The organism is Nocardia mikamii NBRC 108933 (genome assembly GCF_001613505.1).
GTDB lineage: Bacteria > Actinomycetota > Actinomycetes > Mycobacteriales > Mycobacteriaceae > Nocardia > Nocardia mikamii.
Map to the genome: position 1 here is coordinate 1 of NZ_BDCM01000030.1, position 57155 is coordinate 57155.

At 65.5% G+C, this 57155-nt stretch carries 53 protein-coding genes and 3 pseudogenes (1 of these 56 running past the window's edge); 34 read left to right on the top strand and 22 right to left on the bottom strand.

Annotation, left to right across the window (positions count from 1 at the left end):
* The coding region (locus tag NMI01S_RS35240; RefSeq protein ID WP_157126508.1) for an ATP-binding protein at positions 1–2628 on the bottom strand (2628 nt) is incomplete at its 3' end.
* 546 nt (positions 2629–3174) lie between these two features.
* Here NMI01S_RS35240 and NMI01S_RS35590 point away from each other — a divergent pair.
* Positions 3175–4479, top strand: a complete 1305-nt coding sequence (locus NMI01S_RS35590) for a DNA/RNA non-specific endonuclease (protein WP_146102187.1) — start codon at positions 3175–3177, stop codon at positions 4477–4479.
* Positions 4480–4506: 27 nt separating this feature from the next.
* Complete coding sequence (locus NMI01S_RS33115; RefSeq protein ID WP_063002691.1) at positions 4507–5103, top strand: SMI1/KNR4 family protein; 597 nt, start codon at positions 4507–4509, stop codon at positions 5101–5103.
* Positions 5104–5370: 267 nt separating this feature from the next.
* Here the strand turns inward: NMI01S_RS33115 and NMI01S_RS33120 are convergent, their stop codons facing one another.
* Positions 5371–5625, bottom strand: coding sequence for a MerR family transcriptional regulator (locus NMI01S_RS33120; RefSeq protein ID WP_063002692.1), 255 nt, complete (start codon positions 5623–5625; stop codon positions 5371–5373).
* Positions 5626–6173: 548 nt separating this feature from the next.
* Here NMI01S_RS33120 and NMI01S_RS33125 point away from each other — a divergent pair.
* Positions 6174–6377: a cold-shock protein gene (locus NMI01S_RS33125; protein WP_030518586.1), complete on the top strand. Its 204-nt coding sequence runs from the start codon at positions 6174–6176 to the stop codon at positions 6375–6377.
* 1002 nt (positions 6378–7379) lie between these two features.
* Here NMI01S_RS33125 and NMI01S_RS33130 read toward each other — a convergent pair.
* From NMI01S_RS33130 to NMI01S_RS33140, 4 genes and pseudogenes are all read right to left on the bottom strand, one after another.
* A pseudogene (locus NMI01S_RS33130) lies at positions 7380–8309 on the bottom strand (IS701 family transposase); the annotation flags it as partial.
* Positions 8231–8677, bottom strand: a complete 447-nt coding sequence (locus tag NMI01S_RS34605) for a nitroreductase/quinone reductase family protein (protein WP_084513481.1) — start codon at positions 8675–8677, stop codon at positions 8231–8233. The gene NMI01S_RS34605 and the pseudogene NMI01S_RS33130, both read right to left, overlap by 79 nt.
* A 574-nt stretch (positions 8678–9251) precedes the next feature.
* Positions 9252–9749 (bottom strand): EthD domain-containing protein, encoded by a 498-nt coding sequence (locus tag NMI01S_RS35245; protein ID WP_167669984.1) that lies wholly within the window; start codon positions 9747–9749, stop codon positions 9252–9254.
* A gap of 4 nt (positions 9750–9753) precedes the next feature.
* Positions 9754–11031 (bottom strand): NADH:flavin oxidoreductase, encoded by a 1278-nt coding sequence (locus tag NMI01S_RS33140; protein ID WP_063002694.1) that lies wholly within the window; start codon positions 11029–11031, stop codon positions 9754–9756.
* Between the two features lie 113 nt (positions 11032–11144).
* Between NMI01S_RS33140 and NMI01S_RS33145 the strand changes: the two genes are divergently transcribed.
* Together NMI01S_RS33145 and NMI01S_RS33150 are read left to right on the top strand one after the other, a co-directional pair.
* Complete coding sequence (locus NMI01S_RS33145; RefSeq protein WP_063002695.1) at positions 11145–11549, top strand: hypothetical protein; 405 nt, start codon at positions 11145–11147, stop codon at positions 11547–11549.
* Positions 11550–11590: 41 nt separating this feature from the next.
* Positions 11591–12301, top strand: coding sequence for a hypothetical protein (locus NMI01S_RS33150; protein ID WP_157104108.1), 711 nt, complete (start codon positions 11591–11593; stop codon positions 12299–12301).
* Positions 12302–12337: 36 nt separating this feature from the next.
* Here NMI01S_RS33150 and NMI01S_RS33155 read toward each other — a convergent pair whose 3' ends face one another.
* Positions 12338–13735 (bottom strand): wax ester/triacylglycerol synthase family O-acyltransferase, encoded by a 1398-nt coding sequence (locus tag NMI01S_RS33155; RefSeq protein ID WP_167669985.1) that lies wholly within the window; start codon positions 13733–13735, stop codon positions 12338–12340.
* Between the two features lie 244 nt (positions 13736–13979).
* Between NMI01S_RS33155 and NMI01S_RS33160 the strand changes: the two genes are divergently transcribed.
* The 7 genes from NMI01S_RS33160 to NMI01S_RS33190 are packed head-to-tail and all read left to right on the top strand — an operon-like array spanning position 13980 to position 21398.
* On the top strand, positions 13980–14843 hold the full coding sequence (locus tag NMI01S_RS33160) for an alpha/beta fold hydrolase (protein ID WP_063002736.1): 864 nt from the start codon (positions 13980–13982) through the stop codon (positions 14841–14843).
* A gap of 2 nt (positions 14844–14845) precedes the next feature.
* The gene (locus NMI01S_RS33165) at positions 14846–15874 is read left to right on the top strand and encodes a VOC family protein (protein ID WP_063002737.1); all 1029 of its coding nucleotides are present in this window, start codon (positions 14846–14848) and stop codon (positions 15872–15874) included.
* Positions 15871–17688 carry a bifunctional 3-(3-hydroxy-phenyl)propionate/3-hydroxycinnamic acid hydroxylase MhpA gene (gene mhpA, locus NMI01S_RS33170; RefSeq protein ID WP_084513472.1) on the top strand — a complete coding sequence of 606 codons (1818 nt, stop codon included), beginning with the start codon at positions 15871–15873 and terminating at the stop codon, positions 17686–17688. Before NMI01S_RS33165 ends, mhpA begins: the two co-directional genes overlap by 4 nt.
* Positions 17685–18488: a 2-keto-4-pentenoate hydratase gene (locus NMI01S_RS33175; RefSeq protein WP_063002698.1), complete on the top strand. Its 804-nt coding sequence runs from the start codon at positions 17685–17687 to the stop codon at positions 18486–18488. The genes mhpA and NMI01S_RS33175 overlap by 4 nt, the downstream gene beginning before the upstream one ends.
* A complete protein-coding gene (locus tag NMI01S_RS33180; RefSeq protein WP_063002699.1) occupies positions 18485–19450 on the top strand; it encodes an acetaldehyde dehydrogenase (acetylating) in 966 nt (321 codons plus the stop codon). Before NMI01S_RS33175 ends, NMI01S_RS33180 begins: the two co-directional genes overlap by 4 nt.
* On the top strand, positions 19450–20448 hold the full coding sequence (dmpG, locus tag NMI01S_RS33185; protein WP_439955931.1) for a 4-hydroxy-2-oxovalerate aldolase: 999 nt from the start codon (positions 19450–19452) through the stop codon (positions 20446–20448). The genes NMI01S_RS33180 and dmpG overlap by 1 nt, the downstream gene beginning before the upstream one ends.
* Positions 20445–21398 (top strand): amidohydrolase family protein, encoded by a 954-nt coding sequence (locus tag NMI01S_RS33190; RefSeq protein ID WP_063002701.1) that lies wholly within the window; start codon positions 20445–20447, stop codon positions 21396–21398. The genes dmpG and NMI01S_RS33190 overlap by 4 nt, the downstream gene beginning before the upstream one ends.
* A gap of 12 nt (positions 21399–21410) precedes the next feature.
* Here the strand turns inward: NMI01S_RS33190 and NMI01S_RS33195 are convergent, their stop codons facing one another.
* Together NMI01S_RS33195 and NMI01S_RS33200 are read right to left on the bottom strand one after the other, a co-directional pair.
* Positions 21411–22049 (bottom strand): TetR/AcrR family transcriptional regulator, encoded by a 639-nt coding sequence (locus NMI01S_RS33195; protein ID WP_063002702.1) that lies wholly within the window; start codon positions 22047–22049, stop codon positions 21411–21413.
* A gap of 259 nt (positions 22050–22308) precedes the next feature.
* A pseudogene (locus tag NMI01S_RS33200) lies at positions 22309–23028 on the bottom strand (SDR family oxidoreductase); the annotation flags it as partial.
* A gap of 241 nt (positions 23029–23269) precedes the next feature.
* On the opposite strand from NMI01S_RS33200, the gene NMI01S_RS33205 reads away from it, so the two are divergent.
* On the top strand, positions 23270–25450 hold the full coding sequence (locus NMI01S_RS33205) for an MMPL family transporter (RefSeq protein ID WP_245717135.1): 2181 nt from the start codon (positions 23270–23272) through the stop codon (positions 25448–25450).
* A 107-nt stretch (positions 25451–25557) separates the two neighbouring features.
* Here the strand turns inward: NMI01S_RS33205 and NMI01S_RS33210 are convergent, their stop codons facing one another.
* Positions 25558–26112, bottom strand: coding sequence for an aromatic-ring hydroxylase C-terminal domain-containing protein (locus NMI01S_RS33210; RefSeq protein ID WP_063002705.1), 555 nt, complete (start codon positions 26110–26112; stop codon positions 25558–25560).
* Positions 26094–26441, bottom strand: a complete 348-nt coding sequence (locus NMI01S_RS36625) for an FAD-dependent monooxygenase (protein WP_439956330.1) — start codon at positions 26439–26441, stop codon at positions 26094–26096. The genes NMI01S_RS33210 and NMI01S_RS36625 overlap by 19 nt, the downstream gene beginning before the upstream one ends.
* On the opposite strand from NMI01S_RS36625, the gene NMI01S_RS36190 reads away from it, so the two are divergent.
* The 5 genes and pseudogenes from NMI01S_RS36190 to NMI01S_RS36200 all read left to right on the top strand — a co-directional run bounded on the left by NMI01S_RS36190 (position 26361) and on the right by NMI01S_RS36200 (position 30501).
* Positions 26361–27074, top strand: coding sequence for a cytochrome b/b6 domain-containing protein (locus tag NMI01S_RS36190; RefSeq protein WP_084513475.1), 714 nt, complete (start codon positions 26361–26363; stop codon positions 27072–27074). The two genes, NMI01S_RS36625 and NMI01S_RS36190, sit on opposite strands and share 81 nt — an antisense overlap.
* Positions 27075–27368: 294 nt before the next feature.
* Entirely contained in the window at positions 27369–27902 is a 534-nt protein-coding gene (locus NMI01S_RS33220; RefSeq protein ID WP_063002707.1) for a DUF3558 family protein, read from the top strand.
* 849 nt (positions 27903–28751) lie between these two features.
* Positions 28752–29752, top strand: a pseudogene (locus NMI01S_RS33225) (AI-2E family transporter).
* Positions 29753–29762: 10 nt separating this feature from the next.
* Positions 29763–30251, top strand: coding sequence for a PAS domain-containing protein (locus tag NMI01S_RS36195; RefSeq protein WP_245717137.1), 489 nt, complete (start codon positions 29763–29765; stop codon positions 30249–30251).
* A 46-nt stretch (positions 30252–30297) separates the two neighbouring features.
* Positions 30298–30501 carry a hypothetical protein gene (locus NMI01S_RS36200; protein WP_245717138.1) on the top strand — a complete coding sequence of 68 codons (204 nt, stop codon included), beginning with the start codon at positions 30298–30300 and terminating at the stop codon, positions 30499–30501.
* A gap of 44 nt (positions 30502–30545) precedes the next feature.
* Here NMI01S_RS36200 and NMI01S_RS33235 read toward each other — a convergent pair whose 3' ends face one another.
* On the bottom strand, positions 30546–30785 hold the full coding sequence (locus NMI01S_RS33235; protein ID WP_063002708.1) for a hypothetical protein: 240 nt from the start codon (positions 30783–30785) through the stop codon (positions 30546–30548).
* 142 nt (positions 30786–30927) lie between these two features.
* Positions 30928–31140 carry a DUF8691 family protein gene (locus NMI01S_RS33240; RefSeq protein ID WP_063002709.1) on the bottom strand — a complete coding sequence of 71 codons (213 nt, stop codon included), beginning with the start codon at positions 31138–31140 and terminating at the stop codon, positions 30928–30930.
* A gap of 386 nt (positions 31141–31526) precedes the next feature.
* Here NMI01S_RS33240 and NMI01S_RS33245 point away from each other — a divergent pair, with 386 nt between their 5' ends.
* Together NMI01S_RS33245 and NMI01S_RS33250 are read left to right on the top strand one after the other, a co-directional pair.
* The gene (locus tag NMI01S_RS33245; RefSeq protein WP_063002710.1) at positions 31527–32456 is read left to right on the top strand and encodes a phosphatase PAP2 family protein; all 930 of its coding nucleotides are present in this window, start codon (positions 31527–31529) and stop codon (positions 32454–32456) included.
* 3 nt (positions 32457–32459) lie between these two features.
* Entirely contained in the window at positions 32460–33131 is a 672-nt protein-coding gene (locus NMI01S_RS33250; RefSeq protein WP_063002711.1) for a response regulator transcription factor, read from the top strand.
* Between the two features lie 57 nt (positions 33132–33188).
* Here NMI01S_RS33250 and NMI01S_RS33255 read toward each other — a convergent pair whose 3' ends face one another.
* From NMI01S_RS33255 to NMI01S_RS33265, 3 genes are all read right to left on the bottom strand, one after another.
* Positions 33189–34073, bottom strand: coding sequence for a COG4705 family protein (locus NMI01S_RS33255; protein ID WP_063002712.1), 885 nt, complete (start codon positions 34071–34073; stop codon positions 33189–33191).
* A 108-nt stretch (positions 34074–34181) separates the two neighbouring features.
* Entirely contained in the window at positions 34182–34739 is a 558-nt protein-coding gene (locus NMI01S_RS33260) for a GPP34 family phosphoprotein (RefSeq protein ID WP_063002713.1), read from the bottom strand.
* Between the two features lie 64 nt (positions 34740–34803).
* Positions 34804–35451 (bottom strand): DedA family protein, encoded by a 648-nt coding sequence (locus NMI01S_RS33265; RefSeq protein ID WP_063002714.1) that lies wholly within the window; start codon positions 35449–35451, stop codon positions 34804–34806.
* 210 nt (positions 35452–35661) lie between these two features.
* On the opposite strand from NMI01S_RS33265, the gene NMI01S_RS33270 reads away from it, so the two are divergent.
* Positions 35662–37050: a sensor histidine kinase gene (locus NMI01S_RS33270; RefSeq protein WP_063002715.1), complete on the top strand. Its 1389-nt coding sequence runs from the start codon at positions 35662–35664 to the stop codon at positions 37048–37050.
* Positions 37051–37086: 36 nt separating this feature from the next.
* Here the strand turns inward: NMI01S_RS33270 and NMI01S_RS33275 are convergent, their stop codons facing one another.
* Positions 37087–37863 carry an MspA family porin gene (locus NMI01S_RS33275; RefSeq protein WP_063002716.1) on the bottom strand — a complete coding sequence of 259 codons (777 nt, stop codon included), beginning with the start codon at positions 37861–37863 and terminating at the stop codon, positions 37087–37089.
* A 960-nt stretch (positions 37864–38823) separates the two neighbouring features.
* Here NMI01S_RS33275 and NMI01S_RS33280 point away from each other — a divergent pair.
* Positions 38824–39009 (top strand): hypothetical protein, encoded by a 186-nt coding sequence (locus tag NMI01S_RS33280; RefSeq protein ID WP_063002717.1) that lies wholly within the window; start codon positions 38824–38826, stop codon positions 39007–39009.
* Positions 39010–39052: 43 nt separating this feature from the next.
* Here the strand turns inward: NMI01S_RS33280 and NMI01S_RS33285 are convergent, their stop codons facing one another.
* Together NMI01S_RS33285 and NMI01S_RS33290 are read right to left on the bottom strand one after the other, a co-directional pair.
* Positions 39053–40921 carry a potassium transporter Kup gene (locus tag NMI01S_RS33285; protein WP_245717140.1) on the bottom strand — a complete coding sequence of 623 codons (1869 nt, stop codon included), beginning with the start codon at positions 40919–40921 and terminating at the stop codon, positions 39053–39055.
* Positions 40922–41166: 245 nt separating this feature from the next.
* The gene (locus NMI01S_RS33290; RefSeq protein WP_063002718.1) at positions 41167–42096 is read right to left on the bottom strand and encodes a phosphatidylinositol mannoside acyltransferase; all 930 of its coding nucleotides are present in this window, start codon (positions 42094–42096) and stop codon (positions 41167–41169) included.
* Positions 42097–42537: 441 nt separating this feature from the next.
* On the opposite strand from NMI01S_RS33290, the gene NMI01S_RS33295 reads away from it, so the two are divergent.
* Positions 42538–43155, top strand: coding sequence for a DUF5994 family protein (locus tag NMI01S_RS33295; protein WP_245717139.1), 618 nt, complete (start codon positions 42538–42540; stop codon positions 43153–43155).
* A 37-nt stretch (positions 43156–43192) separates the two neighbouring features.
* Here NMI01S_RS33295 and NMI01S_RS33300 read toward each other — a convergent pair whose 3' ends face one another.
* Both NMI01S_RS33300 and NMI01S_RS33305 read right to left on the bottom strand, forming a co-directional pair.
* Positions 43193–44233 carry a hypothetical protein gene (locus NMI01S_RS33300; protein WP_157126512.1) on the bottom strand — a complete coding sequence of 347 codons (1041 nt, stop codon included), beginning with the start codon at positions 44231–44233 and terminating at the stop codon, positions 43193–43195.
* Between the two features lie 200 nt (positions 44234–44433).
* Positions 44434–46041 carry a carboxylesterase/lipase family protein gene (locus tag NMI01S_RS33305; protein ID WP_084513477.1) on the bottom strand — a complete coding sequence of 536 codons (1608 nt, stop codon included), beginning with the start codon at positions 46039–46041 and terminating at the stop codon, positions 44434–44436.
* 173 nt (positions 46042–46214) lie between these two features.
* On the opposite strand from NMI01S_RS33305, the gene NMI01S_RS33310 reads away from it, so the two are divergent.
* The 4 genes from NMI01S_RS33310 to NMI01S_RS33325 all read left to right on the top strand — a co-directional run bounded on the left by NMI01S_RS33310 (position 46215) and on the right by NMI01S_RS33325 (position 48355).
* Entirely contained in the window at positions 46215–46706 is a 492-nt protein-coding gene (locus NMI01S_RS33310) for a phenolic acid decarboxylase (protein WP_063002722.1), read from the top strand.
* Positions 46707–46764: 58 nt separating this feature from the next.
* Positions 46765–47256 carry a MarR family winged helix-turn-helix transcriptional regulator gene (locus NMI01S_RS33315; protein WP_084513478.1) on the top strand — a complete coding sequence of 164 codons (492 nt, stop codon included), beginning with the start codon at positions 46765–46767 and terminating at the stop codon, positions 47254–47256.
* A 223-nt stretch (positions 47257–47479) separates the two neighbouring features.
* Positions 47480–47959 (top strand): hypothetical protein, encoded by a 480-nt coding sequence (locus NMI01S_RS33320; protein ID WP_063002724.1) that lies wholly within the window; start codon positions 47480–47482, stop codon positions 47957–47959.
* Positions 47960–48064: 105 nt separating this feature from the next.
* Complete coding sequence (locus NMI01S_RS33325; protein WP_063002725.1) at positions 48065–48355, top strand: DUF427 domain-containing protein; 291 nt, start codon at positions 48065–48067, stop codon at positions 48353–48355.
* A gap of 48 nt (positions 48356–48403) precedes the next feature.
* Here NMI01S_RS33325 and NMI01S_RS33330 read toward each other — a convergent pair whose 3' ends face one another.
* On the bottom strand, positions 48404–49210 hold the full coding sequence (locus NMI01S_RS33330) for an alpha/beta fold hydrolase (protein WP_063002726.1): 807 nt from the start codon (positions 49208–49210) through the stop codon (positions 48404–48406).
* A gap of 370 nt (positions 49211–49580) precedes the next feature.
* Here NMI01S_RS33330 and NMI01S_RS33335 point away from each other — a divergent pair, with 370 nt between their 5' ends.
* The 7 genes from NMI01S_RS33335 to NMI01S_RS33365 all read left to right on the top strand — a co-directional run.
* On the top strand, positions 49581–50438 hold the full coding sequence (locus NMI01S_RS33335) for a family 43 glycosylhydrolase (protein ID WP_063002727.1): 858 nt from the start codon (positions 49581–49583) through the stop codon (positions 50436–50438).
* A gap of 179 nt (positions 50439–50617) precedes the next feature.
* Positions 50618–52030 carry an L-fucose/L-arabinose isomerase family protein gene (locus tag NMI01S_RS33340; protein ID WP_063002739.1) on the top strand — a complete coding sequence of 471 codons (1413 nt, stop codon included), beginning with the start codon at positions 50618–50620 and terminating at the stop codon, positions 52028–52030.
* 3 nt (positions 52031–52033) lie between these two features.
* Positions 52034–53515, top strand: coding sequence for an FGGY-family carbohydrate kinase (locus NMI01S_RS33345; RefSeq protein ID WP_063002728.1), 1482 nt, complete (start codon positions 52034–52036; stop codon positions 53513–53515).
* A gap of 71 nt (positions 53516–53586) precedes the next feature.
* On the top strand, positions 53587–54594 hold the full coding sequence (locus NMI01S_RS33350; RefSeq protein WP_063002729.1) for a glycoside hydrolase family 172 protein: 1008 nt from the start codon (positions 53587–53589) through the stop codon (positions 54592–54594).
* Positions 54595–55575, top strand: a complete 981-nt coding sequence (locus tag NMI01S_RS33355; RefSeq protein ID WP_063002730.1) for a zinc-dependent alcohol dehydrogenase family protein — start codon at positions 54595–54597, stop codon at positions 55573–55575. It begins immediately after the preceding gene.
* Positions 55576–56970 (top strand): xylulokinase, encoded by a 1395-nt coding sequence (xylB, locus tag NMI01S_RS33360; protein ID WP_063002731.1) that lies wholly within the window; start codon positions 55576–55578, stop codon positions 56968–56970. It abuts the gene before it with no gap.
* Positions 56971–56998: 28 nt separating this feature from the next.
* Positions 56999–57155, top strand: the 5' portion of a protein-coding gene (locus tag NMI01S_RS33365; protein WP_063002732.1) for a phosphotransferase. The gene runs 704 nt beyond the window's last position; the window shows 157 of its 861 coding nt (coding positions 1–157); its start codon is at positions 56999–57001; its stop codon lies off the right edge, out of view.

A 57155-nucleotide genomic window follows, 5' to 3' on the forward strand; every position in this document is an offset into this window, starting at 1 on the left:
ATGCCCATGGAGAAGCTGGACGAGCGCCTTGGTGACCCAGTCACGCATGAACCGATTGGGCGAGGACAGGAGCCAGCAGAGCGGGATCGCGGCAAGTTCGACAACTTCAGCCGAGTAGCTCAAATACGGCCCAGCCGCCGCCCAGCGGGCGAGGCGAGCTACGGGACCGAAGGCGTCCATCAACTCGTCGTAAGTTGCAATGCCAAAGTCACTGTCACGCTCTGGCATTCGTCTGTCGGTCAGATACTTGTGCAACCCGAACGCGTTCAACCTATTTCCAGGTTGGGGCGCCAGGATGAATAAAGCGCGATAGAGTTCAGCACGGGTGATGCAAAGTTGTGCATCGTTCAGCAGGTCTATCGTACGTTGAGTAATTGCCTCGGACCGGCGATATGGCAACGTTTCCACAAGCGTGCTGTAAACCCACCGCACCCGCCAGTCGATGCCATCGTCCGCGTCGTCGTCATCAGGGTCGCTCCTCATCTGGAGTCCCAAAAGATCTGGCAGCTCGACCTTGTATTCCTCCGGGAAGAAGACGGTGGCAGCCTCCCGGATTCCGAAGCTGCACTCGCTCCCGAGCCATTCTCGTAGTTGCAAATCGTGCAATGGGTCCGCTGACAGAGCCACACGGCGCTTCAAGAGCAAGAAATCAGAAAAGGCTTGGAAGACAATTCGGATGCCCTCTTCGAAGTTTCCATCACCGAGGTACATTTTCTCTCGGGTCAGCACGCCTTCTTCCTGAAGGAGGCCAAGGATACGAATGGGATCGTCGCTTGATTCTTGCACGACTGCGCGAACAACTGGCTCAACGGCAGCCAGGCTCATGGCTTCTTGGCCCACTCGCGACAGCTCATCGAGGATGGCGTCAAGCACTTGGATGACCTGGGATCTGGCCGAGCTGAGCTCATATCCCGACGTGGCGGTTGGTCGCAGGCGCCGCGAAACAGTCGAAACTTTAGCATTGAGATATCGTTCGAATATCTCAATGCGACCTTGATGACCGGCTAACGGTGGAGGCGAGTCGGTCGAAGCAAGGCTTTCACAATAGAGGCGTAAGAACAACGGAAGCGTGAATTCAGGTGTTAACAGCGGAATCTTCGGTGCTTCGAGATGGTAATGATCGAAGTACCTCTGCGCCGCCTCGACTTCCCGCTCGGCAAAGCCGGGGTGTTGCTGATTCACATAACGGGAGCTTTCGATATCATCGCAGACAACTTCCCGATACGTATCCCTGCAACTAACGGCTAGAGCCACGTGTGGGTACCGAGAGATGGCGGCCCGCAACCGCGGTAAAGAGGTGCGCCAAAAATCTGGCGGCGTCGTGTCGTTCAGCGCATCGATGAAGACAACAAAGCGCCGACCCGTTGTTGATGCTGCTTCGCCGGCAGTATCCATCGCATTGAGCAGTACGTCTGATCCGTGCGCAGGGAGACCGAGTTGGTCAGCGATACTGATCCACAGGTCACCTCGACCAAATTGCGCTCCAGCAAGGAACACAGCAGGTCGGTCAGCGTCGAGCGCCCGCCGAGTTGCGTCGAGCAGCAGATGCGTCTTCCCAGCACCCGCCTGTCCGGTCAAGAAGTACGCTCGATTGAGGAAGGACCTTCCAGTCGTGGACTTGAGCCAATAGTCAAGGTCATCTATCGCAGCACGCAGCTTATAGGCACCTCTTAAACTTATCAGCTCCGAAGGCTTCTTGACCTCCGATTGTTCTTCCTTCGGCAAATCGCGCCATTGTTGGTCGGCTTGCTGGAGATGCTCATATAGCAGAATAAAGTCGGCGCGGAATTTTTCCATCTCCAAAAGGAGTGGTCCCAGAGTGGCGTTATCGTCCCCGGCTTGGAGATCGAGCAACTCGGCGACAGCCCTCAAACGACCGGAAGCGTCGCGCAGCGAGCTCACCTTCGACGTAATGGCCTCGTCTTCGTGTTTGGACCAGAGATCTACGTGCGCTGCGTTGGATGCGATACTACGCCGTAAGTGGTCAAAGGCATCGACAATGGACTGATCGAATCCGAGCGCTAGAAGGTCATCTTGAATTGGAATGTCGATCTGAAGATCGGGCCGATACTTCTCGGTTGCAGCGTCTACTTGCTCCCGATACCGCTCTTTTAGCCAATCCGAACCTAGGACAACTTGGTCCCACCAAAACCAGCGACGGCCCCGGTGTTCTGGCTTTGCCAGTTCGTCTAGGAGATCGCTCTCTTGCTTGAGGCAGAACTCAATCTTATCAGCCCCCTTTATTTCCTTCTTCCAAGTTCCTACCTTGTCCAGATATTTCTGTCGCTGCGACTTCCGTTCACCGCCACTGGTACCAGTCGATAGATTCCATGATATTGCAAATGTTAGTTTGCGGAGGTCGGTGCGCTCTTTGGCAACCCGCTTAACGGAGTCCGTCATAGCGGTCAGGAGAGCGTCGATGCCTGATACGTGTTTCGCCTGCCAGCCCCACTCGGTACCATCGGGAAGTGTGGCGTACCATTCAACCCCACCGTCGGGGTTGCCAGTTCGGATTGCGTGTGTCCCTGTGGGAACCTGGTCCTTCAGCAGCTGGTAGGAGAGTTCTTCAAAAGCTCGGCTCTGTTCGCCGTTCCAGGTTCGCAGGGTGTTGAAGCTGAGTTCGGCCACCCTAAGCTCCAACCTTCCGGGCCGAGGTTCGGCTATCCACTAGCAGATCCTGTGCACGCAGTGCGACAAGGTCTGAGGCAGATCCATCAGCGACAAGACCGTTCCCAGCGTGCTCAAGCTTGTTCATGGCATCCTCCCGGGTTCTCGCACCTCTTGCCGCGTCTCAAGGCTATCGTCTGACCCGCCAACCATGTTTCAGGCGTCGTGCTGCAGCAGGGAGACCGCTCCGTAGGCGGTGGTGCGCACGGGTGAGCTGGTCCTGGGCGGCCAGGGCGAGAGCGGCGGACATAGTGGTCTCCTTCGAAATCTGTTGTGGCACTTCCCGTCACCGGGGCGATGGCCGGGGCTGTCGTGTTCGATGGATCTACTGTGTCCGGCCTTGCTAACAGCGCACTGACTGCGGCCTGACGCGGTCACTAACACGGGGATCGGTCCCGGGCCCGCGAGAGCCCGCGCCCGGTAACGATTTGGTGCGGCTCTTGACCGGTCGTGCGGCGGTCTGTTTGGCTGGCGGCACGAAGTTCGGGGGAATTTGGGGGGAACCAAATGTCTTCATTGCCTGTGCGTTTCGCGCGCGCGTTCATCATCGTGCTGGTGTGGCTGGCCGCGGTGGCCGGTCTGCTGGCGCCGTCGGCGGTCGCGGATACGGTCGATTGCGATGCCTTGGTCGCTCAGATCGAGGCGCACAATCAGGCGGCGGCGGTCCACAACGCGAACCCGCCCAATCCGAATGATCAGGCCGCGGTCGCCGCCTACAACGCCGAGGCCGACCGCGGTAACGCCGAGGCCGCGCAGCTGGATGCGCAAGCCCAGCAATGCCGTTCGCAAGGCCACGACGTACCTCAGGTCGGCGGCGCACCACCGCCGAATACACCGAACCCGGCACCGGCGCCACCGCCTGGCTCACCTGCGCCCACCCCGGGGCCTGCTCCGGCTCCGTCGCCGGCGCCGGCGCCGAAGGTTCCGGCTCCTCCGGCGTTGCCGCCGGGTGGGGGTGCGCCGGGGTTGAAGGCGTCGCCGGCCGCGCCCGCGGCACCGGTGGTGGGTCAGCCGTTGCCAGTTCCGGTGCGCCCGTCGCAGATCCTGTCGCCGCCGACGATCCGGCCTGGCACCGCCTACAACCCGGCCACCGCCGCTGGAGCCACGCTCAAGGCGCCGTCACCGTTACCTGGTAGCGCGGCAACGAATCCGCGGTTCACCCCAGCCCCGAACGAACCGCTGCAAGCACCAGGACTCAACACCCCGGCCGGTCAGCCCGGCATGACCAGCACGCAGCAGGAATTCTTCGCGTCCGCGCCGCGGCTGTTGGATGTGGCCAAAGCGGTACCGACACCGTCGAATTCAGGCAACGGCCAGATCTACCGGCTCCCCGACCTGACCGGCAGCGGCGCGACCAGTAACTCCGGTCCCGCCCTCTACGCCGGACCAGGAAACACCCGCGCGATCGCGGGCCCGCTCGACACGCTCGGCCGCCCGACCGGCTCCTACGGCTATCTCGACGCCGCCGGCGCCAAGAGCCCGCGCACCGGTGTGCCGACCATCAACGTGCCCGGCGCCACCATCCCCTACCAGCGAGGACATTTGTGGCCCAACCAGTACGGCGGGCCCGGCAACGTCCCGCAGTTCCTCGCCCCGGAACTTGGGTCCACCAATACTGGCGCGATGCGCGTCTACGAGCGGTATCTCGGCCAGGTCGTCCAAGGCCAGGCGGCCGGGGTGCCGGCGCAGAACGTCACCTACATCAAGGTGCCGATCTACACCGACGACAAAGTCATCCCCGACTACTACCTTCTTCAGGCGTGGGGCGACCAGGGCTGGAACCTGCCACCGACCTACGTGCAGAACTTCTGACATACGGCGAAGGGAAGAACGGGCACGATGACCGCACTCGACGAGCTCACGACACTGCTCCCGCCACCAGCGGGCGCCGGCCGCTCCTTCGACTGGACCACGGTGGAGCAGCGACTGGGCGTGACCGCGCTCCCGGACGATTTCAAGACGCTGCTCGGCGTGTACGGGGATGTGCGGTTCTGCAACGCGCTGCGCCTGTACCGGCCCGCCGAGAGCCCGTGGCTGGATCTGGCCGAGGTCACCCTCGCCGCGCGAGAACCTCTCGCCGACACAGAATTCGGCGAACCACCGGCCGAGATTCCAGCCGGGGTGTCGATCGATCCGGCAACATTGGTCCAGTGGGGCGGTTCCTTCGGCGGCGACTACTGCCTGTGGGACGCCCATGACCCCGACCCGGCGCGGTGGACGCTGGTGTTCACCGACATCGACAAACTCGACTGGGGCTTCTACTCCGGCACCGTCACCGAATACCTGCTTGACTGGCTGCGCGGCCGCGCCGCGCCGATCCCGTTGTGGGGCCTCGACGCCGTCCTGCCCGACGGCGGAGCACCGTTCGCTGAGACCTACGACCCCACCGACTTCACCGGCGCGGTCACCGACCGCATCAACGCGACCGCCCACTGATCCTGTCCCTGCTGGGACACGCCGAAACGCCGCCAGGTGATACCTGGCGGCGTTGGTGTTGGTGAGTCGACGTCCAACATGCGCCTCTCGGCGAGTGGTCGCTCGAAGCGACGGATGGGGTGCGGCCCGGGGCTGTCCGGACGCCGACAGCGCATACAACCCGGTAGGTCGGCGAACTATTCCACCGGCTGCAGGGCGCCCATCCTGTCGGCCTGGGCTGCACTCCCGGTGCCACAGCCCGGGACCATGCCGTGAGGTCGGCCGGGGTCAGTCTTGTTGGGTGAGTTTGGCGTTGAGTTCGAGGGCTTCGGCGAGCTGGTCTTCGAGGATGATGATCCGGCAGGCCGCCTCGAGGGGGGTGCCTTGGTCGACGAGTTCGCGGGCGCGGGCGGCGATACGCAGCTGGTAGCGCGAGTAGCGGCGGTGCCCGCCGTCGGAGCGTTGGGGGGTGATGAGTTTCGCCTCGTCCAGGGTGCGCAGGAACGCTTGGGTGGTGCCGAGCATGTCCGCGGCCCGGCCCATCGTGTAGGCGGGGTAGTCGTCGTCGTCGAACTTCTCGTTCGCGGTGGGTGATTCAGAAATCGTGCGGCCTCCATACGCCGAAGCGCCCCGGTGCCATGGGACACCGGGGCGCTGAAAGGGGGGAATGTACTTTCGTCTTCCGACATGTAACCGAAGCGTCGGAGATCACACGGACCACATGTACTTCCGAGTGACCCGACGGGCAACTCCTCCCTTCTCCTCACGGGGTTACTTCAACTTCCCTTGCACTTCTCATTTCTTGCCCGGCGGGCGGCGAGACCGTCGTACTCGCTGGTCCCGCAGCCGCACCCGCCGTCTTCCCTCTCACGGGCAGTTCATCATCTCCCGTGCAATCTGGACACTTTCTTCGCTACCAACGAGACAGAAGCTACCGCAGTATTCGATGGATGTCTACTGTCGCCGCTACAGCTTTTTTGGGTCCGCGTCGGCGGGCCCTCCCGCTGGGTCGCGGGGTGTGGCATGGTGGAAGCCGGGTACGGGTTGTTGCAGTGATCGCCCGGCTCGCAACAGGAAGTTACGAAAAGTACATGTCACAAGGCACCGTGAAGTGGTTCAACGGCGAAAAGGGCTTCGGGTTCATCGCCCAGGATGAGGGCGGCCCCGACGTTTTCGTCCACTACTCCGAGATTTCCGGCTCCGGCTTCAAGTCCCTGGATGAGGGCCAGCGAGTCGAGTTCGAGGTCGGCCAAGGCCAGAAGGGCCCGCAGGCCCAGAGCGTCCGCGCCATCTAGAGCCGACAGAGAGTGAAGCCCGCACCGATGGTGCGGGCTTCCTTGCTTTCCGGACCCGGCACCAGCGGCTCACGCTGGGCGGATCCGACCGGCGCGGGCCGGCCGGCTCAGGTAGGTGGGTGTTAACCGGCAGGTTTCCTGGATCGGCTGAGCGATCTCGGTGGCTAACGCGAGTCATCCACTGAGCTAGGACGGACGTTCGTCGGGTGTGGATCATCGAGATCCACTCTCGCAGACTGCCACAACCGTCTCCATGCGTTCAGCTGCAACAGTTCACTTTCTGTGACGCCGTGCCTCCTCGCCACGTCGATCAGCGTCATCAGCACCGGCTCCACCAAGAAAAAATTCGATCGCTGCTGCCGTCTTCGAATCAGCGGCACGAAGTCCTGTCGCAGGACCGGCGCGCCGGATTGGCGGCGGCGCCGAAGGCAGGGTAGGGGGCACCGCTGCTGGTTGTGGTGCTGAGTTCTTGGCGTATTTTTGGTGAATCTACGCCGGTGCAGAGATGCAGGTCCCGAATCGATGGTCTGACCTGGGAAGTAAGTGCGCCATCAGGGACTCGAACCCCGAACCCGCTGATGGAGAGTGCTAGCGAAGGCGCAGGTTGGGTTCCAGATCTCAACGCAGGGAACAGGTTCTGGGATCAAGTAAAGCAGGCGGACACCCGAGCGCAACCTGCGTGGTTGTGCATGGACGTCGAACGTGGCGGTCTGGAAAGTTTGGGGAAATCTTGGTGGCGGGGTCCAATCGGCGCACCTCGCGTGTGTGGTAAGCGTCAGGAGGTAGTACGAGGAGTCACTCGGCGCCAGCCCCGTCCGTATACCTAGTACTGCAACGGCAGTTAGGTGAGTGGTCGGTCTCGGCGTCGGTAGTGGCCGAGTCGGGCTTGGTGTTGTCGGCGGCGGCGCCAGCTCGACCATGCCCAGACATGATCGGCGGAGTGTCTGTGATGCAGGACCAGGAGGGTGAGCAGGCGCCGGATCTCCGGTAGCGTGAAGGCGATCATGCCTTCGTCATGAACTCCGAGTCCCCCTTTGTGGCAACGGCTTTGGATGCGGCGAGCCAGGCCAGGGCGAGCATGGACAAGGTGATGTGGGCATACCATGGCCGGAAGGACCGGACCTGGTAGTGGTCGAGTCCAGCTTCGTTTTTCCCCTGCTGGAACGCTTCCTCGATGTGCCAGCGTGACCCTGCGACCCAGGCGAGGTCGGTCAGGGTGGAGCGGCGAGGCCCGTAGCAGACGTAGTAGGCGATCTGCTCAGGGTCGCTGATCGAACGCCGGGCCAGCACCCAGTGACCGCGGCCGGGCATCCACTCGATACGGATCGGCAGACGCGCCCAGTCGTATTCGCGAGGTCCGTGCGCTCCCGCGCCGACAGACAACCGCTGCCACGCCCGCGCCGGCAAGCCCGCGATCAGGGTGTCGGCGCGGTCCTCGCCGCACTCGGTGGCGATGAGGGTGTCGTTGCGGCGCGTGGCCATCACGTGCGCGACGTCGTGTTGTTCGAGCCAGACCCGCAGGTATTTGACCTGCCCATAGGCTTCGTCGGCGGTGAACCACCGGAACGGAACCCCGGCTTCGAGGGCCCGGGCCAGCATCGCCATCGCCTGCCGCGGCTTGGTCGCGAACTCGACGTCATCGGGAATACCCGCCGCGCGGCAACGGTCACGGTCCTCGATCCAGGACTGCGGGATATACAACTCCCGATCGATCAACGCGTGCCCGTGTTTCGACGCGTAGGCCAGGAACGTGCCGATCTGCGAGTTCTCCGTCCGCCCGGCCGTGCCGGAGTATTGGCGCTGCACGCCGGCGGACTTGAGGCCCTTTTTCAAAAATCCGGTCTCGTCGCAGATCAGGACACCGTCCGGGTCGCCGAGATGCTCCACCACATAGTCGCGGACATCGTCGCGGACCCCGTCGATGTCCCAGGATCGTCCTCGATCTTGAAGGTTGTTGCCGCCGCGCGGGCATAGGCGTTGAACCGAGCCAGATCCTCGGCGGTCAATGCGCCAACTGTCGCGCGCCCTGTACGCCATCGGAACCAGACCCGCAGGCGCACAGTCGGGTCCGCTTCGATGTTGCGCACCCAGTCCGTCCGACGACCGTGAAGGCCGAGCAACAGCATGCTGTTGCCGTCCATCGGTCCGCGTACCAGTGGCCGGCGCCGCGGCAATCCGCTTTTGCGGCCCGTTGTTTCGAGCACTACCCACCACGGGTTCACAGGTGCCAAAAAACGCACCCCTGGACCGGTCACACGCCAGAACGCTACTGCAGCGCCGGCTCTCGTAGTCCCCACCATGGCCTCGACAGTAATGAGCCTGTTCGTACCCGGAACACCACCCGCGGACGGGAGTCGTTTCCTACTCGGGTAGGAGCGACTGCCCAATCGCGTTGGCAGCGAGGCCACCGAAACGAGCTCCCCGCCCCTCCGACTGGCAGTCCGTGGAAGCAGGCGTTCCGGGAACGGCCCGCTTTCGGCAGAAAAGGATCGCAGACACACCGACCCCAGGTTCGACAGCTTCGAGAACTGCAACTACCGTGATCCGGAACCTGTTGTGAGCCAACGCGTAACGACGTCGATGACCTCCGCTCGATATTCCTGGCTCGTCGGGTCCAGGTACTGCGGATCATCATGAACTGCGAACCCGTGCTGCGATCATTGCGAGCGCTGGGTGCTACCCCTCTGATCGCAGGATGTGGCGGAGGTCGGGTTCAATCAGCCCTGGAACTCTCCCTGCCGACGAGCGGCGAGAGTCCGCCACAGTTCGTGTTCTTGATCTGGTGGCGAGGAACTTGCTCGGTGTCGATTGATCGTGAATGCCTTCGGGATCGGCGAAGCGCTGCAACCGTTCGTTGTCGAGTGGCTCCAGTGGCTAGCCGATCATTACGTACTCCTTGGTCATGAAGTATGAAGAACGGGGCAGGTCGACGAACTCCTTCTCGTTGTCGGCCAGCGTTTGGTTGGCCTGTATCCCGGCGGGGGTGGCGATCGCAGCGATCAGTTCTTGTTCGGAGGGGAACCAGACTTCGGTGATGCCGTCGTAGGCTGGGCCAGTGTTGTGGGACGCGGCGATGGTGGTGTTGAGGGCTGTGTCTATCGTGTGACTTTGGATGTAGCGGGTCGCGCCGAGGGTTGTGAGGGCCTTGATGGCGATGGGTGCGTGGACATTGAGCCAGTAGTCGTTGAACTGGTCGGGCGTCATGTCCAGTCGACGGCGGAGGACGCACACCAGTTTGACCTGTCCGCCCGTTGGGGTGTCAGCGGCCGCCATGGGCAGATGAGATGCCAGGACGGCAGCGAGTCCCGCCGCTGCCGCGCCGCCGATGAACGCGCGCCTCGAGCTTGCGGCCCGGAATGTGTTCTCGTTCAATATCTCATCCTTGTTCTTGGTGGGAATTCGTGCGCGCGATGCGCAGCATTGTTTCGCGTTGTGCGCGAATGTCGTTGCTGTAGCAGTCGATTCGTGATCCGCTGAACCGGGCGATGCATCCGTTGCAGTAGCCGCAGACAGGGTGTTCGAGCAGGTCTCCGGTGACGGCGCGGTATAGGTAGGGATCGGCGATGAAGGCTCTGGCTGCCGAGACGGCATCGGCGCTGCGACTGCTGATGGCCGCCTCCATGGCCTCCTTGGTGTGGAAGCCGCCGACCGCGATCACGGGAATGTCGAGCGCCTCGGTGAAGCGGCGGGCGTAGGAGAGGTTGAACCCCTCCTGGGGAGGACGCAGGTGTCGAGCCACTCGTTCGACCAGCGGGGCGGCGGCTCGGATCGCGAGCTTGCGGATTCGAGGGGACTGCATGCCGGCTCCGGCGGTGACGCTCGCCTTCAGGAAGCCGCGGTAGTTGCCCTGGACCATGCCGGGCCACGACTCGTAGTGGCCGCGTGAGATCTCGATGGCGTCAGCGCCGCCGTCCTGCAGCCACTGTGCGACTCGGACCAGTTCGGTTGTCGTCGCGCCGCGTCGCAGGGGCAGATCGTCGGTGCCGTTCATCTTGACGAGGATGGGGTAGTCGTCGCCATGTAGTCCCCGCATGGCGTGCAGGACTTCGAGTAGCAGGCGGGCGCGTGCGTGGAGGGGACCGCCGTATTCGTCCGAGCGCCGATTGGTATGTGGGGTGAGGAATTGGCTGAGCAGGTAACCGTGGGCCGCGTGGATCTGGACGCCGTCGAAGCCGGCCTCTCGCGCCCTGACGCTGGCCGCGACGAAACTCTGGACGACACCGGGGATTTCGTCGATCCGTAGCGGTGAGGGCTTGGTCCCGTACAACGGTTCGCGGACGTTGGATGCGGAGACGATGCGATCCGCGCCCGGGGCGAGCTTCGCGATCTGCCGTCCGCCGTGATTGAGCTGAGCCACCAGCTTGCTGCCCCCGGCGTGGGCGACCTCGACCCACTCGCGCAGGCCCGGGATCTTGTCGTTGTGGTCGATTCCCGCTTGCCTGCCCGCTGATTTGCCTTGAAGCGAGATGTAGAGGTTGCCGGTGACGATCATCGGCGTTCTTGCCGCCGCCATCGGCTCGTAGAAGGACAGTAGATCATCAGTGACGAAACCGTCTGTGGTGGCGCGGGTTTCGCTGGTCGCCGACTTATACAGACGCCCTTCGACGCGCATGGTACCGATCTCCAGAGGTTCGTTCAGTAGGCCGGCGGCCATCTCGGACCCCTTTCCGGTTGTGCTGCATTCGATCAAGTGTGATGAGGTTATCAGCTAGGCGTAATGTGATGCTAGGATCACAGCTGATTGATTCATCATTAGGAGCATCTGAAATGCACGGAGATCTCGCCGGGCGCGTCATTGCAGCCGACGTCCGGGACCTGGGCTCGCTCTGTACGGCCTTGGCAGCGGTCGAGGACCGATTCGGGGGTTACGACACGGTGGTCGTCAACACCGGCGTCGGCGTCCCGCATCGCACGTTCCGGACCGGTGAGGCCGCCCACGAATACGAGAAGATGGTCCCCCGTCTGCGCGAGCGCCAGGTCACCACGCAGTCCATCGGGACAGCGATGGCCGCGGCCATGGTGACTCGTACCGATACTCTGGTGTTTCCAGCGAGGTGGCGAGCGCTCGAGATGCTGCGCGGGATCTGGTCGACACTGAGGGTGCAGGCTTTGTCCCGCAGCAGACAATTCGCCGGGGTTCTGGCCCTCGCCGACAAGGAGAGTGGACGATGACGGACTGCATTCGCACGAGCTCGGCGCTGTATCCGGTGTCGTTGCGTGACGACATGCCACGCGAAGTCGCCACGGCCTACTGGGCCGGCCCGCATGCTGAGATCGTCAAGCAGCATCCGCACCTCCTTGAGTACATCCAACGCCAATTTTCGCCCACCGACCACGGGTATTGGCCGGCGACGCCGCGAGTGGGAACCCTGGTTGCGCCGTCGTGGCGAATGGACGGATTCGCTGAGGTGCGGTTGCGCAGTCTGGCCATCGCTGCCCTGACCACGCCGTTGCACATGCGGGGGGTCTTCCTCGATGAGCAGAACGTGTTCCAGCGCGTGTTCGGTCACCTGACCGGCCCGCATGGTGGACGGTGGTGGACTGCTGGTCATGACGATGCCGAGTTGCACCGGACCGCTGTGTTATTGCGGCGACGCCGCGGTGTGAGCGGACGCGCATTCCGTCGCTTCGTGCACGCGGAGCTCGGCCCTGCCCTGGATGCGGCGGGCGCGCGCGACCTCAGGACGTACACGTTCCTTCCGTACACTCCACTCGCTCACATGACTCCCGGTGTCTCCCATGATAATCCGGCGTCCCGCGAGTACCACGGTGCGCTGGTGATCGGTGCGAGCAGTCGCGATCACCTCGTTGAGCTGATGGACTCGCGGGGGGTGTCGGCCGTCATCGGCGATCAGGCCCGCGTGCTCACCGCGGCGCACGCCTACACGGTCGAGCGGTCGGTCGCCGTGATACACAATCGATGACATCACCGCCGCTCGGTTCCTGGCTCGGGGTAGCTTTCACGCGGGACGGCCGCGATCGGGAATTACAGTGGCGTAATGGTTTTCGAGTTCGTCCATCGCGGTCTCGAGATAGCGGGTGAAGAGATGAACCTGGGATAGCGTGGGCCCGCCCGCGGTGAAGCCCAGGTGCATCCGCCCGTCGTAAGACACCGCGGTGATGTTGAGCCCCTCGCCTCTGAACAATAGTGACAGCGGATACAGAGCGACCATCCGTGCTCCGGCGAGGTAGCGGGGCCGGTCCGGGCCTGGGACGTTCGAGATGATCATATTGAACATCGGCGCGCAGCGCCCGACCGCGCGGGGGATGAGTTGCCGGAGCGTGTGCGGCGCCATGGCAAGGATCGAGTGGCTCACGAGGGCCTCGTGTGGCAGGGTCGCCAGATGAGCTTTCGCGGCCGTGGTCGAGCGGGAAATGACCGACAGCCGGATGCCGGGATCGGACTGGTCGGTGGCCGAGTCGACGAACATGATGCCCACCGAACTCCTCGACGATCCTGGCGATGCATTGATCGAGGTCGGGCAGCCGATCACCAGCGGGCTTGCGGGCAATCCGCCGATGTCGAGCAGATATCGGCGCAGTGCGGCGGAGCAGACTGCCAGCACGACGTCATTGACGGTGCTGCGGCTCAGCTTCGACAGCAGCTTGACCCGGTCCAGCTCGATCGACGCGGTGCAGACGCGACGATCCGGAGCGACATCACCGGAATTGAGGGGCGATCGCGGAGCCTGGAACGGACCGACCAATGGTGAATCAGTGCGCCCAGCCCTCCACAAGCGGGCGGCGGCCCGCAAAGATGTGATCAGCACTCGGAACCGGCTGGGCCGTGCCGTGTTGTCGGCACTGTCGGGCCCGGGGTGAGCTGTCCTGCGCAACGCCCACACCGGATCCGGAATTCGGGACCCGGCGTCGGTGGCCAGGGATCGGGCGAGCAGGCGTACCGCGTCGACGCCGTTGATCAATGCGTGATGGACCTTGAGGTACACGGCGAACCGGCTGTGCTGCAGGCCGGCGATCACGTGGACCTCCCACATCGGGCGACGCTCGTCGAGCGCCATCGAGTGCAGGTGGGAAATGAGCTGTGCCAGTTCGTCTTCGCCGCCGGGAGCGGGCAATGTGTGCTCCAGCAGGTGGTAGTCGATCTCGACGGTGTCCGCCGCGTGCAGCCGGGCTCGCCGTGGGAAACGGCGTGCCCTGATCAGGGTTCTGAATCGCGGCTCCATGTCGGTGCGGTTCCGGAACGCGGTCGCGATACGCCGCGCGGCCAGGTCGGCTGGCTCGGCGTCGGATTCGAAGATCGCCAATGCCGCGACATGCATCGGCGTTTCCGGTGAATCGAGCCAGGTCCAGAACGAATCGTCGACCGCGAGGTGGTGGCGGCTCGGTGGACTGCCCACAGTGTCCCCCTTCATGCGCGTGCGCGCTCGACAGTGAATTCGAAGCGACGTCAGCGGCGCATGAAGTTATCTTTTGATTATTTCATCATGTATGACGTCGTCAGTCAAATTATGAAGACGTCTGCGATCGACGAGGCCCATGCGTCCCCGCCCGTCGGGGGAATTTTGACGTTTTCATCAGTTGCTACTTGACAGGACGTTGATCGTAACTGATGATTTCATCAATAGAGCCGTGGAGGTAGTGATGACGAGCATCGACAAGGGTGTCGGGACCGGGCGGACGGTCCGGGTCGGCGGGCGTGAGCTCTTCTTCAGCGAGACCGGATCCGGTCCGGTTGTGGTTTTGTTGCACGGAGGTGGGCCGGGCGCGACCGGGTTGTCGAACTACTCGCGCAACGTCGAGGCGCTGGCGCAGCGGTTCCGGGTGATCATTCCGGACATGCCCGGTTACGGGCGGTCGGAGAAGTGGGTCGATCAGTCGGATCCATTCGGCTATCTCGGGCGTGCGGTCGGCGGACTGCTGGACGAACTCGGGATCGCCTCCGCGCATCTGATCGGCAACTCCTACGGTGGCGCTGCGGCCCTGCGGCTGGCGATCGATCGACCGCAAAAGGTCGGCAGGATGATCCTGATGGGTCCCGGCGGTGTCGGCACCACGCGTGCACTGCCGACCGCGGGCCTGCAAGAGCTGTTGAACTACTATCCCGGTAGCGGGCCGAGCCGCGAGAAGATCACCCGGTTCATCCGTGAGTTCCTGGTTTTCGACGGCGCCGCGGTGCCGGTGGAACTCATCGAGGAGCGCTTCCGGGCCAGCATCGACCCCGAAGTGATCGCTCATCCGCCGCTGCGTCGTCCGTCCGGCCCGCTGGCGCTGCGCACCTTGTGGCGCATGGACTTCACCCGGGACTCGCGCCTGAAGAAGGTCGCCCAGCCCACGCTGGTGATCTGGGGTGCCGACGACAAGGTGAACCGGCCCGACGGCGGCCGGATGCTGGCGGAGGCGATGCCGAACTGTGATCTGTACCTCGCCGCGAATACCGGGCACTGGGTGCAGTGGGAACGTGCGGAGCTGTTCAACACCTTGGCCACCGCGTTTCTCGAGGCGTGATCATGAGCCAATTCCTGCGTCCCGGTAACGATGGCTCGGTATTCGGTGCGGTGCATCTGGGATACATTGTCGTGCAGTCTCATTGGATGGCCGATTGGCAGCGCTTCGGCGCGGACGCCATCGGCATGCACGTGGAACGCCTCGACCTGGACACGCTGCGTTTCCGGCTCGACGATCGGTCCTGCCGCTTTCTCATCCGACGCGGCCCCGCGGAGGACGTCACGGCACTGGGTTGGCAGGTCGATGATCACGAGACCTTCGACCGCATCATCGCGCGGGTCACCGCCCGGGGCGTGCCGATCGACGAAGGCACTCAGGAGGAAGCGGCGCTGCGCGGTGTGGAGCGGTTGTGGCGTTTCGCCGGGCCGAAAGGCATTGCGCAAGAGATTTTCACGGTCCCGGTGACCACCCCGGAACCGCTGCGGATGCTCAGCTCCGGCTGGGTCACCGGCGAGGCCGGGATGGGGCACGTGGCGATCGTGTCCCGTGAACCGGAGGCGATGCGCGGCTACTATCAGACGGTCTTCGATTCCCGGCTCAGTGATTACATCGACGAGAACGTCTCCGGACTGAAGATGAAGATCCGGTTCCTGCGCGTCAACGAACGGCATCACTCGATCGCTATCGCCAACATCCGCGGGATCAAGATCGACCCTATCCGAACTCGGGTGCAGCACATCAATATTCAGTCCGCGAGCCTCGATGACATGCTCGCCTCGTTTCAGCGAGTGACCGATCTGGGATTCCGCATGCAGTGGTCGGTGGGACAGCACACCAACGACCGTGAGCTGTCCTTCTACTGCGTGACCCCTTCGGGATTCGAGCTGGAGGTCGGCTGGAACCCGATCGTGATCGGGCCCGAGCTCGAATCCACCTGGGAGCCGACCACTTATCAGGGGATCAGCATCTGGGGCCACACCACCGTGGGAGAGACAGTGCTGGCCAAATTCGCGCAATTCCGTCAGGCCCTACGGACCGCGTCCACCCCCGAGATCACCGTGCCCGAACTGGCAGGAGGACTGACGAGATGAACACTGTCGACTACGACGTCGTGGTCGTCGGGCTCGGACCCACCGGCCTCACCCTCGCCAACCTGCTGGGTCGGCGCGGGGTGAGCGTATTGGTGCTGGAACGTGAGCCCGAATACTACGGGATGGCCCGCGCCGTCTATACCGACGACGAGGGCATGCGAGTCTTTCAAACCGCCGGTGCGGCAGAGGAACTCGCTGCGGACATGAACATCGATTCGACCGTGCAGTGGGTGCGAAGTGATGGATCGGTGTTGGTGCAGTTCCATCAGACCGAGCGGCGGCTGGGGTGGCCGGTGGTCAACTTCCTGTACCAGCCGTATCTGGAGAACACCCTCGAGCGTGCCCTCGAGCGCTACCCGCATGTGACCGTGCGGCGTGGGCGTGAGGTGGTGGAGTTCGACCAGAACGCCGACGGTGTCAGCGTCGAGCATGCCGAATGCCGGGGCACCGACTACGGCAGGCGCGCCACCGAACCCGACCCGCGCACCGCCGAGCGAGTGCACGCGAAGTTCCTCGTCGGCTGCGATGGTGGTCGCAGCGTCGTGCGTACGAAACTCGGCATCGATATGACCGGCACCAGCTTCCCGGAACGCTGGCTGGTAGTGGACCTGAAGGCGAAAGACGGCGTGGACGCCTTCCGGCATTTGCCCTACTTCGACTTCGTCTGCGACCCCGAGTTGCCGATCGTGTCGTGTCCGCAACCGGGCGGGCATCACCGATTCGAGTTCATGCTCACCGAGTCGCAGACCAAGGAGGAGATGGAGGACCCGGACACCGTCCGCCGCCACATTTCTCGCTATGTCGACCCGGACGAGGTCGAAGTGCTGCGCAAGCTGGTCTACACCTTCAACGCCGTGATCGCCGAGCGCTGGCGGGTCGGCCGAATCCTGATCGCCGGCGACGCCGCTCACATGACCCCCCAATTCATCGGGCAGGGTATGAATGCCGGTGTCCGCGATGCGGACAACCTGTCGTGGAAGCTGACGGCGATCATCAAACAAGGTGCCGACCACCGGATTCTGGACAGCTACCAATCCGAGCGTGCCCCGCACGCCAAGGCGATGATCGATCTGTCGGTGTTCAACAAGGCTCTGGTCTCCATCGACAACAAGCTGGTCGCCGGGGCTCGGGATATCGCGCTCACCACCGCGTTGCGAGTGCCCGGTCTGGGCGGATGGATCCGTGCGGCGAAGATGAAGCCGGGTCCGCGATTCCGTCACGGTGCTTACCTGGGTTTGCCCCGCCGCGGGTGGCGTGGATGGCGCGGGGTGGAGGGCACACTGGCCCCGCAGCCGGAGGTACGGACCTACGACGGCCGTCTGTGCCGCTTCGATGACGTGCTCGGCTTGGGTTTCTCGGTCCTCGGCTACGGCGTTGATCCGCGCGCCGCGCTGAGCGGCGAGGACCTGGCAGTCTTGCGTGCGCTGGGCGCCCGGTTCGTCACTGTGTACCCGATCGGTGGACGACCGCAGGGCTCGCCGGGCGATGGGCGCACCAGCGGTACGGATTTCGCCGACATCGAGGACCACACGGGCACACTGTCCCGATGGTTCACCAAGGCCGGCGTCCGCGCCGGGGGACTGCTGCTGTTGCGCCCTGACAGATTCGTCTTCGGCACCGCCACGGCAGGCAGTGGCGGGCCATTGATCGCAGAACTCTTCCGGCAACTCATGGGGACGGCGGCCGAGCCTGCCGAATCCGGTCCGGACACGGCAGATTCCGCCCTGGCGATCTCGGATTCGATACCGACGCCATCGGGCTCGAACCCGTCGATCGCGGAGCCTTCCAACCACCGCTACGAGGAGGCTCGATGACTACGACAACGGGGGTGCGGGCAGCTGCGCAGCGTCTGGACAGTGCCACTGTCCTGGGAGTCCCTGTCCCACCGGTGCGCGATCTGATCGGACCCGAGGATCTGGAGTCGGCGTACGCAGTGCAGAGCCTGGGTACCCGCAGACGGCTCGCGGCGGGCGAGCGGGTCGTGGGCCGCAAGATCGGGCTCACCTCACCGGCGGTGCAGCAGCAACTGGGTGTGAACCAGCCCGACTTCGGGGTCCTGTTCGACACCATGGACGTCGCGCACGCGCCGCTGGCGCGACGTCCTCGATTGCTGCAACCGAAGGTGGAGGCCGAGCTGGCGTTCGTGCTGAGCGCCGATCTCGACCTCGAGCAGCTGGACGCCATCAGCGTGCGCGGCGCGGTGGAGTACGCGGTCGCAGCCTTGGAGATCGTCGACAGTCGCATTGCCGACTGGGACATCAGTTTCGCCGACACCGTCGCCGACAATGCGTCCAGCGGGTGGTTCGTGCTCGGCACCGAGCGGCTCTCGCTCGAGGAGTTCGAGCCGCGCGAGATCGCAATGAACATGACCGTCGATGGCGAGATCGTCTCCACCGGAACGGGTTCGGCCTGTCTGGGTGATCCGCTCAACGCGCTGGCGTGGCTGGCTCGTACCGCCCGCGATTTCGGGCAGCCGCTGCGAGCCGGTGAGATCGTGCTCTCGGGCGCGCTCGGCCCTATGGCGGCGTTGCGCCCAGGAGCCCTGGTCCGGTCCGAGATATTCAGTGGCACACAGACACTCGGTGCCGTCGACTTCACGTGGGAGCAATCATGAGTCGTACCAAAGTCGCCGTCGTCGGGTCGGGTAATATCGGAACCGACCTGATGTTCAAGGTGCTGCGCCTGTCCGGCACTCTCGAGATGGCCGCCGTGGTGGGTATCGATCCCGCCTCCGATGGGCTCGCGCGCGCCGACCGGCTGGGCGTGCCCACCACCGCACACGGTGTCGATGGCCTGATCGCCATGCCGCACTTCGGCGACATCGACATCATCTTCGACGCCACCTCCGCCGGCGCACACCGGGCCAATGCGGCCGCGCTCGCGCCCTACGGCAAGCGCCTGATCGACTTGACCCCCGCCGCGCTCGGCCCGTTCGTGGTGCCCGCGGTCAACCTCGACCAGCACTTGGACGCACCGAACGTGAACATGGTGACCTGCGGCGGGCAGGCCACGATTCCGATCGTGGCCGCCATCTCCCGGATCACCGAGGTGCCTTACGCCGAGATCGTCGCCTCGATCGCCTCGAAGTCCGCCGGGCCCGGCACACGGGCGAACATCGACGAGTTCACCGAAACCACATCGCGCGCCATCGAGGTGGTCGGTGGCGCGGCGGGCGCGCGGGCGATCATCATCCTCAACCCGGCCGAGCCACCGCTGATGATGCGCGATACCGTGCTGGCTCTGATCAATGATCCGGATTCGGAACACGATGTGGCCGTACGGGAATCGATTCACGCGATGGTCGCCGCGGTGGCGGCCTACGTGCCCGGCTACCGGCTCAAGCAGGACATCCAGATCACCCCCTTGGCCCCGGACGCCGCACTGCGCACGCTGGTCGGCGACACCGCCGTCACCCACCAGGTATCGGTGTTCCTCGAGGTCGAGGGCGCGGCCCACTATCTGCCCGCCTACGCCGGAAACCTCGACATCATGACCTCAGCGGCGCTGCGAGTCGCCGAACGCCTCGCCGTGGCGGCATTGCCGGTTGCGGCCTCGACCACCTCGGAGAGTGTGTGATGACAGAAGTCTTCCTGCAAGACGTGACGCTGCGCGACGGCATGCACGCGCTGCGGCACCGCATCACCCCGGCCACCGTCGCGGCGGTCGCGGCCGCGCTGGATGCGGCCGGGGTCGATGCCGTGGAGGTCGCGCATGGTGACGGCCTGCACGGCAGCAGCCTCACCTACGGCCCGGGCAGCCACACCGACTGGGAATGGCTCGGGGCCGCCGCCGAGGCGCTGACCCATGCGCGGCTCACCACCCTGCTGCTGCCGGGCATCGGGACCACCGACGATCTGCGCCGCGCCTTCGATCTCGGCGTGCGGTCGGTGCGTGTGGCGACCCATTGCACCGAGGCCGACATCGCCGCCCAGCACATCGCCTACGCGCGCGACCTCGGCATGGATGTGTCCGGATTCCTGATGATGAGCCACATGAACACACCCGGCGGCCTCGCCGCGCAGGCCAAGCTTATGGAATCCTATGGTGCACAGTGTGTTTACGTCACCGACTCCGGTGGGCGGCTCACCATGGACGGTGTGCGCGACCGGGTGCGCGCCTACCGCGAGGTGCTCGACGAGCACACCGAGATCGGCATTCACGCTCATCAGAACCTCTCTCTGTCGGTCGCGAACAGCGTCGTCGCCGTGGAGGAGGGCGTGACCCGCGTGGATGCCTCGCTGGCAGGCTTGGGTGCGGGAGCGGGCAATACGCCGCTGGAGGCCTTCGTCGCCGTCGCCGATCTGTCCGGCTGGAAACACGCGGCAGACCTCGATGCGCTCACCGACGCCGCCGACGACCTGATCCGGCCACTGATGCAGTGCCCGGTGCAGGTCGATCGCGAGACACTGACCCTCGGCTACGCCGGCGTGTATTCCAGCTTCCTCCGCCACGCCGAAAAGGCCTCCGCGACATACGGAGTCGACGTCCGGACGCTGCTGACCGAAGCAGGTCGCCGCGGACTGATCGGCGGCCAGGAGGACATGATCGTCGACATCGCCCTGGATATGCGATGACCGCCGACCGGGTCGATGTCCATCAGCACATCGTGCCCCGAGACTACGCAGACTGGTTGCGCGAGAACGGCGTCGTCGCACCGGGCGGGCGCGATCTGCCGGACTGGAGCCCGGAAACCGCACTCGCACTGATGGATCGACACTCCATCGCCACCGCGATCCTGTCGCTGTCCACACCGGGTACCCATCTCGGCGACGACGGCCCTGCGCGCGTGTGGGCGCGGCGAGTCAACGACACCGGCGCCGACCTGGTGCGCGAGCACCCGGACCGGTTCGGGTTGTTCGCCACCGTCCCGCTGCCCGACGTCGAGGGATCGGTGCGGGAGATCGCCCACGCATACGACGAGCTGAACGCCGATGGTGTGGTGCTGCTTGCGAACTCGCACGGAATCTATCTGGGCGATCCACGCCTCGAACCGGTCATGGCCGAGCTCGATCAGCGGGCCGCCGTGGCATTCGTGCACCCCTCGGATCTGCCGGGCCCCGAGGTCGCGGGGATCCCGCCCTTCGCGGCCGACTTCCTCCTCGACACCACCCGCGCTGCAACCAATCTCGTGCTGCGAGGTGTCCCACAACGCTATCCGAACATCCGCTTCATCTTGTCTCACGCGGGCGGGTTCGTGCCCTATGCCGCCCACCGCATCGCCGCCGCGATCACTGCCGAAACCGGGCGTAACCCACTCGAAACCCTCGCGGACCTCGCCGGCTTCTACTTCGATACCGCCCTATCGGCGAGCCCGGCCGCACTGCCGAGCCTACTGGCCTTCGCCGAACCCGGACATGTCCTCTTCGGCTCCGACTGGCCATTCGCGCCCGACCTCGCCGTCGGCTATTTCACCGGCCAACTCGACGCCTATCCCGGGCTCGAAGACACCGGCCGTGCAGCGATCAACCGCGGAAACGCGCTCGATCTGTTTCCCCGCCTGGCGAAGGAGTACCTTCACCGCTAGCCATACGAACCCTCAGAGCTGCGGCTGTGGCGGCAACGGGTTGGTGGTCAGTTTCTGTGCGGCGCGCTTGGTCATCCCGAACATGCGCAGCACATGGAACGCCATCTCGTCGGTCAGTGCGTCGACGTCCGCATCCGGTCGTGCGTCGAGCAGCTGCAACAGCCCCAGCAACGCGCCGCCCGCGGCCATGATCGCCGTATCGGGGTCCATCGGCTCGAACCGTCCCGCCTCCTGCGCGGCGATGATGTCGCGGCGGGCACGCGGGGCCAGACCCTCATCGCGTAACAACACCGACATCCCGGAGTTCAGGATCACCCGAACGCCTTCGGGAATCTGCCGCTGCAACCGTCCGGTCATACGGAAGCTGACCGTGAACACCTCTGCCGGATCGTCGTAGAGCGCAACGATCTCGTCGCGCATCTCGCTGTAGACCTGCAACACCGAGCGCACAGCCTCGTCGAAAAGCTCTTCCTTGGAGGTGAAGTGGTTGTAGAACGACCCGAACCCGACATCGGCGGCATCGGTGATCTCCTGAATGCTGACCGCGGAGCGCCCCTCCGACAAAAACTTCCGCGCCGCCCCCAATAGAGCGTTGCGGGTGCGTTCCCGGCGCCGATCGATGCGATTGCGCGCCACGGGCTCTGCCGCCATTGGTTCCCTCTCCATCCCGATCGTTACCAGAATCGTATCTGACGAAAGTATCAGAGTCGATCGTGGGCGGGATCGATGGTTGTGGCGTGCGCGACATCGAACCGGCGATCCGCATGCCGCCTTTGTTCGGTGTCGTGATCGGAGACGAACCTATGGCGGACAGTGGCGCGTAGTACCCGCTGGGTGGAAGGGTTCGGGCGGCCTGGGCGGCCCGGGCCGATGGCGCTGTCTTCATCGAACAAGTGGCTGATCGCCCTCCTCAGCTCATCTTCGCAACCAGACGCAAGGGTAGGTAACGCAGCGCGAATCCGAGGGCAATCCACGGCCAGGTGGGAACTTTCGCCTCGGCGGTCTCATGTTCGATGGCCTTCACCATGGCTCGCACGCCCTTCTCGGTCGAGGACATCAGCGGTGACTTGGTGGCCCGCGCGCTCAACTCCGACTCGATGTACCCGGGATACAACGTGGTGACAGTGATCGGTGACGCGAGCGTGTCGGCGCGAATGCCCTCGGCGAGGGCTGCGGCACCAGCCTTGGTCGCGGAGTAGATCGACATGAAGCCTGGTAGCCCGCGCAGCGCGCTGATCGACGAGACCATCACCAGGTGGCCGTGGTTCTGGGTGTGGAAGATCTCCATCGCCGCCTCGCACTGTGCCAACGCCGCGATGAAATTTGTGTTCGCGGTCCGCAGATTCGCGTCGAAATGGCCGGTACCGATCGGTTGGCCCTTGCCCATTCCCGCATTGACGATCACCCGGTCGATGCCGCCCAGTTCGCGCTCGAACCCGCGAAATACCGCGAACACCTGGTCGTGGTCGTTCACATCCAGCTGCGCGACCGTCACGGTGATGCCGGGGTGTGAGCGCAGCAGTTCGGTGCGCAAACGCTCGAGTCGCTCGACGCGACGGGCGCACAGTACGAGATTCCTTCCGCGGCAGTCGTGTGTCCGGACGGCATTGTGCAGAAAGCCGAAAGAAGCGTCTGGCCTTTTGTGCGTCGATGCCCCGAGTCCCTGTGGATATGGGCTTCCACACGCTGATCGTGGCCGCCGACTCCCACCGGTGTTGACGATCACATCGAATATGATGAATATATCAGATAAGGTTTTCGTACGACATCGTTCCGTCGACGGCGGTAGACGTATCAGCGAGAGGACCCGCATGTCTCGGTATTTGTTCGCTCTCGGGCAGGTGGTTGTTCGTCGCCGGTCATGGGTGTTGGTGATCTGGGTCGCATTACTCGCTGCTGTCATCACGTTCGCTCTCGGAGCGGGCGGCAAGACGAACGACAATTTCACCGTGCCGGGCACGGAGTCGCAGGACGCCGTGTCCGTGCTGCAGCAGAGGATGCCCGCGTACAGCGGCGCGCAGATGCAGGTGGTGTTCGCCACGCCGGGCGCGAAGAAGGTGACCGACGGGCAGGTCACCGACCGGATTGAGCAGGTGATGTCGGACCTGAAGAGACTTCCGCAGGTATCAACCGTCGTGGATCCCTTTCAGGCCCAGGCCGTCTCGCCGGACCAGCATGTCGCGCTGGGGAGTGTGCAATTCTCGGTGTCGGCCGGTGACGTCGACGAAACCACGCTCGATGCGGTGACACGCGTTGCGGAAACCGTGCGGCACGACGGTATCGAGGTGGAGTTCGCGGGTGCAGTGTATCCGGGCTCGGCGGCCGAAATTCCGCACAGCCCGGAAGGTCTCGGGATCGCTGCGGCCTTCGTGGTCCTGCTGATCACCTTCGGTGCGGTCGTCGCGGCGGGGCTGCCGATCATCACTGCATTGGTCGGCGTCGGAATCGGGCTCACCGGAATTCTCGGTGTCGCCGCCTTCGTCGACGTTCCCTCGGCCGCAACGTCGTTGGCGCTGATGTTGGGACTGTCGTGCGGGATCGACTACGCCCTGTTCATCCTGTCTCGGCACCGGCACCATGTTGTGCTGGGAATGACTGCGGCGGAATCGATTCCGCTGGCTATCGGCACCGCCGGCAGTTCCGTGGTGTTCGCTGCGGTCACAGTGATCATCGCACTGTGCGGGCTGACCGTTGCCGGTATTCCGTTCCTCACCGTCATGGGCCTCACCGCGGCGGGTGCGGTACTTGTCGCCATGCTGGTCGCGCTGACGCTCCTGCCGGCGTTGCTGGCCTACGCCGGCGGCTCGGTTGCGACATTCATCAAGCCGCCCTTGCAGCCCGGTAAGCCCGAAGAGGTGGCGCGTATAGCCTCCTACGAACCCGAACGTACCTGCGGGCACGCATGGGGTCGGTTCGTCACCCGATTCCGTATCCCGCTTCTCGTCCTCGGCGTCGCGGTGCTCGGCGTTCTGGCTATCCCGACCCTCCGGATGGATCTCGGGCTGCCGAATGGTGCCTCCCAACCCGAATCCAGCACCGCGCACAAGGCCTCCGAGCTGGTAAGTGGCTCGTTCGGAGACGGATTCAACGGGCCGCTACTGGTGGTGGCAGATCTGTCGGACGCCACAACGTCAGACGCCGCGCACACCCTGATGACCCGCATACAACAAGAACCGAACGTCGCGGCAGTCGAGCCTGCTGCCAGCGCAAACAAGCTGGTTCTGATCCAGGTTGTCCCCAAGACCGGCCCCGCGGACTCTGCTACCACCGACCTTGTGAATCGTCTGCGCGACGATCGCGCCGACATCGAAAGCGATACGGGTGCACGATATCTCGTCGGTGGCACGACTGCGGCAAATATCGACACCTCGGAGCGGTTGGGTGCGGCATTGCCGGTATTCCTCGTGGTCGTTGTGGGTTTGGCGCTGGCCCTGTTGACGATCGCATTCCGCACCGTCCTGGTGCCGGTGTCATCGGTGGCCGGTTTCATTCTGTCGGTCTTCGCGGCGCTCGGCGTGCAGGTCGCGGTCTTCCAATGGGGCTGGAGCGGAAGCCTGTTCGACGTCACGAAGGCACAAACGCTGAGCTTCCTGCCGATCATCACCCTGGCCATCATCTTCGGCCTCTCCAGTGATTACCAAATCTTTGTGGTGTCACGGATCAAGGAGGAGTACACCCGCACCGGCGACGCCGTCCGCTCCGTACAGAACGGTGTGGCGCACTCGGCGCGGGTCGTGACTGCTGCGGCGCTCATCATGTTCGCCGTCTTCGTCGCCTTCACGACCGTCGACAACCCCATCGTGAAGCCTCTGGCGTTCACTCTCGCCGTCGGGGTCCTCCTCGACGCTTTCGTCGTTCGGCTGACGCTGGTACCTGCGGTGATGGCGCTCGTCGGCGACCGGATGTGGTATCACCCGCACTGGTTCGGCCGCTACGTCCCCGACCTCGACATCGAGGGCGCGGAGATCGAACGTGAACATATCGTCGACATCGAACCTGTAGCAGGACAGACTGTTTCGTCGCATCGGGCGGAAGGGGGAAGGGAAATGTGAACGATTGCCGCATCGGCGATATCGCTGCGAAGCGTGCCGACGGAGATTGCCGGGGTGCGTCGCGCTCATCCGGCGGGTAGCCGTTTCGCCCCTCGTTACGACCGGTTTCAGTGCACGGAGACGGGTGCATGCGACTCGGTCGAATGTCCCCGCAGGCGACCGATCAGGGAGACCGGGTCCGTCGGCGCGGCATCGCCCTGCCAAACGACATGCTGGTCGGGACGTAGTAGCACTAGATCGCGCTCGTCGAGGGCGTGCGCGTGGTCGACGCGAACATCGACCACCTCGAAGGGGACACCCTGATCGGCGGCAGCTTCGGTCAGTCCCTCGACATCCCGATCGGCGAAGCGGAGCAGCGTGAAGCCGGAGCCGAACAGATCGAACAGAGCTCTCCCGTCCTGGAGGAAGACGCTTGGTGGACGCGTCCCGGGCCACGTGCCCGGCGTGTAGACATCCATCCGCTGGGCGGGACGTTGTCCGCCCGCTTCGTAGCAGATCACAGGTGATTTGTCGTACCGGTAACCGAGTTCGATTCCCAGCGCCTCATTTTCCAGGTTGCCGAGGTCGCAGATATGACGACCCAGGCGACGCCGAGTTCTGTCACCGAACCAGCGCTCACTGTGCATGTCGGTCCAGTCGCTGGTCATGATCGCGCCGCGCACAGCGAAGTGCCGGGCGGCGGCGGTCCGGTTGCGGAAGGCGATCGCGCGGCGTTCGGCGATGCGGCAGCATCGGTCGACCGGTGCCCCGGCGGCGACGAGGCTGTCTGCTTGGCGGGTCTGCCTGCGCCGGACGCCGCCAAGAGTTTTGGCGCTCCCCAGCCGTGGATCTGTGCGGCAAGCGTCCACCCGAGACCGACCGCGTCGCCGGCACCGGTGGTCATGCCATAGCCGCCCGTCGGCGGCACCTGATGGACGGCGTCACCGGCCAGCCGGACGCGGCCTCCGCCGAAGGAATCGGCGACGGTCAGCCTCCTCTCCTCGATGTCCACGCTGTACTGGAACGACGGATGCCACCCGGGCCGCGAGTGGGCACGATTCTCGGCGAAACAGTACGGAGCCGACTCGCGGCGGGGTGGACCTCCCTCGACGAGGAAGAAGAATGGAATCCGGTTATCGCACTCCCCGGGCGCAGCAACCTCGGATCGGGCCGGCACTGGCATTTCTTGACCGTGCAATTCTGGATACTCACCGGCGGCGTCTACGTACTGGCAGTATTCGCATCGGGATACTGGCGCTACCTGATCCCCACCGACTGGGCGATCTTCCCGCAGGCCGTCCGCGACATCGGCACCTACCTGCATTTCCAGCTGGCATTACAACTGCCGGGAGAACCGTTCGGCGCAGCGCAAAAGCTCGCCTACTGCGCCGTCGTGTTCGTGCTCGCACCACTTCAAATCGCCTCCGGCGCCGCAATGTCACCTGCGGTACTGGCTCGATTCCCTTGGTACGGAAAACTTTTCGGCGGCAAGCAGGGTGTACGCAGTGTACCTTTCCTTGGGCTGTGCGCCTTCGCCGGATTCGTCGTCGTGCAAGTGCTGATGGTGATCGTGCACGGCATCCCCAGCGACCGCCAACCGGATCCTTCGCATACCGGGCACCATGCCGCCGCCCCCCGAATATGACAAGTGCTGGGCAACAATCCATACGCTGTCCATCGGGTGATCCAGCGTTCTGGCCTGCGTCGGCGGGGTCGAGGGCCATGACGGCGAGATCGACGCATTTCAACGCGGCTTAGGTGCAGTGGGTCACCCCAGCACAAGACCCCCGTCGTGATGGGGCGCTGGCAAACACCTGATCGCTGGGACTGTAGGAAACGCGTAAAGAAACCCTGTGAGGGGCCGGCCCGCGGGCGCGGTTGTGCAGGATGTCCCCGAATGACCTGATCGGTCATCGGATCTGTTAGACCATGGGTGATTATGTCGAAACAGGAGCGCGGGATGCGGATGGTCCGGTTCGGTGTCGCTGCAACGGCCGCAGTGGTCTTGCTGACCGGCTGTTCGAGCCATACGCCGCAGGCAGAGGTGCGCCAAGCTGTGGACCCGAATTTTCTTGCCGGGTGCGGGCCGGTGGGGGAGCCTGCCATTGCGCAGGCTGTCAACAGATCGACGGCGACGAAGCAGTCCTCGCCGACCATCTGTGCCTGGGTCGCACCGGGTCCCGATATCGACACCGTCGATGTGACCTACGCCTGGCTTTCCAGTGACACACTAGCCCGCGAACTGCAGATCGCGCAGCGGTCCGGTTACCAGGTGGAGAAATTCGTGGTGAAACGCTTTGCCGGCTTCTACTGGCACGATTCCCGCGATCCCGGCAACTGCGGCGCCACTGCCGCTGATACCGGTACGGTCACCTGGTGGGTGCGAAACCACTCGCACACAACCCATCCCGACGATCCGTGCGCAGCAGCGATGACACTGATGCAGCGGACACTGTTGATCGACGGCACGTGAGCTATGCGATCCGCACAGGCGAGGATCGGCGCCGACTCCCCATCGGGGTCATTTCGCCTATTCGGTGATGGGTAGGGCAATCTTCACCTCCACCAAGATTCCTATGATGACCGACTGCACATCCGCACCCGGCTCGTCGCGAGCCAGTCGGGCGATCCCACGAATCGTGGACTGTGCATATCGACGTGCGGGCAGGCACCGTCCTCGTAGGTGAGCAGCGCGTGGCCCGCACCGAGTCCGAATGCGTACGACCTGGTGCACTGTCAGTGTCTCGGCTGGAACCTTTTACAGGCTCACAGAAAGCCGTGGGCTGCTGTCAGAGGCCTTCCCTGGGGCGCCCCTGAGTGGGGATGTAATGGTGATTGTCGTACACCAGCGGCCGACGGTGGAGGGTCGTGTGATCTGTCCCCCAACACTCGTGCACTGTTCTGTTTGACCTGCAGGTATCCAGGGTATAGCTCGCCGTGGTGGCTAGCACTGGAGCTGGAGGAACGGCTGTGCACGGGTTCACCGCGACAGCGTTGACAGGACTCCGCGTTTCGAAGCTTCGCCATGGTGCGCCCCGAGCACCTGCCGAGCGACGGCGAGGCCGGATTCGGGGGCGTTGCACCGAGCTGGCATGACTCGGTGTTTCGTAGACGGCAAAGGACGACAGTGACGGTGCACGACTCGAGCTCCCGCTCCAAACAGGATACGGCCCACAGCGATTGGGTCGGCCAGCCTCACCCACAGGACGAGCCGAACGTCATCGCCGAAGCGGAGGCCCAAGCGTCGGCGATCCGCAGCGAAAACCATCCGCTGGGCCGGATCGGTGCCCGCATCGACCGCCGATCCCCGTTCATGATGGGCATGCTGGCCTCCGCAGGGGTGTTGGTCACTGTCGCTGCCGCGGAGACGATCCTGGCCGTGCGCCAGGAACTTCTTCTGGTGCTGGCGTCCCTGGTGTTGGCGATCGGGATGGAACCGGCGGTGTCGTGGCTGGTGAAACACCGGTTCCGGCGAGGCTTGGCCGTCGCGACGGTGGGCTTGGCGGTCGCAGCCGCGGTCGCCGGGTTCCTCGCTGCCGCCATCCCCGCACTCATCGACCAGGGGCGCGCGTTGGCCGACAACGCGCCAGCACGTGTGCGCAGCCTGGAAAGCAAATATCCTCAGCTGCGCTCTGTGGGCGAGCGATTTCATCTTGATGAGAAACTGCAGCAAGGCATCGGCGGCAACGGCGGCGCGGACTTGGCGCAGGGAGTTTTGGGCGCCGGGAAGATTGTCTTCGGTGCTGTCACTGCGACGGTAATCGTCGCGGTGCTGGTGGTGTATTTCTCGGCGAACTTCCCGCTGTTACGCGCCAACCTCTACCGGCTCTTCCCCCAACAGCGGCGCCCCGCGCCATTTTGATCGGCGACGCTATCTTCACGAAAGTCGGCGGTTACGTCCTGGGTAACCTGGTCATCTCGGTCATCACAGCCGTGCTCACCTTCATCTGGCTGTCCATCTTCGACGTCCCCTACCCGGTGCTGCTGGCCGTGCTGGTTGCCATTCTCGACCTCATCCCTCTGATTGGATCCACCCTCGCCGGAGTCATCATCACCGCAGTCGCGCTGACAGTGTCTTTGCCGGTTGCGAGCGCCACGCTCGGGTTCTTCCTGGCACTGCGACTGGTGGAGGACTACCTGCTTGTCCCCCACATCATGGGACGCACCGTGGAGGTCCCCGGTGTGGTGACGGTCGTGGCCGTGGTGATCGGCGGCGCCCTGCTGGGAGTGCTCGGCGCTTTACTGGCGATCCCCGTGGCGGCCGCCGTTCTGCTGCTCGTACGCGAAATACTGTTCCCGCGCCTCGACAAGACCGTCCCTTAAGAGGCCTGCGGTGGCTGTGGACAACGCTGTTTCCATCGGGGACGCCCGGCCGGTGAGGGCCGGAGCGTCGGCAAGATTTGCTTGTGCATGGACAGGGTCTCGACAGCGACGACACAGCGGCGCAGTCGGTACTGCGGTGGAGTCGTTCCGGTTCTGGTTCGCCACGCGGCATTGGGAGTGGTCGGAAGAGATGTATCGGATGCACGGCTACAGCCCGGGGGCGGTGGAGCCGACGACCGAGCTGCTGGACTCGCATCGGCATCCCGATGACCATGATGATCTCGTCGCCCGGATCGTGCGGGCCGGCGATGTCGGGCAGTCGTTTTCCAGTCGGCACCGCGTGCTCGACACCGCCGGTGTGGTTCACTCGGTGATGTTGGTCGCCGGCCGCATCTATGACGACAGCCGGGCGGTGGTCGGGACCGCGGGTTTGTACGTCGATCTGACCGATACTCTCGCCAAGAACGAACGCGACACCTTTGGCGGCGCTGTTGCCTGATGGGCTCGAGCATCGTGCGGTGGTCGAGCAAGCGAAAGGTGTGTTGATGCGCATGTATCGCACCGACGCGGCGCAGGTGTTCAAGGTGCTGGCGTCGCGGTCGCAGGAAACCAACACCAAGATCTGGTATCTGGCTACCCGGCTCGTCACCGAACTGCCCACCCTGCCGGAAACGCACACGCAGACGTTCACTCAGTTCGATCATCTGCTGCTGACCGTCCACACCCGCGTCCGCTGCGATCCACATTGAACCAAGAACACACCACCCACAGCGGCCGGCCGTGGTGGCTGGGTTTAGAGGGTGGCGGTGGGGTGGTGCAGGTCGGGGTAGACGGTTTCGGTATAGGTGCCGTTGAGGCGGCTGCGGCAGGTAACCAAGTAGGCCACGACCCGGCCGCGATGGTGCCGGTCGTGGATGAGGGCGGCGACGGTGCCGGTGAGCCGAATCGCGTCGGGGGCCAGCGGTGTGGCGGGGCGGCCGTGGCGATCGGCCCACCACTCGATCACATCGCCGAGCGCGAACACATTCCCCATAGAGCGACTATTCCACTCCTCCGGCTGCGGTGACGAGGGCGTTCAACGATCAATCTATTCGACTCGCGGACCTGCTCACGATTGCCTCCGTCCCCTCGCGATGACGCTACGGGAAATCCCGCACGGCTAGCCTTATCCGGTGTCAGTCGGGAAGTTGGCGTAGCCCGTGCAATTTCAGGCACATGTCATCCATGAGCCCCAGGATCGTGCGCAGTGCCGCTCGGCCGGAGACCGGGCCGACCAAATGAGTGAGCTCGGGATGTTCGGCCACGGTGGCCCGCAGTTGGGGGAAAGCGGCACACGCGCGCTCCGACAGCGCACCGTCAATGACGAACTCGTATCTGTGGGCTTCCATCGTGCTGCACCTCCGTTCCAGCCGCATCGTGCACATACAACTCTGGGAAAATGGTGCTGTGGGGGCCTCACCTGAAGCGGGTGAACCTCACGCTGCGGACGTTCGTGGCGGTGCGTCGCGGCGGCCGAAGTTTTGGTGTGGCTCGCCCACGCGTTGGTGCCTATTTCGCCTCGGTTCCAGGAGGAGGCGAGAGCCGAGCCGCTGCACTGTGGCCGACAGCTGCCGGTGCGAGTGGGAGCTCGGCGCCGTACGCGTCATTTCTTCGGGCAGAGCCCGGACTGCGTCGGGAGGCTCAGCCGCGCGGCGGGCGGGCGCCGAGACAGCCGGTGCGGGTAGGTTGTGTGGCGCTCAGCGTTTCCACAGCAATGTTTCGTGACACTGGGCGTGTGTCTGCGATTGTCGATGTCCTGCGTGGGTTGGTGGATGAGGTCCGCACCGAATCATCGAGCGCGGAAGTCGGGGTGGGTGCGGCCGCTGTCGCAACGGCGGTCCTCGTCGTGTCGGTCCTCCTCGGCCGGGGTGGCGATTCGTCGGTCTGGGGGAGCCGGGTCGGGTGGTCTGCGTTGCGGGCGGCGGTGGTTGCGGCGTTGTTCGTGGTAATGGGGGTGCAGGTCGCGGCTTCTGGATGGTTAACCGGTGCCGATACGGCGACGTTGCAGTGGTTCGTCGACCACCGCGACGGCACCGCTACCGCACTTGCGCGCGTGATCACCGATCTCGGCAGTCCAGTCGGTGTGGCCGCTGTGGCGGTGGTTGTTTCCGGGGTATCAGCCTGGCGCAGCCGAAGTGCTGTTCCGGCTGTATTCGTCGTCGGCGCAGTCGGTTTCGCTGCCGTGGTGAGCACGGTGACGAAGGATGTGGTCGGTCGTGCCCGGCCGCCGGCTGTGCTGCATTTGATGGCCGAATCGGATTTCTCGTTCCCTTCGGGGCACACCACGGGCACCACGGTGTTGGTCGGTGCCGTGCTGGTCTTGTATGTGCTGGCCCGGCCCAGGCGTGCGCGCACGGCGCTGGCGAGTGTCTCGGCCGCGGTGATCGTGGCGGTGGTCGCGGCCACACGGTTGTATCTGGGAGTTCATTGGCTCACCGACGTGGTCGGGGGCGCGGTCCTCGGGACGGCTGTCACACTGGCGGCGACGACAGTGCTGCTCTGGTTGTCTCCCACCACTGCAGGTGGGCGGTGCCGGCGGTCTGGACAGGACACAGGGCCCATCGCTTCGCCGGATCGGCGACGCGACGGTGTCCCTGGTGTGCGAAATGGCGTTCAGGGTGAGCTGGCTGTGTCCGGCAGCGCAGGGGCCGAGGAAGGGAGCTGATTCGTGCGTGTTCTCGTGGTCGACGACGAGATATCGCTGGCCGAGACCTTGCGTCGGAGATTGCGGGCGGAGGGGTTCGTGGTGGCAGTCGCCCATGACGGTGTGGAGGGCCTCGATCTCGCCGTGAACGGGGGGTTCGATGTGGTTGTGCTCGACATTATGCTGCCGGGGCTCAACGGCTACGAGGTCGTGCGTGAACTGCGGAAACGGCGTATCTGGACGCCGGTGTTGATGTTGTCGGCCAAAGACGGCGACTACGACATGGTCGATGCCTTCGATCTGGGGGCCGACGACTATCTGACCAAACCGTTCTCCCCTATCGTGTTGACCGCTCGTCTGCGCGCGCTGCACCGCCGGGGCAGCACCGAGCGGCCGTCGGTGATCACCGTCAGTGATCTGTCGCTGGATCCCGGCCGTCATCGCGTGCATCGTGGGGAGCAGCACATCGAGCTCACCCCACGCGAATTCGCGGTCCTCGAATACCTGATGCGCCATCCCGGTCATGTCGTCAGCAAGAGCGACATCTTGCGTGCGGTGTGGGACACCAACTATGACGGTGACGCCAACGTGGTCGAGATCTACATCGGGTACCTCCGCCGCAAGATCGACACACCGTTCGGCCGCAGCAGCATCGAAACTGTTCGCGGTGTCGGCTACCGGCTTCGGGAAGAGTAGCCCGGGCCGGGGCGGGTCTCGAGCCCGTCGTACCGACCCTGACCATCTGGAACGCGATCATCTGTGAGGGTGCGTTGTGGGCTCGGCGGCCGGCTCCGGCTCCCGTGCGGGGGCCTGTTCGCGGTCTGCGGTCAGGACCGGTTCGAATTCGTTGGCGGACCGGTCGCGGTGTTGCTGCCAGTGGGTGAAGGCGATACCGAGAACCAGGATCGCGAGCAGGACCGCGGAGGTGCCGTAGGTGCCCAGGCCCAGCCCGCCGGCGCTGCGTGGTTTGGACAGCAGGTCGCCGCCGGTGGCGCCGAGGGGGCGGGTGAGGATGAACGCGATCCAGAACAGCAGCGGGCCAGGAATTTTCGTGAAGTAGTGCGCGGCCAGGATGGCGGCCATGATGGCGCCGATCAGCAGGGCGCTTCCCCAGTAGCCCAGTCCGGAGCTGTCGGATAGGAAATCGCCGGTCGACGTGCCGAGGGTGTTCGACAGCAGGATCGCGGCCCAATACAGCAGTTCACCGCGGAAGGTGGTGATGTTGGTGACGTCGTAGGTTTGGCCGCTGAATTTCCAGATGATGAACACGATCGCCAGTCCGGCGATGAGGATGGCCGCGCCGGCGCCGTAGCCGAGCCCGCCGTCGGTGGAGGTGCCGTGGCCCGGCCCGCGGTTGATCAGATCCGACATCGTGGTGCCCGCGGTGCTGGTGGCGGCGATCACGGTCCAATACAGGGCGGGATGGAAGCGGCGGGCCCGCAACTGCGCGAGCAGACTGACGACGAAGATCGCCAGGAACACCACCGTGGCAGCGACGTAGCCGAGTTTCAAGGTTTGCGAGATCATGTCGCCGCCGGTCTCGCCCAGGGTGGTCGCGGCGATCTTGAGGACCCAGAACATGACGGTGATCTGCGGCAGTTTGTAGTGGGTGAACGCGTTGTCGGTCTGCGCTGTCATGGAGGTGGCGTTTCCTTCATCGTGGCGGGCATCCGGGGCGCACAGTCTGCACGGCCCTGCTGAGAAGACGTTGTAAAGATGGCACGGCGGGTGGAGGTCGTGTGCGAATCAGAGTGATCGGGTGGGCAACAACGGTCGAGCTCCGAAGCTCAAGGAGTCAGCGAGTGTCTGGCGTTCGATATGAGTCAGCGATTCGGCGAGGTGAGTGCAGTCGTGGTGCTGGGCGATGAATTGCTGTGCCCAGTAGATGGTTTCACGGTTGCGCCATCGCGGGCATTGGATGGCCAAGGCGCCCGCGGTGTGCAGGATCGCGATCAACGCGCGCGTGGCCTCGTCGGCGGGCTGGGCGTCGAACAGCGCGCGTTGCAGTGAACAGCGCAGCGCCTGCTTGCCGAGCAGATCGGCGGTGGGCCATGTCGTGCGCCAGATCACGCCGCCGAACCGGATCCGGTCGCGGCGCACCCGGCCGGCGGCGTGCAGTGCGTCCAGCGACCGCCGGCGAAGCCGCCGCGGTGGCACCGTCGGCCGGTAGTTCGCTGAGCCATGGGCGTTGTCGGCGAAGGCAGCGACGGCCAAGGCGCGGCTGGCGGTATGCCTGTCGACCAGTAATCGACCGGTGTCGTCGTCGAGCAGCAGCCACATCAAATCGTGCGAAACCGAGGTCATGGCCACCACTGTGACCCGCAGCGGCTGTGGAATCGCTGAGAGGCCGTGGCGCGCCGGTGATCTCTCATCGGGCGGTTCTTTCCGGCCGCGCGTCGACGGCGCCGACCGAACCGGCTTGCCGGCGTGAACGGCGTCGCAGATACAGCATGGCCGCAGTCACGATCGAGGCACCGGCGACCGACGCGACGGCGTAGCTCGGGCCGCGCAGGAGATCTTCGACGTGGTGCCAGTTTGCGCCCGCGAAGTAGCCGGCGATCGCGAGGGCTGCGGTCCACGGCAGGCAGCCGGCCACGGTGTAGATCCCGAACCGCATCGCGGGCATCTCTGCGATCCCGGCGGGCAGCGAGATGAACGTGCGAATTCCGGGTAGCAGCCGGGCCCAGAACACGGCCGCGCGGCCGTGCCGGTCGAACCAATCCTGCGCCCGTTGAACTTCTTCGGTGCGCAGCAGTACGTAGCGTCCCCACCGATGCAGGGCAGGACGGCCACCCCAACGGCCCGCCAGCCAGGCCAGATAGCTTCCCGCGACATTGCCGAGCGTGCCGGCCACGATCACGGCCACCACATTGAGGTGCGCACCGCCGGCCGCGCCGGCTTCCAGCGCGCCGCCGAGCAGCATCGTCAGTTCCGAAGGGATCGGAATGCACGCCGATTCGGCCACCATCAGCACCACGATGGCGACGAGTCCGTAGGTGAGGATCAGATGTTGCATTCGAACAGGGGGCTTTCTGCAGGCACAAGTCGGTCGGGGCACGCCAGCGCGGACGAACCCGGCCCGGCGCGATGGGCCGACACCGGATGCGGTGTCGACGCCAGAGTGCCAGCGATCGGCTGTGATCACGCTGAGAGCGAGGCGCGAGAACCTGGATCGATCACCCACAATTGCGGAGGTCAGGGTGTCACCAAGACGGACGGAGTCGGTATGCGGCGGCCACGGTGGGTCAGCGAGTGCGTCGAGGCGTTGTGGCCGCCGGCGCGGTGGGGTTTGCGGCTGCGCTCGGCGTTGGTCGCCGCCGCGGTCATCACCGTGGTGCTCGGGTTCGGTGCCGGGATCATGTTGTGGCTGCTGTATCGATCGCTGATCGGCGCCGTCGACACCGCAGCCACCGCCCGGCTCGACGACATCGCCGCGCAACTCCGCATCACCGCACCCGCCGCGTTGAATCCGGCGTTGCTCGCGCCCAGCGGTTACGTCGAGATCGTCGAAATCACCGACTCGGCGGGGCGAGTGCTTCGATCCTCCGCCCGCGGCGGCGACTATCCGGCCCTCGTGCCGAACGCGCGGACCGTGGTCGGTCAGTCGGTCGGTGGTGATTCGGATCTACGACTGTCCGCCCGCCGCGTCGACTCACCGGGCGGGCCGGTCACGGTGGCGGTGGCGGCCGATATCGAACCGGTGGAAGACACCCTGGCAGAGGTGGCGATCGCGCTGGCCGTCGGTGCCCCGGTCGTGGTAGTGGCCACTGCGGGAGCAACCTATGCACTGGTCGGCCGTTCGCTGCGGTCGGTGGATGCGATCCGGTCCCGGGTCGCGGGGATCGGCAGCACCGACCTGTCCGAACGGGTGCCGGTGCCACCGGCGCGTGACGAGGTCGCCCAGTTAGCCGTCACCATGAACGAAATGCTCGGCCGCATCGAGGCCGGCCACCTCGCCCAGCGCCGCTTCCTCTCCGATGCCTCCCACGAGCTGCGCAGCCCTCTGACCACCGTCCTCGGCGGCCTCGAACTGGCCCGCGACCATCCCGCGGCGTTCGACACCGAGCTCGCCGCCGAGACCCTCCTCCCCGAGGCCGAACGCATGCGCTACCTCATCGACGACCTACTCACCCTCGCCGCCGCCGACGAAAACGGTCTCACCGTCCACGCCACCGATGTCGACCTCGACGATGTCGCAGCCATCGCACTCGACGCTGTCGGGGGCCGTGACCACGTGACGATAACCAAGAATCTGCGTCCGGTGAGGATCCGCGGTGACGCCCGCTCACTGACCCGGGTCGCACGAAATCTTCTCGGCAACGCGCTCATTCACACCCACTCGATCGTCGAAATCCATACATCCCGGACCCCGCCACGCGCGGAGCTGATCATCGACGACGACGGACCGGGCATCCCGGTCGCCGAACGTGAACGTGTCTTCCAGCGATTCGTCCGCCTGCAGGACGACCGCGGCCGCGACAGTGGCGGCACCGGCCTCGGGCTGGCGATCGTCGCCGAAATCGTTGCTGCCCACCACGGCACAGTCACCATCGGTGACTCACCCTACGGCGGGACGCGCGTCGTCGTCGGCCTGCCCTTGGCCCTCGAGGACTGATCGCGCGCACCAATGGCTATAGCCCGTTGGGGCAGTTCAGAAGGTGAACTGGGTGCCGTATGCGGTGGTCTGGGCCAATCCGTGGGAGGTGGACATCGATGCGGTGACGAACGGGACCGCCGACACCGGTGAGGCGCACTGGGAGATGTTGAGTGCGGCGTTGTTGAATGTGATGTGGTAGGGGAAGGCGGCTTTGCCGTCCAGAGTGGCCGTCGCCGTGCTCACGGTGGTCACTTGTCCGGGTGCCAAGGTGCCCGACAGGCTCTCCGACAGGCCCAGCGACCCACCGAAACTGGGGCCCAGGCTGACGCTTGGCGGGCTGACCGACACGCTCGGCTGGGTGAGTGTGAGACTCGGCGGGCTGGGGGCGCCGGCCGCAGTGGGCGTGGGAGAGGTTGCGGCGCTGGGCGCGGCGACGCTGGCGCTCGGCGGGCTCGCCGACGGAGAAATGCTGAGGTTCAGTCCTTGGTTCGGTGAGATGCCGACGCCGACACCCCCGGCCACGTTGATGCCGCAGCCGAGGAGAAACCCCGCCACGGCTTGACCGGATGCGATCGAGCCGCCGTCGACCGAGACCGAATAATCGCCGGATACCTGCACCGCGTGCGAGAAGGTCATCAGGTAGTTGGGAGTCCGGTCACCCGGCGGATTCACCCCGATATGGTCGACCGAGGCCGTCAGGTGGATTCCTCCATCGGAGAGGTCGCCTCCAGGTTGCTGGGCGTGGCCGAGTTCAGCGCGGCCGGACCACAACACCAGCGCGGCTACACTTGCCGCGACCGCTGCGGTCGCGACGAGCAGGGGTAGTCGCATACCGAGATCCTGTTCTCGATGACGTGCACCGCGTGCGATATCCGGCAGCAGATCCGAAAGCAGTTGTCCGCCGACGAGCTTAACGGTGAGGGTGGTGCCGCGCAGGGTTGCTGGAGCGCGCGTGTCGATGCTGAGTTGGTGGCCGATGACAGTTGCTGAGCCGGCCCGGGGTCGGTCGCCGGGCCCACTTCCGGGTCGCCGATGGGGTCGACTTGATCGCTCTCATCACTTTCGGTGGCGTCGCAATCGTGGTGAGGGGGACTGGTGAACCTACTGACCAGGCAGGGACTGCGGGCAGCCTGCAGCGTCGCGGCCCGCGTCGTTTGGTGCGCCGACGCTCTTGTCCATCGGGTCGATCTGTCGTCGTGTGTCGACAGCATTCGTTGTGCGTTCTGCTTGATCTCCGTGACGGTGCTCAGTTCGACACCCGCCGCCTGCTCACTCGAAGCGGCAAGCGGCACGTAGTCACCGCCCGAATCCGGTCAGGGCGCGATCGACGTCGTAATAGGCCCTGGACGAGTGCTGCTGTTCCGGACCGACCGAACGCCTCGCAGGGGTGACCTACTCGTGACTTCCTGGTCGACTGGCGGACTGTTATCCAGCGCAGCCTGCGGAGTGAGTTCGACTGCGCAGCTTCCTAACTCGCACACCGCGCGAGGTCGCCGACTGGAGCGGATGCTCGATCCCGCAGAGAATCCGGCATCAACTCGTCCGCCGACGCCATCCAATGACGCTGCCCTGCGGCTCGCTACGAGCGGTGCACATTGTCGCTGATGTCGTTCTCACCTTTCGGGTTGTGCTGTAAAAATGTGGGGCGCATGTTCTTTCGTTCCGTCAAGCGGTGCTTTGCCGCGGCGAGGTCGGAGAGTGCGTGTTGGTCGGTTGGGCATGTCGGCTCGCCAGGTCGGGGCACCGTAGACGCGGGCACCGGTGTTCGCGCCGCACGGATCTGGAGAACGCGTGTTCACGATGGAAGTCGCCACCAAGGACGTGATCGGACTCGTCGAGTCCACCGGCTGCGCCCGAGCCTGCGATTTCGATGTTGCCCGCATCGTGGTGACCCTGCAGGCCTTGGTCGGGGATTGGGACTTCGACGCTATCGACCGTGCCACGTTCTGGGCAGTGGTCGCCACCAATATCAGGTGATTCCGGCGATGCTTGTGCGAGGTGGATATCGCGGGGTCGTGGTCTATACCTCGATTTGGGATCCCATGATGATGGTGCGGTCGCGGGGGAGGCCGAAATAGTCGGCTGCGTCGGCGGTGATGTAGGAAGTGGCGATGAACAGGCGTTTGCGCCACGGAGCGATGGTGGGGGCGGTGCCGCGGCGGAGTTCGATCGTGGACAGGAAGTAGGTGGCGTTGTCGAGATCGAGGGGGCCTTCGGTGTCTCGTTCGTCGACGAGTGCGAGAGCCCGTGGTACGTCCGGGGTTTCCATATAGCCGTAGCGGGCGGTGACGTGGGTGATGCCGTCGTCGGGCGGTCCCAGCGGGTCGGTCGCGATCCGCTCGTCGTCGCAGATGCGTGGCACCGGCTCGGTCTCGATCGACAGAATCACGATGTGGCTGTGACGAACGTGGTTGCGTTCGACGTTGGCGCGCAACGCGAGCGGCGCGGTGTCCTTACCGCGGTTGAGGAAGACTGCGGTGCCGGTGACTCGTGTTGTGGGGGGAGTGCCTTCGGTGAGTTCGTCGACGAATCGTCGCAGCGATCCTTCCCGCCGGAGGCGTTCGGCGGTCACGATACGACGTCCGTGCTGCCAGGTCGTCATCACGGTGAACGCGGTCAGCGCGATCAGCAGCGGCAGCCATGCGCCGTGCGCGAACTTGGTGAGATTGGCTGCCACGAACAGGATATCGACGGACAGCAAGGGCAGGGCCGCGGCGGCGAGAATCCAGCGGGGGATGTGCCAGCGGGCGCGCGCGACATAGAAGAACAGCAGAGTGGTGATGGTGATGGTGCCGGTGACGGCCATGCCGAAGGCGAAGGCCAAGGCGGTGGAGCTGCGGAAGGCGAAGACGAGGGTGAGCACCGAGACCATCAACAGCCAGTTGATCCAGGGAACGTAGATCTGGCCGATCGTGGATTCGGACGTGTGGGCGATGCGCAGCCGAGGTAGGTATCCCAATTGGGCGGCTTGGGATGCGACGGAGTAGGCCCCGGTGATCACGGCCTGCGATGCGATCACCGTAGCGGCGGTGGCCAGCAGAACCAGCGGCAGTCGTGCCCAGCCGGGTGCGAGCAGAAAGAAAGGGCTGCTGATGTTTTCGGCATGTTCGAGAATCAGTGCGCCCTGTCCGAGGTAGCTGAGCGTGCAGGCGGGAAACACCAGGATCATCCAGGCGCGGGTGATGGAGCGCCGCCCGAAATGGCCCATGTCGGCGTAGAGCGCTTCGGCGCCGGTGACCGCGAGCACGATCGCGGCGAGTGCGAAGAACGCGGTGCCGAAATGCCCGGCCAGAAATCCCAGCGCATATGTGGGTGACAGTGCTTGCAGGATGCGCGGTTCGCGCGCGATGCCACCGATCCCGCAGGCACCGATCGTGACGAACCAGACGATCATGATCGGGCCGAACAGTCGCCCGACTACCGTGGTGCCACGACGCTGAACCAGGAACAGCGCCACGATGATCACCACCGTCGCCGGGATGACCAAGTCCTTCAATGCCGGTTCGACAACCTTGATGCCCTCGACCGACGACAGCACCGAGATCGCGGGCGTGATCATGCTGTCGCCGAAAAATAGTGAGGCGCCGAAGATTCCGAGCGCGGCCAGACCGACGGCCGTTTTCCGTCCGTGTGGTGAGCTCCACCGGCGCAGCAGAGTGATCAGCGCCATGATCCCGCCCTCGCCGTCGTTGTCCGCGCGCATCGCCAGCAGCACGTAGGTGACGGTGACGATGATCATCACCGACCAGAACACCACCGACACGATGCCGAAGATGTTGTCGGTGTTCACCGGTACCGGGTGCGGATCGCCCGGGTCGAAGACCGTCTGCAGTGTGTAGATCGGGCTTGTTCCGATGTCGCCGAAGACAACTCCCAGGGCGCCGATCATGACACTCCACCGCGCCGTATCGCGGCCGCTGGGGTGAGGGCCCTCCTCTACTTCGAATGCCGGTCCGCCGCCGATGGTGCCTTTCGCGCCTGCCATCCTGCTCCTCTACACCGCGAGCCGTCCCGCGTCGGACCATACAGCGCATCGCGGCTGTCGCGGATCATGTGTGCGGCAGCGCCGCGGGGCGCGACCGGATCGCGACGCGGACACGAAAGCGCCTCGGCGCCTTGTCCGTCGCGGTGGCGTCACGGATCGGGCGGGCTCGCCGGATCAGGGAGCGGCGCGCTACGGGCCCGCTCACGCGGGAGCCGGTCGGCGTCCCACACCGGTTGCAGCATGTGCCAGTCGGCGGGATGGGCGGCGATCGCCGCGGCGAATCGGTCGCCCAATGCCTGCGTGGTAGGCCGCAGGCCGCCGGAGGTGTCGATCGGTGCGCCGACATCGAAGCCCCAGCCGTCGGGAGTGAACCAGCAATGCACCGGTAGCAGCGGGGCGCCGGTGTCGATCGCCAGCCGAGCCGGACCGACCGGCATATGTGCTGGTTCGCCGAAGAACGTGACCGGCACTCCCGTGCCGGACAGGTCGCGTTCACCGAGTAGCCCGATCATGCGTCCCTGCCGTAGCCGGGTGGTCAGATGCTGGAAGGGTGGGGTAGCGCCGCCGCGGAGGGGGACGATCTCGAAACCGAGGCGCTCACGAAACCGGACGAAGCGCCGGTACAGCGATTCCGGTTTCAGTCGCTCGGCGACAACCGTCGGCGAACCGATCCGCTGGACCAGCCAGACGCCGGCCACCTCCCAGTTGCCGCTGTGCGGTAGCGCCAGCACCGCCCCCCGTCCGCGCTCGGCCGCCTCGTGGATATGTTCGAGCCCGGTGGCGACGGAGTCGATGCGCTCGGCCAGCAGCACCGGATCCATCGATGGCAGCCGGAACGCTTCGCACCAGTAGCGCGCGTAGGAGCGCAGGCTCGCGCGCACGAGTTCGTCGGGCACCTGCGCCGGAGTAGTGGCCAGCACCCTGGCCAGGTTGCGCCGCAACTGAATCGGTCCACCGTCGTGTGCGGCGCGGTCGGCGACGGCCTCGAACGATCGCATCGCCCACCGTTCCGGCACGGCCCGCACCAGTTGCCAGCCTGCCGCGTATCCGAGATCCCACGCACGCTCGGTCAGGGGCACCAGCCACCACCACCTGAGGACGTCACGGTTTCGTCGCCGCGGGTTCCGGGGAAATATGCGGCGGGGTGAGTGCGCCGTCCGGTCCCGGCAGCGCCGTCGCGGCGGGCCGGTGGACCGGCGCGCTGGGCCGCGGAGATCGGCCCGATCAGCCGGAAAACGGTGCTCATGAAGTCCCCCAACGCCGGGAGGTGTACTTCCCCAGTGAACGCCGAGTAGTGGGCGCTGTCCAGGTTCGACTCGCCGACGAGGGATTCTGCTTCAGGTACGGGCTCACTGTGAAGCCCGAAGATCCCTCGTCGGTACACGTGGGGAGCAGCCCGGTGGGGTCCATCGCGAGTAGGCTCGAGGTGCCGGGGGCTTTTCGTACGAGACAGCCACAGTCTCGTCGTCGCTCGGTGAATGAGCAGGGACCACCATGCGGTCCCGGTCAGGAGCGTCGCGATGACGCTACAACACGAGCCGGTCCCGCTGGACCGCTCGGCACGCTTTTCCCTCCGCGGCGGCGCTTCGCCGCGATCACCGCGGTTACCGCAAGCACCCAGGCCCGGGGTGGTGGGCGGGGCCTGGTGGCCCCACACGACCGACCTCGTCGCCGAAATGGCCGGCCTCGCGGCGCTTTTGGGCCGGCGGGCAGGCGGCGTGGAACGAATCATGTACAACATCGATGCCTGGGACCCGGCGCCCAAGCGCACGGCGCTCGGGAAGCATTCGGTACGCCTGGACGGTTACCGGCATCTGCCGGCGCACATGCTCTGTGTGCTGGGACTCGACGGCACCCGTCTCGTCTTGCTGGTGATCCCGGCGGGAACCGAGGCCGCGGCGGCCGAGGCGTTGCTGACGGCAGCAGCTCGACCGGGCAGCGAGTTCACCGCCGACGAACTCGTGGCCGCCGGTACCCGCCGTGGCGTCGAGCGCTCCCAGAACCGGGTTGCGTTGTGCCGCTGGGACGACGAAGGCGGACACGTGGCGCCGGTGCCCCCGCAAGACCGAGCGTCATCCCCGGCGGTGACAGTCGACGAAATCCTGCGGCTGGCCTCGATTCATCACACCACCCACTAGTTCTGTCCGGCTCGGCCTGTTCTCGGGCGATCCGCCGTCAACTGGCCAGCAGGTCGAGCAGGGAGCCGCTGATGAAGAGCCAGACGGCGGCCCAGCGCAGTGGATGCGCCGGACGCGGGCGGTCCATCACACCGGCGATCCATCGGATCAGTGGGACCGGCGCGTAGCGCACGATCGACCAGCACTGTGCGACGATCGCGCCGGCAAGACGGCGTCCGTCCAGGGGCCCCTCATCGCCGGACGCCACCCACGTCATCATGAGGACCCACGGGGCGGTCGCCAGGACGAACAACGGTGGCATGATGAGCGCCATCGTCAAGGGAGTCGGTCTGAGGAAGAGCCCGGACAAGAGCATCCCGACGGCAAACATTCCCAGGAGAATGACTGTGGTGGGGCCCACCCATCGGTTTGCCTGTTCAGCCGTGCGCCATGCCGCGCGTTCGCTTTCGGTCAGTGAACGGAAGAAACTCGCATCGATCAAGTTGCCGACGATTTCTTTGCCGTGGTGGCACTCCCATTTGTAGGCGGGTCGGTCGAGCCGGATGATCGTGGCCCCCGTGGTCGGGGGGACATAGCTCGGTCGGCATGACGCGCAAATGATCTCACCGCCGAGAGCGTCTCTCACGGCGACGAGCAGTGCCTCGTATTCGGGCGTACCACCCTCCCGGGGGGTCTTGCGCAGGTCCGACTGGAGGTCCGACTCCACCCGTGCTCCAAGTTCGCGCAGGTCGTCGACCAGCCTTGTCGCGGTCCGCAGCTCGGCGACTCGGGCAGTGGCGGCCTGTTGCTGTTTCGCCCGCTTCTTGCCCCAATCCCGAAGTGTTTCCGGGCCGAGGAGATCGAGTATCACCGATAGACCGGCCACGAGCTGAAGACACTTCGCGATACGCCCCCAAGCCCAGACCGGTATTTTCAGTAGGTGCTCCCCGTCGGCCAGCGGTCCGCGCCACCATTCGAGCAACAAGGCCCACCACCTGTCGCGGAAAAGCACCGCCGCCACGAGCAGCACCAACAGCGAAGCCATCAGCCGAAAGCGGGCGCCCAGCTTTCGCTTCGGCCGAGCTCTCTCACCCGTCATACCAACAACTTTCGCGCACTTGCGGCAGGCTGTCATCTTCGTATCGTGTGAGTGATCGGTGCATGCCCTATGGCTCGAGTCTCCCGAAAAGATCATTAGCACCCGGGTTTCACGGGCAAGTGCCCGATTCACCCGCTTGATCGGCGGCCACACACCGCGTGATTGGGCCGCGCGACCCTGGCGGCCCTCGGCCACCCTGCCTATCCGATGTGGTCGATACCGGCCCACAGGTCGCAGTGGTGCTGTGTGGCGAAGGTGTCGGCGAGGCCGAGGCGGTCGCTGCCGAGTTCGAGGGTGGTGTCGGTGGCGGCGTGGGGCCACGGGGTCAGGGCGGGCGTTTCGGGATTACCGGTGTGGGCGAAGTGCGCCCAGCTGTCCTGAATGGTGCGCGAAAGCCGGTCGGCGGCAGGCGGCAAGGGGATGGGTATGCCCATGAGCGCGGAGAACACGTAGGGCACTTCGGCGCCGTGGAACGCGCCCGGCAGTAATGGGTTGGGCGGCAGAGGTGTGTCGTCGAACTGGTATCGCCACACCTGTGCGCCACCGCGGCGGGCGGACTCGGCGGTGAACTGTGCCGGGCACGCGAAGAATCCATCGGTGAGAACGCGTTCCTTGGCTGCGGTGGGAGTCGGATAAGCAGTCGCTGGATAGCGCTCGAGCACCCGATCGGCGCTGTCGCCGAACAACTCTCGGGCCCACTGCGCGTACTCGGTCGCGGAGGGCGCGGTCATGTGGGCGTAGTCGAGGAGCGCGATGAAGGTCGCGCCCTCGTCGGCATTGCTGCCCACCACCAGCGGGATGCCACGCACCGCGCCGGCGGCCAAGGCGTTTTCGGGCGGATCGGTCACCACGACTCCGTCGCGGACGGGACTCCACGTGACGGCCATGGTGTTCAGTTGCGTTGTCGGGGAGTCGAGGAGCCGTTCGACGGGCAATGCCCGCAGGCAAGCCAACCGGGTGGCGGGGTCACCGCAGCCCAAGCTGGACGCGTAGTCGCCGGATCGCTGGAAGGCGACGTTCGTGGTGGGCGGGGCGAGCGGACTTCGTGCGCACGAACCGCTTTCGACGATCGCTTTGGTGTACAGACCGCGGGCTGAGGGAGACACCAGCTGCGTGCAGACGCTCATACCGCCCGCCGATTCGCCGAACAGCGTGACATTGGCGGGATCACCACCGAGCGCGGCGGCATTGTCGTGAATCCAGCGCAGGGCCGCCTGCTGGTCGAGGGTTCCGTATGTTCCTGTCGCGCCCCCGTTTTCGGCCGCGAGCTCGGGCAGAGCCAGGAACCCGAACGGCCCGACACGATAGTTGGGGACGGCGACGATGACCTGGCCGTCGCGGACGAGCCGGGCCGGAGAATCGTATTGAGCGTTCGATCCGAGGACGAACGCGCCACCGTAGAGCCACACCATCACCGGCAGCCGTGTGCCGGCGGGATGCTCGGGGACGTAGAGGTCGATGCTGAGGCAGTCCTCGCTCGACGGTTGTAACGCCACGCCGGGTACGGGGGAGGACTGTGGGCATTGGGGGCCGTGGGCGACGGCTGGACGGACGCCCGGCCAGGGCGGTGCGGCCTGCGGCGGCGAGAATCGGCCGGCCTGTGCGAACGGTACGCCGAGACATCGCACCACTCCGTCGGCTCGCTCACCGCGAATCTGTCCCCCGGTCACGGTCACCACCGGCGCCGATGTCGCATCCGGTGCGGCGTGCGCGGTCGGTGTCACGGCCGCGGCCGCTACCGCGGCAACGCTGATGAGTATCGATGACAGCCACCGCGCGCGGGCGCGTGGGGCGGTGCGGATCGACATGTGAAGCTCCCTGCCTCCATTTAATTTTGTAGCAAAAGTACTGTAGGCGCGCCTGTCGTCGCAACGGTTTCGGGGAAAACGCGGATCGTTGCGCCCATATCCTTTTTCGCTTGCGCCGGCGGAGCGACGGCAGGTATTTTTGTTACAAAAGTAACTACTTCGAAGGAGATGGGATGGCGGATCTGGACGGCTTGCTCGGGCACCGATTCATCTACACCTACGCCAACGGCTGGCGTTACGAGATGTACGTCAAGAACGCACGCACGATCGACTACCGGATTCATTCGGGCATGGTCGGCGGCCGGTGGGTCAAAGATCAGGAGGTCGACATCGTGCGGCTGACCGAGGGGCACTTCAAGGTCTCGTGGACCGAGCCGACCGGGACATCGGTGGCCGTCGATATTCTGCCCGCACTGCGGCGGTTACACGGTGTGATCTTCTTTCCTCGCTGGGTCGAGGAGAACCCGCAGCGCACCGTGCTCTACCAGAACGACCATCTCGAGCAGATGGCCGCCTACCGCGACGCCGGGCCGACCTACCCCATCCACATCGTGAGCGAGTTCGCCACCATCACCCGGGTCGAGTATGTGGGCGAGGACGACGAAACTGTGATCGCCTGCGCCCCTTCGGAATTGCCCGACATCTTCGCGCAAAGCATCAACTGAACGGAGGCGCCGCCACCCGTGCGCGCCGCTGTTCTGCCGGCTGTGCGGGCAGAATGTGATGGTGGAAACTTCGCCCTCACGCACGGACCCGACCTCGCGAGCGCCGGTGGACGCCCAGCTCAGCGCCTTGCTCGGGCCGTTGCGCCGGGCGGTGCTGCGCCGCACGCGGGCCGCTGAGGGCTTGCCGGACCTTCCGGAGGCGCAGATCGAACTGCTCCGACTCCTGGTAGCCACGGGCGGCGTCGCGCCGAGCCGGGCGGCCGCCGAGCTGAACGTGGCGCAGTCGACCATCAGCAATCTGCTGCGAACCATGACCGCGGCAGACCTCGTCGAGCGGTTGCCGACGCCGGGGGACGGTCGCGGGGCCATGCTCGTCGCATCGGTGCGGGCGCGCGAACTGCTGGATCGATACGACCGCGCGAGCGCCGCCATGCTGCGCGAAACACTGGCCCGACTGTCCGACGCCGATCGCCGCGCGGTGGAATCGGCGGTCCCCGCACTCTGGCGATTGCTTGCGGAGCTGAGCGGACAGCCTCGGGAAGCGAGGTGAAAGCCGGTGTGGCGAGCGGTGATTCGCGCAGTTCGAGCGGACCACCGAGGCGTCCGGAGCGCATCGTTTACGCAACGAAAAATCGGTGGCCGACCACGGTCGCGGCCGTCTAGTCGCCACTCGATCCATTTCATGGCGCAATTCCCGTTTACGCTGCGACACTCCTCGAGAATTGGATGCATCGATTGCGCATCGAATGCTGGCATGTGGGTACAGCCAGTTCATGACCAACGACACCGAGGTATCAGAATTCGTAGGAAGCGGTGCGGCCACGGCCGACGAGCCCCACCCGCGGCATCGCCGTCCAGGTGGCGTCGGCGACGACGCGGTCCGTGCCTCCGGAACCATGTCCGAAGCGCTGGAGACGATCGAACAGGCACGGGGGCATCTGTATGCGTTCCACCGGCTGACCGGTCACGCCGACCTGTTACTGGACGACGTGGTCGATCACTTGCTCGACGCGGGGCAGCCGGAGTTGGCCGAACGCGTGCGCAGCGAATTGATCGGTCGCAACGTCCTGCCCGGACGATGGACGTTTCAGATCATGGAGGAATACGACGACGGCTACTACGCGACCTTCGCCGCCATGGAACGCACGGTGCGCGACGAGCTGGTTCACGGGCGACGCCACGTCCATGAGGCGGAGATGAAGGAACGTCGTCGCACGCACGGCCGGCGGGAGCACACCGCGCGACCCGCGTGAACGATCGGGGTAAGCGTCACCGGGCGATCGTAGGATGCGCCACCGGCCAGGCAGAACCGGTCCAGCCTAGATGTCCGCCTGCGAGCGGGGGAGGAGAATGGAGACATGGCAAAGGCAACGGTCAACGGCGTCACCATCGCGGAATCCGATCACTACGAAAAAGTGGAAGGCAATATCTACTTCCCGCCGGAATCGATCAACAAGGAGTACTTCACGTCGACCGACACGCACACGCTCTGCCCGTGGAAGGGCGTTGCGAGCTATTACACCGTGGACGTCGGCGACGGGAACCCCCTCGTCGACGCCGCCTGGTATTACCCCGAACCGAAACAGGCAGCGGCCGGCATCGAGGGCCACGTCGCCTTCTACAAGAACAAGGTCTCCATCCACGAATGATCCACCCGCAGCACTGCCTCGGCCTTCGATCAGCGCCGTTACCTCGGTCTACACGGCGCCAGCCGGCCCCGGCAGTGCCGTGGCGAGAAATGCCAGCAGGTGCGGCTCGACGGCGTCCGCGTCGGTGAGCGACAGGAAGTGCGCGCCGCCGTCGATGACCACCGGCGGTGCGGCGTTCGGCAGCGCCGCGGCCAATTCGACGGCCCGATCGACCGGATAGGCGGCGTCCGCCGAGCCGTGCAGGACCAGGGCGGGGCAGGCGATCTCGGCAGCTCGATCGAGGATGCTGTCCCGCTCAACCAGTGGGGTGAGGACCCGGTCGACGTGATCTCCGGAAAGCGTGCGCCACTTGGCCTGCCACTCGGTTGCGTCGTGCCGGCCCAGGCAGATAGCGGCGTTCATGTCGAGTAAATCCTGAGTGGGGCCGAGTTCTCGCCACGCGGCGGCAGCCTGCCGGTAGGCGTCGGCGGCCTGCGGGTCCTCGGCGGCGCCCGACGTTCCGAGCAGTACGAGCGCTGCCACGCGGTCCGGTTCCGACAGGGCCATGCGCAGACCGATGAATCCGCCCTGGCTCGTACCCACCACCGCGCATCGGTCGACTCCGATCCGGTCGAGCAACCCGAGCGCGTCGCGGGCCACGTCCCAATAGGTGAAGGGGGCGTCGGCGGGAGTTTCGCCGTGGCCGCGCTCGTCCATGGCGATCAACCGGTAGGTCCGGGCGAGCGAACGTACCTGCGGGGCGAACATGTCCGCGTCCATCAGATAGCTGTGCAACAGCAAGACGGTTGGGCCGGAACCTCCATGGTCGACATAACTGACGACCTGGCCACTGTCGAGCGTCATCGCTGTCCGCATGGGGCGCAGTCTATTCGGAGTCGCCGCTATCGAAATTGTTCCCATCGGTGGGGATGGTGTCGCTGATTTCGGAAGGCGCCGCCATGCGCGCGGAATCGGAGGGCTGGTGCTGCGGCGATGGTGGGGAGCCCGGCTGCGGCGAGCGCCTGGTGAATGAGCCCAGCGCAGTGCATCGCGTTGCTCACCGTCGCCTGAGCACGGGTCATCTACCGTGTCAGGGGAGCTGCACGCGCGGTCTCCCCGGCGGCTCCACCCGGGGTACGAGGAACGTGACTGAGGAGAGCGGTGGGAGATGACCGAGCTCGAAAACGGAATGTCGAGAAGGAACGCCGCAGACCGACCTGATCGTGAACGATCGGCAGGCCGTGCGATGAGCGTTCGAGCCGGGCGCTTCCACACGATCTACGATCCGAGCGTCGGCGAGCCGCAGCGCTGGTATATCAACGACCACACCGTCGTTCGCGACGAATCGGGCCGCTGGCACCTGTTCGGCATCACCCATCCCGAACCTGCGGACCCGTTCCACGAGATCGAATTCGCGCACGCCAGCGCCGACGACCTGCACGGCCCGTGGAGCAAACACCCGTCGGCGCTGGTCGTGGACCGCGACTACGGCGAGACGCATCTGTGGGCGCCGTACGTGATCCGCGCCGACGGGCGCTACCACATGTTCTACGCGGGCGGCGGCGACGACCGCACCGCCGCCGCGATCTGCGTGGCCACCTCCGACGACCTGGTCGAGTGGACCCGCGAACCGGCCGGGCCGATCTTCCGCGACGGGTACGACGCCCGCGATCCCATGGTCGCGTGGATCGACGACCGCTGGGTGATGTACTACGCCGCGACCAGTGCACCGGCCGGCGGCAACTATGTGGTCGCGTACCGCACGAGTACCGATCTGCGCACCTGGAGCGAGCGCCGGATCGCGTTCACCGACTCCGCCTCGGGAACCGAGGCCGGAAACACCGAATCCCCGTTCGTGTTGCGCCACAACGATTCCTGGTATCTGTTCATCGGCCCGCGACCCGACTACGTCGGCACCGACGTATTCCGCAGCGACAACCCCTATCGCTTCCGTATCGACGACCGGGTCGGCCACATCGCCGCACATGCCGCCGAGGTGATCGACGACGGCGACCTGTGGATCACCAGTTGCGGCTGGGGACAGGGCGGAGTGTCGCTGGCAGCCCTCGAGATCGGCCGAACTCCACCGGAAACCGCGCCCTGAGTGATATCTCTAAAGGGGTGGGAGGGCGGCAGCCCGCGTCACCACGGAGGGCTGTGCGGACACCGTCGGGCATCGCGGTGGGAGCGCGGCCCGTAGGCGGCAAAGTGTGCAACCACGGAGGACCGCCGGCGCGCACAGCAGCGAGTAGTCCGACCGTTCGTCTCGTGAAGGGATCCGGCGTGGCACGTATCGGTGTGATCAGCATTTCCGACGGACGCGACTATGTGCACGACGGCATAGCCGACTTCATCCGCACCAACGAGGACCGGCTCGTCGCCGAATTGAGCTCCGCCGGACACGAGGTGGTGCGCGGCTCCGCGCCGGTCAGCACCAACACCCTGGCCGTCTCGGTGGCGCGCGAAGTCGCTTCGGCCGGAGTGGATCTCACGGTCCTGCACTATGCGGTGTGGGCGTTTCCGCACTTCACGATGCTCGTCCAGGGAGCCACGCCGGGAGCGTTGCTGTTGTTGTCCAATATCGACCCGGTGCAGCCGGGAATGGTCGGGATGCTGGCGGCCGGGGGAGCGCTGGATCAGATCGGCCGCACGCACACCCGGCTGTGGGGCGACCCGGCCGATCCGGACCTGATCGAGAAGATCGGGGTGCAGGCGGTGGCGGCGTCGGCGGTGTCGAGCTTGCGTGGCTCGACGTTCGGCCGGTTCGGCGGCCGGCCGATGGGAATGAACACCGCCGTCGCGAATACCGATCAGTGGCAACGCATTTTCGGTGTCGACGTCGAGGAGATCGACCAGTGGGAGATCGTGCGCCGCGCCGAACTCGCCGATGCCGCCGAGGTGTCGAAAGCGCGCGCATGGCTGGAGGAGACCACCGCGGGTGTGCACTACGACGGTGACAAACTCACTCCCGAGTTGCTGGAGCGTCAGATCCGCTCCTATCTCGCGGTGCGCGAGCTGATCGACGAATGGAATATCGACTTCTCCGGCATCAAGGGTCAGCCCGAACTCACCCAGTACTTCGCCACGATGGACGTCACCGAGGCGTTCCTCAACGACCCGTACGACTGGAACGGCCCGAAGCCGACGCATGTGTGCGCGACCGAGGCGGACATGGACGGCGCGCTGACCATGCAACTGCTCAAACAGATCTCGGCAACGCCGGTGCTGTTCGCCGACGTCCGCCACTACCACGCCGACCGCGACATCTGGGATCTGTGCAATTCCGGCCAGCACGCCACCTGGTTCGCCGCCCGCAGCGACGATCCGGCGGAGAATCTGTCCCGGGTCCATCTGTTCCCCGAAGTGTTCTTCTTCCCCGCCGGCGGCGCGTCGGTCCATCATCTCGCGGCACCGGGGCAGATGACTTTCGGCCGGCTGACGCGCAATGACGGCAATTATCGAATGCAGTTGATGCTCGGTGACTTCGAGACCTACGACGACGCCACCAACGACGAGCTGATGAGCCGGTCGACCCGCGAGTGGCCACACGCGTTCGCGCGGCTGGACGCTCGTGCCGAGGATTTCCTGTCCCGGTTCGGCGCCAACCACATCCACGCCGTGCCCGGTGATCATCGCGCCACGGTGCGCGCCGCGTGCGATCTGCTGGGTGTCACCGTGGACGAATTCACCCGCTGAGCCATGTTCATCGGAATCGATATCGGAACATCCGGTTCCAAGGGCGTGCTCACCGACACCGACGGCGCGGTCCTCGCGCGGGCCGAGCGTCCGCACGAGGTGTCCACGCCACGACCGGGCTGGGTCGAACACGACGCGGAATCGGTGTGGTGGGCCGACTTCGTCGCCATCGCACGGGAACTGGTCGACGCCGGCGCCGGTGCCCGGCTGGACGGGCTCGGGATCAGCGGTATCGGCCCGTGCCTGCTGCCCGCCGACGCGCAGGGAAATCCGCTGCGCCCGGCGATCCTGTACGGTGTCGACACCCGCGCCACGGTCGAGATCGCCGAATTGACAGACGAATTGGGCGCGGCGGCGGTGCTCGAACGAGCCGGGTCGCCGTTGACCAGTCAGGCCGTCGGGCCGAAGCTGCGCTGGCTGGCGCGACACGAGCCACAGGTCTACGAGCGCAGCCACATGCTGCTGATGGCGAGTTCCTTTCTCGTGCACCGGCTGACCGGTCGATACGTACTCGATCATCAGTCGGCCAGCCAGTGCGTGCCCATGTACGACCTGCGCAAACGGGAATGGGCTCGTGACTGGGCCGAACACTGCGCTCCGGGCCTGACGCTGCCTGAACTCGCCTGGCCCACCGAGACAGTGGGCAGGGTCACCGCGGAAGGTGCTGCGGCGACCGGTCTTCCGGAGGGGCTGCCGGTCACAACCGGCACAGTCGACGCGTGGGCCGAGGCCGCCAGTGTCGGCGTGCGCGCTCCGGGCGATGCGATGGTCATGTACGGCACCACGATGTTCCTGGTCCAGATCCTCACCGAGCCGCGCCCGCATCCCGGCCTATGGGGGACCTGCGGTGCGTGGCCCGAAACCTATTCCCTCGCAGCGGGAATGGCGACCTCGGGTGCGGTCACCGATTGGCTGCGCCGCCTCGTCGGGGGCGATTTCGCCGACCTGGTCGCGGACGCGGGCAAGGTTCCGGCGGGCAGTCGGGGACTGTTGATGCTCCCGTATTTCGCCGGCGAACGAACACCGCTGTTCGATCCCGACGCTCGCGGCATCGTCGCCGGTCTCACCACGAGCCACGGCCGCAGCGAGCTGTACCGGGCCGCGCTGGAAGGAACCGCGTACGGGGTTCGGCACAACCTGGTGGCCATGTCCGAGGCCGGTGGCCGCGCTCGGCGCCTGGTCGCGGTCGGAGGTGGGACGAAGGGCGGCCTGTGGACGCAGATCGTCTCCGATGTGACCGGGCTGGCACAGGAGCTACCGGGGGAGACCGTCGGCGCCTGTCTCGGCGATGCCATGCTGGCTGCGGCGGCCTCCGGTGTGGACACCTCCGGTTGGAATCCGGTGACGTCGATCGTGGAACCGGACGCCGAACGGCAGGCTGTCTACGACCAGTACTACCGGCGCTACCGCGAGCTCTACGAATCGACCGGGGAAATAGCGCATTTCCTTGCCGCAGAACAACATCGGACGGCGGACCATGGCTGAACCGGGGCGTCTCGATCGCATGCCTACCCGCTCGATCAGCGCCGCGCACCGTCATCGGACGGAGGTCGACAATGGCTGAACTCTGGCGGCTCGACCGGGCGCGTACCCGCTCGATCAGCCCCGAGAACCCGACCGGCGCCGCGGGCGCGGGGGCACGAGCGGAGACCGGCACCGGCGCGGGCGCGGCCCGCGATCTCGGCGTGGGCTGGAAGGTGTCCCCGTCGATCGACCTGGCCGCCGGATCCACCGCAACACTGGCCGACATCTCCGGACCGGGTGTGGTCCGCCACTTCTGGCTGACCACCGACCGCACGGTGCTGCGCCGGTTGAGACTGAGGTTCACCTGGGACGACGAGCCGCAGCCATCGATCGACGTGCCGCTGGGCGACTTCTTCTGCAACGGCTGGGACGAGCTGGCATTGGTCAGTTCGGAAATGGTGGTGGTCGCGCCCGCGGGCGGCCTGAACAGCTACTGGCCCATGCCGTTTCGCGATCGGGCTCGCGTCACCCTGCACAATCCCACCGAATTGTCGGTGCCGGTCTACTACCAGATCACCTACGACGAGACCGAGGTGGGCGAGAACGCGGGCTACCTGCATTGCCAACGGCGACACAGCAATCCGCTGGGTAGCCCGGCAGTGCACACCGTCGTCGATGAGGTGCGCGGCCGCGGCCGGTACGTCGGCACCTACCTGGCGATCGCCCCCAATGCGCCGGGCTGGTGGGGCGAGGGCGAGATCAAATTCCATCTCGACGGAGACGACGAGTTCCCGACGATCTGCGGCACCGGCACCGAGGACTATTTCGGCGGCGCCTGGAACTTCGACCTGGATGGCTCCTACCGCGACTACTCCAGCCCGTATCTCGGTCTGCACCAGGTGCTTCCGAACGACGAGATCTACACGCCGACACAACGATTCGGCATGTACCGCTGGCATGTCCGCGACCCGATCCGCTTCCATGAGGAGTTGCGAGTCACGCTGCAAGCGCTGGGCTGGCAGGACGGCGGGCGGTATCTGCCGTTGGCCGACGCCGATGTCGCCACCACCGCATGGTGGTACCAGGAAAGGGGACTGTAGATGCGCGCGTTGGTGATCGAAAAGCCCGGCGAGTACTCCGTGCAGTCAATTCCCGACCCGACCCCGGGACCGGGCGAGGTGGTTGTCGAAGTGGCCGCGGTAGGAATCTGCGGCACCGACATCCACATCGTCGAAGGCGAGTTCCCGCCCACGCCGTACCCGATCGTCCCCGGCCACGAGTTCTGCGGCGAGATCGTCGACGGCCCGAGATCCGGTGAGAAAGTAGCCGTGGACCCGTCGCTGTTCTGCGGCGCCTGCCACTACTGCCGCATCGGCCGCGGCAACCTCTGCGAACGATGGGGCGCGATCGGTGACACGGTGAACGGAGCGATGGCCGAATTCGTCGCGGTGCCGGCGGCCAACTGCTATCCGGTGCCGGCCGATCTGCCCGCCGCGCATGGCGCACTGGTGGAACCGCTGTCGTGCGCGGTGCACGGATTCGACGGATTATCACGCACATTGGGCGCGCACTACCTGATCTACGGCGCGGGCACCATGGGCCTGATGATGCTGCAACTCGCGGTAACCGCAGGCGCGACCTCGGTATCGGTGGTGGACCTCAACACCGACCGATTGCAGGTAGCCCGCTCCCTCGGTGCCGACGCGACAGCCACGAACGCCGACGAGTTCGACCGCCCACACGGCTGGGAAGTCGTCATCGACTGCACCGGCGCGATTCCCGCCATCGAGGACGGCCTCACCCGCGTCCGCCGCGGCGGCACCTACCAGCAGTTCGGCGTCGCCCCCGGCGACGCGACGGCCGCCTTCTCGCCCTTCCGCATCTACAACGACGAGATCACCGTCGTCGGCTCGATGGCAGTGGTTCACAGCTTCGGCCGCGCCGTCGACCTCATGTGCAAGGGCGCCATCGACGCCGACACCATGATCACCCACACCTTCGTCCTCGACCAGTTCTCCGAAGCGCTACAAGCCTTCCGCGACGGTATCGGGCGCAAGATCCAGATCGCCCCGCGCGGATAGATGGCCACCGTCGCCGGAGTGGACAGCTCCACCCAATCCTGCAAGGTCGTGGTGTGCGACGCGGACACCGGTGAGGTGTTGGCACGGGGATCCGCGCCGCACCCCGACGGCACCGAGGTCCCGCCCGAGGCATGGTGGACCGCGCTGCAAAAGGCGGGCGAGGGGTTGCTCGACAACGTCGACGCGGTGTCGATCGCCGGCCAGCAGCACGGGCTGGTGGCACTCGACGACTCGCATCGGCCGGTACGAGATGCCTTGCTGTGGAACGACGTCCGCTCTGCCGAGGCAGCCGACGACCTCGTCGCGGAACTGGGCGGCCCACAGGCGTGGCTGGACGCAGTCGGCAGTGTCCCGGTCGCGGCGTTCACTGCCGCGAAGCTGCGCTGGATGGCCGACCACGAGCCCGACCTCGCGGACCGGGTCGCCCGGGTAATGCTGCCGCACGACTACCTCACCTGGCGATTGCGCGGTGGTGGTGATGCGGTGCCCACCACCGATCGCAGCGACGCCTCCGGCACTGGGTATTGGTCCGCCGTGCAGGGACGATATCGAGAAGACTTGCTAGCGGATGCTTTTCGAGGTCGCCGCCCGGAGCTCCCGACGGTGCTGGCCCCGTCCGAGAGTGCCGGAGGCACCGCATCGGGCGCGCTCGTAGCCGCAGGAGCGGGAGACAACGCGGCAGCGGCACTCGGTCTCGGGATCGGCGACGGCGACGTGGTGATCTCGCTGGGCACGAGCGGCACCGCATTCGCGCGAACATCCCAGCTGCGCACGGACCCGTTCGTCAACGGATTCGCCGACGCCACAGGGCAATTCCTGCCGTTGGTGTGCACGCTCAACGCCGCCCGAGTGCTCGACGCGATGGCCACGGCGCTAGGAATCCCGCTCAGCGAACTCGATGCACTGGCCCGCCAGGCCCCACCGGGTGCCGACGGCCTCGTCCTATTGCCCTACCTGTCCGGCGAGCGCACTCCGAACCTGCCGCACGCCAGGGGCAGCCTGCACGGATTGCGAGCGGAGACAATGCGACCCACACACCTGGCCCGTGCCGCAGTCGAAGGAATGCTGTGCAACATGGCCGACGCGCTCGACACACTCCGTGCGGCCGGCGCGATACCCCAGCGAGTTCTGCTGGTCGGCGGCGCTTCGCGATCGGCGTTCGTCGCCGAGAACGCCGCCCAGATTTTTGGTGCGACGGTGACCCTGCCGCAGCCTGAGGAGTACGTCGCGCTCGGGGCCGCGCGGCAGGCTGCCTGGGCGTTACGTGGCGGCGCCGAACCTCCGCGGTGGCCCGTCGCCGCGACCGTTGAGATTCCTGCGATCGACGACCGTGGTGTGGGCCTGCGGATCCGTAGCGCCTATGCAGAGGCGCGAGAATCGTTGTACGGCAGCTGAGTACGTATCGATTCCCAAGATCGAGTGCGTGCTCGGCGCGGGGGTGGTCGAGGCCGAAACTCAATCCGGAGGTTTCAGTCACGGCGTGGCTGTCCGGGCACTGCTGACGGACGGGCGACGAGTATTCATCAAAGCGATTGATGCCGACGATGGGCTGGCGCAGATGTATCGCACCGAGGGGCGGA

Bases quoted from the DNA above. Each gene is read 5' to 3' on its own strand.
- NMI01S_RS33260 (WP_063002713.1), bottom strand. From the start codon at position 34,739: ATGACCTCGGTTTCGCACGATTTGATGTGGCTGCTGCTCGACGACGAC.
- NMI01S_RS33330 (WP_063002726.1), bottom strand. From the start codon at position 49,210: ATGCGGACAGCGATGACGCTCGACAGTGGCCAGGTCGTCAGTTATGTC.
- NMI01S_RS33235 (WP_063002708.1), bottom strand. From the start codon at position 30,785: ATGGGGAATGTGTTCGCGCTCGGCGATGTGATCGAGTGGTGGGCCGAT.
- NMI01S_RS33240 (WP_063002709.1), bottom strand. From the start codon at position 31,140: ATGGAAGCCCACAGATACGAGTTCGTCATTGACGGTGCGCTGTCGGAG.
- NMI01S_RS33145 (WP_063002695.1), top strand. From the start codon at position 11,145: ATGCACGGAGATCTCGCCGGGCGCGTCATTGCAGCCGACGTCCGGGAC.
- NMI01S_RS33355 (WP_063002730.1), top strand. From the start codon at position 54,595: ATGCGCGCGTTGGTGATCGAAAAGCCCGGCGAGTACTCCGTGCAGTCA.
- dmpG (WP_439955931.1), top strand. From the start codon at position 19,450: ATGACAGAAGTCTTCCTGCAAGACGTGACGCTGCGCGACGGCATGCAC.
- NMI01S_RS33275 (WP_063002716.1), bottom strand. From the start codon at position 37,863: ATGCGACTACCCCTGCTCGTCGCGACCGCAGCGGTCGCGGCAAGTGTA.
- xylB (WP_063002731.1), top strand. From the start codon at position 55,576: ATGGCCACCGTCGCCGGAGTGGACAGCTCCACCCAATCCTGCAAGGTC.
- NMI01S_RS33350 (WP_063002729.1), top strand. From the start codon at position 53,587: ATGGCTGAACTCTGGCGGCTCGACCGGGCGCGTACCCGCTCGATCAGC.
- mhpA (WP_084513472.1), top strand. From the start codon at position 15,871: ATGAACACTGTCGACTACGACGTCGTGGTCGTCGGGCTCGGACCCACC.
- NMI01S_RS33175 (WP_063002698.1), top strand. From the start codon at position 17,685: ATGACTACGACAACGGGGGTGCGGGCAGCTGCGCAGCGTCTGGACAGT.
- NMI01S_RS33160 (WP_063002736.1), top strand. From the start codon at position 13,980: ATGACGAGCATCGACAAGGGTGTCGGGACCGGGCGGACGGTCCGGGTC.
- NMI01S_RS33310 (WP_063002722.1), top strand. From the start codon at position 46,215: ATGGCGGATCTGGACGGCTTGCTCGGGCACCGATTCATCTACACCTAC.
- NMI01S_RS33255 (WP_063002712.1), bottom strand. From the start codon at position 34,073: ATGACAGCGCAGACCGACAACGCGTTCACCCACTACAAACTGCCGCAG.
- NMI01S_RS36200 (WP_245717138.1), top strand. From the start codon at position 30,298: ATGCGCATGTATCGCACCGACGCGGCGCAGGTGTTCAAGGTGCTGGCG.
- NMI01S_RS33220 (WP_063002707.1), top strand. From the start codon at position 27,369: ATGTCGAAACAGGAGCGCGGGATGCGGATGGTCCGGTTCGGTGTCGCT.
- NMI01S_RS33315 (WP_084513478.1), top strand. From the start codon at position 46,765: ATGGTGGAAACTTCGCCCTCACGCACGGACCCGACCTCGCGAGCGCCG.
- NMI01S_RS33325 (WP_063002725.1), top strand. From the start codon at position 48,065: ATGGCAAAGGCAACGGTCAACGGCGTCACCATCGCGGAATCCGATCAC.
- NMI01S_RS33295 (WP_245717139.1), top strand. From the start codon at position 42,538: ATGACGCTACAACACGAGCCGGTCCCGCTGGACCGCTCGGCACGCTTT.
- NMI01S_RS36190 (WP_084513475.1), top strand. From the start codon at position 26,361: ATGGACGGCGTCACCGGCCAGCCGGACGCGGCCTCCGCCGAAGGAATC.
- NMI01S_RS33345 (WP_063002728.1), top strand. From the start codon at position 52,034: ATGTTCATCGGAATCGATATCGGAACATCCGGTTCCAAGGGCGTGCTC.
- NMI01S_RS33190 (WP_063002701.1), top strand. From the start codon at position 20,445: ATGACCGCCGACCGGGTCGATGTCCATCAGCACATCGTGCCCCGAGAC.
- NMI01S_RS33115 (WP_063002691.1), top strand. From the start codon at position 4,507: ATGACCGCACTCGACGAGCTCACGACACTGCTCCCGCCACCAGCGGGC.
- NMI01S_RS33335 (WP_063002727.1), top strand. From the start codon at position 49,581: ATGAGCGTTCGAGCCGGGCGCTTCCACACGATCTACGATCCGAGCGTC.
- NMI01S_RS33180 (WP_063002699.1), top strand. From the start codon at position 18,485: ATGAGTCGTACCAAAGTCGCCGTCGTCGGGTCGGGTAATATCGGAACC.
- NMI01S_RS33140 (WP_063002694.1), bottom strand. From the start codon at position 11,031: ATGGCCGCCGGCCTACTGAACGAACCTCTGGAGATCGGTACCATGCGC.
- NMI01S_RS33300 (WP_157126512.1), bottom strand. From the start codon at position 44,233: ATGACGGGTGAGAGAGCTCGGCCGAAGCGAAAGCTGGGCGCCCGCTTT.
- NMI01S_RS33305 (WP_084513477.1), bottom strand. From the start codon at position 46,041: ATGTCGATCCGCACCGCCCCACGCGCCCGCGCGCGGTGGCTGTCATCG.
- NMI01S_RS33320 (WP_063002724.1), top strand. From the start codon at position 47,480: ATGACCAACGACACCGAGGTATCAGAATTCGTAGGAAGCGGTGCGGCC.
- NMI01S_RS34605 (WP_084513481.1), bottom strand. From the start codon at position 8,677: ATGGTGGGGACTACGAGAGCCGGCGCTGCAGTAGCGTTCTGGCGTGTG.
- NMI01S_RS33265 (WP_063002714.1), bottom strand. From the start codon at position 35,451: ATGCAACATCTGATCCTCACCTACGGACTCGTCGCCATCGTGGTGCTG.
- NMI01S_RS33285 (WP_245717140.1), bottom strand. From the start codon at position 40,921: ATGATCGGCGCCCTGGGAGTTGTCTTCGGCGACATCGGAACAAGCCCG.
- NMI01S_RS33165 (WP_063002737.1), top strand. From the start codon at position 14,846: ATGAGCCAATTCCTGCGTCCCGGTAACGATGGCTCGGTATTCGGTGCG.
- NMI01S_RS35590 (WP_146102187.1), top strand. From the start codon at position 3,175: ATGTCTTCATTGCCTGTGCGTTTCGCGCGCGCGTTCATCATCGTGCTG.
- NMI01S_RS33120 (WP_063002692.1), bottom strand. From the start codon at position 5,625: ATGGGCCGGGCCGCGGACATGCTCGGCACCACCCAAGCGTTCCTGCGC.
- NMI01S_RS33125 (WP_030518586.1), top strand. From the start codon at position 6,174: ATGTCACAAGGCACCGTGAAGTGGTTCAACGGCGAAAAGGGCTTCGGG.
- NMI01S_RS33270 (WP_063002715.1), top strand. From the start codon at position 35,662: ATGCGGCGGCCACGGTGGGTCAGCGAGTGCGTCGAGGCGTTGTGGCCG.
- NMI01S_RS33195 (WP_063002702.1), bottom strand. From the start codon at position 22,049: ATGGCGGCAGAGCCCGTGGCGCGCAATCGCATCGATCGGCGCCGGGAA.